The sequence below is a fragment of the Nocardia donostiensis genome (assembly GCF_002081715.1).
Taxonomy (GTDB): domain Bacteria; phylum Actinomycetota; class Actinomycetes; order Mycobacteriales; family Mycobacteriaceae; genus Nocardia; species Nocardia donostiensis.
Genome location: NZ_MUKP01000039.1, coordinates 1 through 44,380, shown reverse-complemented (window position 1 = coordinate 44,380; position 44,380 = coordinate 1). Strand labels below are relative to the sequence as shown.

The following is a 44,380-nucleotide window of genomic DNA, read 5'->3' as shown; positions in this document are numbered from 1 at the left end:
CCGTGCTCGCGCAACCATGCGGCAGTGCGGCCGGTACCGCAGCCCAGATCGGCGACGCGGCCCAAGCGGCCCCACTCGGGATACCGCAGCCGATCCAGCAACGCGAGGTCCATCTCGTCCAGCACCGTCTCGTCGTAGCTGGGCGCCCAGCCGTCGTAGCCGGTGGTGACGTCCACGATTCGATAGTGACGGCGATCGAAGTCCGCGAAAGTCGGCATGGGCGGCAAGTATGCCGTCCGCGGGTGGCCCCGTAAACCGAAAATGAAGCCTGTCGTTCGCGGCCCATGGTCGCAGCAGCGACCGGCGCGGGTCAGCGCTACGAGGGCCGCCGACCCGGCGGCTTACCTCAGGCTGTGTTCCCGCTGAGAGCGTCGAAGATCTGCTCAGTCCGGTCACGGCTCCGGTACATCTCCCATGCCGCGTCCGCGATCACGTCCGGATTCAAGGTGCGCCCGGCCGCGGAGCCGAACTGTGCGGGGTTCGCGGTGACCATGGCGTGGATATCGCCACGTTCCACCAGGCCGCCGATGGTCAGGGTGCCCGCGTAGACGCCGTGTTCGGCCAGCGCGGCATTCAACGTGATCGCGTAGTTGCGCAGTGCGGCGGCAGCCAGCGCGAGCGCACCGAGCGCGGGCATCGGCAACACGCTCGACAGTCCTCCGGCGAAGAGCAGTGCGCCGCGACCGTGTTCGCGCATCGGTGGCAGCACCGCGTTGACCATGTCGATGGCCGGCCATAAGAAGGAGAACGCTGCCCGCGCGGTAGCGCCGTCCATCTCGGTGATCGGGCCGGGCTGCAGCGGCATCGCAGGCCCGTAGTAAGCGAGCTCGATCCGGTTGTGTGCGGCGATATCGGCCAGGACCGCGCGCAGTCGCGCACTGTCGGTGACGTCGGCGGTGTAGGCGACCGAATCGATGCCGTGGTCGGCGAGTTCGCGCCGATAGGCCTCGTGCCGTTCGCCGGTGCGCGATATCAGCGCTACCCGGTGTCCTGCGCTGCCGAACCGCCGCGCCATGGACAGGCCAAGGCCCGGCCCGACGCCGACGATCAGTGCCGTTGTGGGTGTGGTCATCTCTTTCCTTTCCAAAAATGAGGGCCCCCTCAATTTCGCAAGGTAGCAGAACCTGAGGGCGCCCTCAACTTGTAGAATGTCCAACATGACGAAACCGTTGCGCCGCGACGCCGCCCGCAACCGGGCCAAGGTGCTCAGCGCTGCCGCAGAGGTGTTCTCCGAACAGGGGTTGCAGGGATCGCTGGAAGAGGTCGCGCGCCGGGCAGGGGTCGGAATCGGCACGGTCTACAACCATTTCGGCAACCGGGAAACGCTGATCGACGAACTGCTGCCCGCCCGGCTGACCGAGGTCGACGAACTCGCCGCCGAGGCCGCCGAGGAACCCGACGCATGGCGCGCGCTCACCGGTTTCATCGCGGCACTGCTCGGCCGGATGGACACCGACCGTGCCCTACTCGAGGCACTCACCCGCGACCGGCCCGCCGCCGAACAGATAGCGCAGGCGTGCCGACGCGGAGTGACCCATCTGGAGAAGCTGCTGGAGCGTGCCCGCTCGGCCGAGGCGCTACGCGCGGACGCCACGGACACCGATGTGCTGAACCTGATCCTCGCGCTGTCGCTGCTGGGATCCGCCGCAGGGCCACAGGCACGGCAGCGGTCCCTGGAACTGGCGTTGGACGGGCTGCGCCCGCAGGTATTCCGATCCGCGGCGGACGGCCGGAATTAGGGTCGTCCCGGCCGCGTACGGACTCGTCGACAGCGGGCGAACACAGGTCGGTGGCCTGGCCATGGTCTCCCACGCACTCGAGTTCCAGCAGCGACGGACGGGCGCGACGGTTTGCTCCCAGGAACGACGGGTAGCCGAATCCGGAAGCAACGGCGAGCCGATTTCGCCGTCCCCGCGGAAGGAGCACCGGTGCGACAACAACAGTTCTGTGATCGGCAGGCGGGCACAGCCCCGCCACTGGTGATCAGCCTACGGTCTTGCGGTGTGGGAGCACCCGAATGAAGGCGCCGGGCGCAGCCGAATTCGTACCCCAGGACGCGGGTTTGGACGAACTGCGCGCGGCGGCGGGGGGCTGCCGCGGCTGCGAGCTGTATCGCAACGCCACGCAAACCGTGTTCGGTGAGGGCCCCGACCAGGCCCGGGTGGTGATGATCGGCGAACAGCCCGGCGACCGCGAGGACGAGCAGGGACACCCGTTCGTCGGCCCCGCGGGGCGGCTGCTCGATCGCGCGATGGACGAAACAGGTATCGACCGCAACCAGGTGTATCTGACCAACGCGGTCAAACACTTCAAATTCATCGAACGCGGTAGCAGGCGCATCCACAAACAGCCCGGCCGCACCGAGATCGTCGCCTGCTCGGCGTGGCTGGCCGCCGAACTCGACCTGCTCGGTCCCGAGCTGGTGGTATGTCTCGGCGCGGTGGCAGCCAAGGCTGTCCTCGGCCCTGCGGTGAAGGTCACCGAACTACGCGGTCAGCTGCTGCCCGCACCGGACGATCCCGCCTACCGTCACGAGCACAGCGAGCACGAACCGCCCGGGCCGGACTACCGTGTCATCACGACCGTGCACCCGTCGGCGGTGCTGCGCGCACCCGACCGCTCCGCCGCCTATGCCGCGTTCGTGGCCGATATGACACGAGTCAAGACCGCCCTCGACGGCTCGGATTCTCACAAGATGGGCCGTCCGCCGGTCACCGCGACCCGCGCCCCGGACACGTAACTGCTGTCGTCGGAGGCCAGCAGGACGTACACCGACGCCAGTTCGGCGGGCTGCCCGGCCCGGCCGAGCGGAGTGTCGTCACCGAAAGCGGTGACCTTCTCATTCGGCATGGTCGACGGGATCAGCGGTGTCCAGATCGGGCCGGGTGCGACACTGTTGACCCGGATTCCCTTCTCCCCCAGTAACTGGGCGAGGCTGGCGGTGAAGTTCGCGATAGCGGCTTTGGTGGCGGCGTACGGTGCCAGGGTCGGTGACGGGGTATCGGAGTTCACCGAGGTACTGCCGATGATAGAACCGCCGGACGGCATATGCGGCAGCGCCGCTTTGACGAGGTGGAAGTAGGCGCCGATATTCAATCGGAAGGTGTAGTCGAACTCTTCGTCGCTGATCTCGTCGAGGGTGTTGTGCGTCATCTGGTAGGCGGCGTTGCTGACCAGGATATCGATCTTGCCGAATTCTGTTGCTGCCCGGTCGATCACGGCCCGGCAGTGCGCTGGATCGGACAGGTCGCCCGGCAGCAGCACCGCCTTGCGGCCCGCCTGTTCCACCAGATCGGCAACCTCGGCGGCGTCATCGTCTTCGTTCAGGTACGAGATCAGCACATCGGCGCCCTCCCGGGCGTAGGCGATGGCGACAGCGCGGCCGATACCGCTGTCGCCGCCGGTGATCACCGCCGCCTTCCCGGCCAGTTTGCCGGTGCCGCGATAGCTGTTCTCACCGCAGTCGGGCACCGGCGACATCCGGGACTGGACACCGGGAACCTGCTGCTGCTGTTCGGGAAAACCCATCGGGGGCGCTCTCCTTTCTCTGCCGTTCATTCCATGGCGATATCGGGTTCCTCTTCGGCGAGTCGGCGTTCCAGCTCGCCGCGGCCGCGATGCTCCCCTGGGGTGCAGCCGGTGAAGTCCGATCTGCTCCAGGCGTCGGGAACATCGAGTCCGCCGGGGTCGAGTTCATCGGGATCGAGTTCACCGGCGTCGAGTCCGTACGGGTCGGAGCCGGATTCGCCGGTGGTGGCCGCAGTGTCGTCGAACGCCGCGGTGTCATCGAACACAGCGACGTCGTCGTCGTAGTCGTCGTTGCTGTTCTTCCTGTCCACGGTTGGCAGGTTTGCCGGGCTGGCCCGATCGAAACAAGCAGTCGTGGTTTATTCGCCACGCAGCGTGGAACGGCGGGAGTAGGTAGCCGACCGATCGGGAGGGTGCGCGTGGATTCGCCGAATGATGCCGACCCCGAACGGGCAGGCCTCGCCCCGGATGCGGTAACGCAGCTGGCCTCGACGCGGCCACGGATAGTGGTCTTGGGCGATGCGGTACTGGATGTATGGATGTGGGGGCACAGCGACCGGCTGTGCCGGGAAGCCCCGGTGCCGGTGGTCGAGGTCGAACGCACCGCGGCGGTACCGGGCGCGGCAGCCAACACCGCAGCCAATCTGGCGGCCTTGGGCGCCGACGCCCGACTGGTCGCGCTCGCCGGTGACGACACCGCCGCTGCCGCGCTGCGCACGGCGCTGACCAGCGCGGGCGTGGACGCGACCCGGGTGCACATCTGTCCCGGCCGCACCACCACCCGCAAGAGCCGGGTCGCCTCCGGTGCACAGATCCTGATCCGCTACGACGAGGGCAGACCTGCCCCAGCCGACGAAACCGAGACGGCGGCGCTGCTCGCCTACCTCGACGACGCTCTCGTCGACGCGGACGCGCTGGTGGTCTGTGATTACGCGGGCGCGTTGAACGAGGACCTGCGCCGCAGGCTCGCCGAGCAGCGCGACCGGCTGCCGCTGCTGATCGTCGACACTCACCATCCGGCCCGCTGGCGGGCAGTGCACCCGGATCTGGTCACCCCGAACGCCGGTGAAGCGGCCGATGCGCTCGGTCTGGTCGACGCCGGGCTACCGGCGCCGGGCGGGAACGCCGATCGGGTGGAGTTGTTCGACCGCAACCGGGACCGTCTGTTCGAAGTCACCGGTTCGCGCGTTGCGGTGGTCACCCTCGATCGCGACGGCACCGTGCTCCTCGACGGCGATCGCCCCGCCCACCGTACGTGGGCGCAGCCGGTGCCCGACGGTCAATCCGCGGGTGCAGGCGACACTTTCGTCGCTGCGCTGACACTGGCGCTGGTGTCGGGGATGCCGCTCACTTCGGCAGTCGAGCTGGCGCAGGCCGCCGCCGACGTGGTGGTGCACCGGCCGGGAACCGCGGTGTGCACCACCGGGCAACTGACCGAGCAGCTCGATCGCAGCAGCGGCGCGGTGCTGTCCCAGCCCCGCTTGCGTGCGGCGGTGCGTGAGCATCGCGCGGCCGGACGTCGCATCGTGTTCACCAACGGCTGTTTCGATGTGCTGCACGCGGGTCATATCGCCTACCTCAACGAGGCCAAACGGCTCGGCGATGTGCTGGTGGTCGCGGTCAATTCCGACCACAGCGTGCGCAGACTCAAAGGCGAAGACCGTCCGGTGAACCCGGATCACGATCGCTGCGCGGTACTCGCCGCGTTGAGCTGCGTCGACCATGTCACCGTCTTCGCCGAGGACACTCCCGCCGAGCTGCTGCGCGCACTCGAACCGGACCTGTACGTCAAGGGCGGCGACTACCGGCCGGAGATGCTGCCGGAGACGCCGGTGGTGCGCGGCTACGGGGGTGAGGTCCGGGTACTGAGCTATCTGGCCGACCATTCGACCTCGGCGATGATCGAACGGATCCGCGCCAACACCACCGCGGGCGGTGCGGGATGAGCGCGCCCCGCACCGGGAACGGCGGGACACGGCACAACCCTGCCCGGCGTCCGCCGCGGACCCCTGAGGTGGATGTCCTGATCCCGACCCGCAACCGCCCGCTGGAGCTGGCCACCACCCTGGCCGGGCTGGCTGCACAAGACTTCCCCGATTTCGGTGTGGTGGTCAGCGACCAGTCCGACAGTGACGAAAGCTTCGCCACCGCACCCGCCCGCAGCATGGTCCGGGTATTGACCCGCCGCGGTCACCCGGTGCGGTTGGGCACGCATCGCCCGCCACGCGGGATGGCCGAGCACCGGTGTCATCTGCTCGCCCGGTCCCGCGCGCGTTATGTGCTGTTCCTCGACGACGATGTCTGGCTGGAATCGGATACGATCACCAGGCTGCATACGGCGATCAGCGAACTCGGTTGCGGCCTGGTGGGTTGCGCGGTACAGGGATTGTCGTATCTGGACGACTACCGTCCCGAGGAGCTGCGCCCGTTCGAGGTCTGGCCCGGCAGGCCGCAGCCGGAGCGCATCGTGCGCGGCGAACCTGCCTGGGAACGCTGGATGCTGCACAATGCCGCGAACCCGACGCATCTAGGTGATGCGACGGGCGCTTCTGGCGGTGACTGGGTGGCCTACAAGGTGGCCTGGATCGGTGGATGTGTCCTGTTCGATCGTGCCGCGCTGATCCAGACCGGCGGTTTCGACTTCTGGACCGAGCTGCCCGCCGCGCACTGCGGGGAGGATGTACTGGCCCAGCTGCGGGTACTGGCCCGCTACGGCGGCGCGGGCATTCTGCCCAGCGGCGCCGTGCACCTGGAATCACCTACCACCATCAGCGATCGGAGGGTGGAGGCGTTCGATGCGGTGCCGCCCGATTTCTGGCCGACACCGCAGAATCAGGACAGCGCGTCATCGCGACGCGCGTAGCCGTTGTAGGAGCTGACGGCCAGTAGATCGTCGAGTTCGGCGCGCACCTGCGCCACCGTGACCGTGTCGACGATCGTTTCGTCATGCGGGCAGCGCGGCCGGGTCTCGTCGGTGAAAGTCTCGCCGCAGACCGGGCATTCGATGCGCCACGACATCAGCACCCGGTCGCGGCCGCGGGCGACCGGCCCCGCGTTGATCACATTGCCGATCCAGAACACCCCGACCGTCGGGGTGCCGACCGCCCGCGCCAGATGCCTGGGGCCGCTGTCGTTGCCGACGAGCACACTGCTGCGTGCCAGCACCCCGCACAGCGTGGACATATCGGCGCCGGCCAGCTGCCGGATACCGCCGCTGCGCAGCACCGGCCCGCGCGCCCGTGCCTGCACCGCGACCGCGTCGAGCAGGTTCAATTCGTGCGCGGTGCCGACCAGGATCACGTCGAAGCCCTCGTCCACGCAGTGCGCGGCGATGGCGGCGAAACTCTCCACCGGCCAGCGGCGGCGCGGATCGGTGGCTCCGGGGTGCAGCGCGACCAGCGGCCGGTCCGGTGAACCGAGAACCCGGTCGGCGTTGTCCAGATCGGCCTCGGTGACCTGCACGCGCGGTTCCAGCAGCACCGGTGGGGCGCCCGCGAGACAGGCCACCTCCAGCGCCCGCATGGTCTCGTTCTGGTAGTAGCGGAACGGGATAGTGCGCTGTAGCGGTGCGGCGCCCTCGGCGCGGCAACCGGCCGTAAAACGCGCCCGCAACCCGTTCACGAACGGATTGGACCAGGCCCCACCACCGTGCAACTGCACTCCGAGGTCGACCGGGGTGCGGCGGGCTTCCCGAAGGAAGGACCGCTCGGCCTCGGGCGAGGCCGCGCCGCCTTCGCCGGGCAATACCAGCACCTCGTCGACCGGGCTCGGCCTGTCGTCCAGCAGTCGCGCATGCAGACTGGAGCCGAGCAGGACGAGTCCGGCGCCGGGGTAGGCGGCGCGCAGCGCTTCGATGGCAGGCAGCGCGAACAGCAGATCGCCGAGCCCACCGCCGCGCAACACCGCGATCCGGCGCACGTCGGGAAACGGTTCCCCCACTGTTCCGATGCACAATCCCTCGTGTCGCGTCGGCCGGTGCGACCGGGTATCCATGGCGACCTCCTCAACGCGGCAGTCGGCGGGAGCTGGCTGGTCCGGGGCGTCGTAGCCGTACCGGCACAGGCAGCGCATACCCGGGGGCGGGGGACGCAAACGGCCCGCTTCTGCCCCGGTGGCGGGCACGCTCGGTTGTTTCAGTTCCGTAGATGCGGGTAGTCGCAGACACGAAGCGGGGTTCGCGACACGAGGGCGAGTAGACCTGTTGTTTCCCGCTTCGCGTTCGTTCACGTCACTGAGGAGTTGTCATGAGCGCCCCGCCGACCGGCACCTTCACCACGATGACGACCCCTGACGTCCCACGCCCCGGCGAACCGGACCCGATCTCCCCACCGATGCCGTCCCCGGATCCACCGCCCGATCCGGGCAGCCCGGTACCGCCACGGCCCCCGGACCCCGGGCATCCCACCCCCGAGCCGGAGCCGGGTGACCCTCCCCCGCCGGAACCGTCGCCGCCACCGCCGCCCCCCGATCCCGAGCGGCCACCGGAGCCCGCGCCACCGGGACCGCGGCCCGGGGAACCACCCCCACCGGCGCCGCCGCGTCCGCCGGAGCCCGGCCCCGGCCCGGCCCCTGTCCCCCCGACGCCCGTATGAGCGGCTCCGCTGCGCTGCCTACGCTACGGTCACCTGTGGCCGAGCCGGCAGGCTCATGGTCAGTCGCGCAAAGCCTGCTCCCGCAACCAGCCCAGAGTGCGGGACAGGATGCGCGAGACATGCATCTGGGAGACCCCGAGGCGTTCGGCGATCTGGGTTTGGGTTTTGGATTCGAAGAACCGCATCACCAGCACCTGCCGTTCTCGTTCGGGCAGCTCCGCGATGAGCGGTTTGACGGCGAGATAGTCTTCGACCCAGCCGTAGGAGGGCTCGTCGGCGCCCAGGGATTCCATCAGCGGCAGCGGGGCGTTATCGCTGTCGTCGGGGGCGACGGTATCGATCGACGAGGTCTGATAGGCGTTACCTGCGATGAGGCCCTGGGTCACCTCGACCAGGTCGATTTCGAGTTCGGCGGCGAGTTCGCTGGCTTTGGGCACCCGGCCCAGGCGCTGCGACAAGGTTTCGATGGTGGGGCCGAGGCTGAGCTGGATCTCCTTCACCCGCCGCGGCACCCGCACCGACCAGGTGTTGTCCCGGAAATGCCTGCGCACCTCGCCCATGATGGTGGGCACCGCGAACGACAGGAACGACGAGCCGCGTTCCACGTCGAAGCGGTCGACGGCGTGCATCAGTCCCAGCCGGGCCACCTGCAGCAGATCGTCGAACGCTTCCCCTCGTCCGGCGAACTTGCGAGCGATGTGCTCGGCCAGCGGCAGGCAGCGGTCGATGACCTCCTCCCGCAACGCGGCCCGCCGGGGGTCGGTTTCGGGTACGGCGGCCAGCTTCTCGAACAGCGGCTCGATATCGTCGTAGCTGTCCTTACCGTGATGGCGGCGCGGGGGTCTCGGCCGTGACCTGGTTCCCTCATCCGCCATCGGATCCTCCTCGGGACCAGGTGAATTCTACATCCGTGGGGTAACCGCCCATCGCTACGTCATAGGCCTGCTGCGCGGCCCGCACCGAGCGGGTCAGGGTGCGCACGATATGCCAGCCGAAGCTTTCGGTGTCCTGGACCGAGTCCGAGACGGTCGTCGCGTTGACATGGACCGTCATCTGCTGTTTGCCGTAGGTGAAATCGCAGCCGAGCGTTGTATCCGGTACGGCGTGCAGGATCAGCGAGGTGGCGACCTCGTCGAGGGCCAGCCGGATATCGGTCACCTCGTCCAGCGCGAAGTCGGCGATCAGCGATACCGTCTCGGCGAGCGCACGTAGCATGACCAGCTGATCCAGGGTCGCCGGGACGCGGATTCCGATCGTCGTCGTGTCCGCGGATGTCGAGACGCGCTCTGTCATGCCCACCACCACCTTGTTGATGCCGCCAGCTGTGCACGGCCGTAACGCCCCGTCGTCGCGAGCGACCTCCGGTGGCGCCGATGTCGTTGTTCCTTCGGTTCTGGCCCCGATTGTCACATGCTCGCTTACCCTCGCACCCGACCCCGAAACGCCGCCGCGCGGCGTCGCGGTCACGACGATGCGACGCGTTCGTGCACGGTCAGCAACAGATGGTCGAACGCGGTGCGCAGCGTGGGCGTCGCATGCCGGACCGCGGATATTTCGGTGACCAACTGTTCGGCGAGGGCGCGCAGTTTGGTGTTGGTTTCCTGCGAGCGCCAGGTCAGCACCCGGAACGCCTGGTCGGCGTCGATACCGTAGACGAGCATCAGCGCGCCCTTGGCCTGTTCGATCACCGCGCGGGCGGCGAACAGTTCCGGCAGGGTGTCGTCCAGTGCTTCCTGCCGGTGTTCGGCGAGGGTGCCGGTGACGTCGACGTAGTAGCCGCAGGTACCGACAACCTCGCCCCGCTCGTCGGTCATGGTGTCGGCGACGACGATGACGTTGCGGGTGCGGCCCGCGGTGTCGATGATGCGATGGCTGCTGCAGAACGGTTCTCCCTCGCTCACGGATTTGGCCAGGGTGCCCGCCACCTCGTCCCGGTCGTCGGGGTGTTTGTGGTCGAGCAACAGTTCGGTGGTCGGTGTCATCGCAGCGGCGGGGTAGCCGTGCATCTGCGCCACCCCGGCGGACCATTCCCAGCGCTGGCCGGCGAACCAGAATCGGAAACCGCCGACGCTCTGCAAACTGTCGGGGCCCACCGCACGGTCCAGCACATCAGCATCTTCGGGGGAGGCCGCGCCGCATTCACTCACCGCCCGATTATCGGCGGTGCGCGGGATCGGCGCGAATACTGGACCGGTGCGGCAGGCCGCCGTGATCAGTCCTGCAGTGCGGCGCGCATGGTCGGATAGTAGCGGAACAGCGGGCGTACACCCGCCACCTCGAGCACGCGCTCGACTTCTTTACGTCCACTGACCACGCGCAGTTCGGTGCCCTCGTGCCAGGCTCGGGTTTTGGCGGCAGCCAGCGCGGCGGCCGCTCTGATGCCCATGAACGTGGTCGCCCGCAGGTCGAGGATCACCACCGGGCAACCACCCGACCGGCACCGGGCGAGCAGCGTTTTGAAGTCGCCGTCCAAGGCGGCGTCGAGCTCTCCTTCCACTCGCGCTATGACATAGTTCGCGCGCTCATTGCTGTATGCGGACCACATCCGGCTGCTGTGTGAGGTGCGTTCCTCGTGGCGGCGCAGTTCATCGGCGTGATGCAGGGCGGCAGTAGCAGACATATGGAACCCTCCCGTGCGGTAAGGGGCTTCGGTCGCGTGCGACGGGGCCGGTCTCGCGGAAAGGACGGTGATTCGATTCATACTGTCCGGGCCGCGGCCGGCTCCGAAGACCAGCGCACGCTGGACCGGGGTCGGCTGCAGGTTTCAACCACCGTCCATTCTGGCATGGCTTCTGTCGGCTGTACACCGGATCAGGGGTTTGGTGCGCCCGCCCGTGGCTATGCGAGGCAGGACCGGCGACGCGGGAACCAGCCCGGCGCGCCCGGTGTGGCAGGAGCCGGACAACAGGCGGGAGGTCACGGTATGGCGGAGTCGCTGAACGCGGTCGCACTGGTGTGCACACTGAAGAAGACACCCGCGGAATCCAGCAGCGAACTCATCGCCCGGCAGCTGCTCGACCAGTTGGCCGGGCACGGTGTACACGGCGAGCTGGTCCGGCTGGTCGACTACGACATTCATCCCGGTGTCACCACCGACGAAGGTGACGGGGACCAGTGGCCGCATATCCGCGCGAAGATCGCCGAGGCGGACATTCTGCTGGTGGCCACCCCGACGTGGCTCGGTCATATGTCGTCGGTGGCGCAGCGTGCGCTCGAACGCCTGGACGCCGAACTGTCCGAGCCCGACAGCGCGGGTCGTCCATCCATGTTCGGCAAGGTCGCCACCGCCGCCGTGGTCGGTAACGAGGACGGCGCGCACAAGATCATCGCCGATCTGTTCCAGGGGCTCGACGATATCGGTTTCACCATTCCGGCTCAGGGCGGCACCTACTGGAACGGTGAGGCGATGAGCGGCGTCGACTACCTCGAACTGGATACCGTCCCCGAGGCCGTCGCGTCCACGAACGCGACCCTGGCCCGCAACGCTGCCCATCTGGCCCGGCTGCTGCGCACACAGCAGTACCCGGCCTGAGTTCCGGCCCGATACACGCGCGCCGGGCGGCCCGTTGATTGCGCGCATCGGACCGGGGTATCCCCGAGCCAGGAGGTGGGCCTGCGTACGCCCGAGGCATGCCATGACACACCGGTCCGAAACCAGCTCGCAGCCGCGCTGGGGCGTCAGTAGACCAGTGACCTGCAGGAGCTTGTCATGACCGAAACCGTATCCGTCGGCGAACGTTCCTGGCGGTTGCCGCGGCCACGCGGCCCGCTGTCGGCCGATATCGTCGAACTGCTGCGCGCCGATCCCGGCGATGCGGTACCCGACCCGCCCGCCGATATGGACCCCTACGGCGAGGATCTACAGCTGACGCTGCACACCTGCTACGAACTGCACTATCAGGGGTTCGACGGCGTCGACCCGGAGTGGGAATGGGATCCGCGGCTGTTGGAGCTGCGAGCCCGGCTGGAACGGATCTTCCTGACCGCCCTGCGTGCCGATGTCGACGGCGGCGACGATATCGAGGCCGAACTGGAGCGGCTGCTGCTCGCTCCGGCCGAGAGCGACGGTGGCGATACCTCGGATATCGCCACCTATCTGCGGGAGAACGGCCAGTGGTGGCAGATGCGCGAATATTTCGTGCACCGGTCGATCTATCACCACAAGGAGGCCGACCCGAATGCGTGGTTGATCCCGCGGCTGCGCGGGCAGGCGAAGGCATCGCTGGTTGCGGTCGAGTTCGACGAGTTCGGCGGCGGCCGCGGCGACCGGGTGCACGCGCGGCTGTATGCGGATCTGCTGGCAGCTGCGGGCCTGGACGACTCCTATCTGCACTACCTGGACGTGGTGCCCGCACCGATGCTCACGCTGGTCGACATGATGTCGCTGTTCGGTGTGCATCGCGGGCTGCGGGGCGCTGCGGTCGGGCATTTCGCGGCGGTGGAGATCACCTCCTCGCCGGCATCGCGGCGGCTGACCGAAGCGCTGCGGCGGTTCGACGCGGACCCGGCCTGCCTGCTGTTCTATCTCGAACATGTGGAGGCCGACGCCGTGCACGAGCAGGTGCTGCGCCGGGACGTGATCGGCGATCTGCTGGCCCGCGAACCCGAACTGGCCGCATCGATGGTGTTCGGCATTCAGGCCACCGAGCTGCTCGAGAGCCGTTTCACCGACTATGTGCTCGATTGCTGGGGCGCGGGCCGCAGCTCGTTACGGGAGGACCGACAGTGACAGGGAGGCACAGATTGTTCCGGGCGCCGGGGGTCTACCAGCCACAGCCGGATACCTGGCTGCTGGCGCGCGCCATGGGCGAGGCAGCGTTGCCGGACGGCAGGCGGGTGCTCGACGCCTGCACCGGCACCGGTGCACTGGCGATCGAGGCCGCCCGCGCCGGAGCGCACGCCGTAACAGGTGTCGATATGTCGCGGGCCGCGTTGCTGTCGGCGTGGATCAACAGCAGGGTGCGCGGGATCGAGCTGGAGTTGTTGCGCGGTGACGTGCGCACCGTGATGCGCGACCGCACCTTCGATGTGGTGCTGGCCAATCCGCCATATGTGCCGTCGGCGCGGCACGCCCCCGGCAGCCGGGCCGCCCGCGCCTGGGACGCGGGCCAGCACGGCCGCGATCTGCTCAATCCGCTGTGCCGTATGCTCCCGGCGCTGCTCGCCCCCGGCGGGGTGGCGTTGATCGTGCATTCGGCCGTCTGCGGGCCACATATCAGCCTGACCCAGCTGCGCGACGGCGGCCTGAAAGCGGCGGTGGTGGCGCGGTCGGTGGTCCCGTTCGGGCCGGTGATGCGTAAACGCGCGGCGTGGCTGGAATCGGCGGGCCTCATCGAGCCGGGACAGCGTGACGAAGAACTGGTGGTGATCCGTGCCGACCGAACCCGATAACCAGGCCGAACACCCACCCCAGGATGCGGGCGCCGCGCCGGGGGCGGTGCGGCATGCCACAGACCGCAGGCGCGTGACGTTCACCGCCGACGGACCGGCGCTCATCGAAGGTCCGGTCGAGCTGGTGACCCCGGACGGTAGAACCCTGCGCTGCGACCGCTTCCAGGTCGCGATCTGCCTGTGCCGCCGCTCGAAGAACTACCCGCTCTGCGATACCAGTCACCGCCGCCGCGCACCCCGCCGGTGAACGACGGACAGCGCCGTGGTCAGGCTGTGCAACGGCTTCTTCGCGCCGGTCGCAAGATCAGTTGACCGCGACCTCGTCCAACTGCCCGGCAGCGGCCGCAAGCAGCAGTTCCGCGCCGAAGCAGACCACCTGGTCCAGCACCTCTTCCGGAGCACCGTCGAACTGGCGGTGCCAAGCACGCACCCCGTCTGCAGCGGCGACGGCGAACCAGACCGAACCGGGTGGTTCGCCGTCCTGCCCGTCCGGGCCACCGGCTCCGGTAACACCGGCGGCGATACTCGCATCGAAGAGTTCGCGCACCCCCTCGGCCATCGCGCTCGCCGCGGGCCGCGACACCACCGGCACCTCGGGCACCCCGAGGACCCGGTGTTTCACCGCACTGCTGTAGGCCACGACGCCGCCGCGGAACCACTCGGCCGAATCCGGCGCGGCGCCCAACGCTGCGGCGAGCTGCCCCGAGGTCAGCGATTCGGCGACAGCGACGGTGATACCGCGGCCCTCCGCGATCTCGGCGAGCTTTTTCGCGCACTCCTGTGCTCGCCCCAGCACAGCCGGGACGAGCACCCCATCGGATTCAGGCTGGGACGGCATGGGTGTCCCGCTGCCAGATCCGGTGCCCCGCCAGCGCGGCGACGAAGGATCCGACGAACTGCTCCGAGACCTGCTCGCCCGCATCCGTGCACACCACCACGCCGTCGACGGCGTGGTCGGTTTCCCCGGGCGGGGTCTGCGCGGCGATACCGCCGGCCCGCAACACTTCCACGCCCGCGCCGAGGGCACCCACCGGTTTGGCGTGTTTGAACGCCTCCAACGCGAAATGCAACGCAGGCCCCGTTTCTGCGATAGTGCGGGCGCAGGCTTCGCCCCCCGCGACGATCACCGCATCGTAGAGCACCGACGCCATGGTGGACAGTGTGTGATCCACGGTCACGCCGTCGCCGTCGGCACCGCTGAGTTCACCGCCGTGCGGGGCGAGCACCTCCACGCTCGCGCCGTGTGCGGTCAGTGCGTCGCTGATCCGGCGCACGCCCGCGCCGTCCACGCCATCGGCGGCCAGTACTGCGATCTTGCGGGTGGCGATGGTCGGTGGCGGGTTGTTCAGCTGCGACAGCGCCGGGGAGATCACCACATCTTCCACGGGTTCGCCTGCCGGGGCAGGCAGGCCCAGTTCCGCGGCCACCCGGTTCGACAGGTCGGGGTCGACGCGGACCAACTGGTCGAGCACCCGTTTGCGGATCTCCACTCGGTCGCATTTACCGAGCTCGAAGGCGAATGCCGACACGATGTGCTCGGCTTCCGGCGGGGACATACTGCGCCAGAACATCCGCGGCTGCCGGTAGTAGTCCTTGAAGCTTTCGCTGCGGACCCGGATGGTCTCGCCGTCCACCCGTCGGGTGTAGTGCCGGAATACCTCGGCATCGGCCAGCGCGGGGCAGCCTCCCGCGAGGGTGTTCTTGGTGTAGAAGGCGTTACCGTGCGGCACTTGATACTGGCCGTACCCGTCCTGCTGATGGTTGCGCACGTCGGCGACGGGCCGGTTCACCGGCAACTGGGCGAAGTTCGGTCCGCCGAGGCGGATCAACTGGGTGTCCAGATAGGAGAAGTTGCGCATCTGCAGCAGCGGGTCGTTGGTGAAGTCGATACCCGGCACCACGTTCGCGGTGTGGAAGGCGACCTGCTCGGTTTCGGCGAAGAAATTGTCGGGATTGCGGTTGAGCACCAGCTCACCGACCGGGCGCACCGGCACCTGCTCCTCGGGGATGATCTTGGTCGAGTCGAGCAGATCGAAATCGAAATCGAACTCCTGCTCTTCCGGGACCAGCTGCACGCCCAACTCCCAGCGTGGGAAGTTACCCATGGCGATGTTTTCCCACAGGTCGCGCCGGTTGTAATCCGGATCGCGCCCGGCCACCTGCTGGCATTCGTCCCAGAGCAGCGAATGTGTGCCCAGGCTCGGCTTCCAATGGAATTTCACGAATGTGCCCTTGCCTTCGGCATTGACGAACCGGAAGGTATGCACCCCGAAACCCTGCATCATGCGGAAGCTGCGCGGCAGTGCCCGATCCGACATCAACCACATGATGGCGTGCAGCGTTTCCGGCTGCTCGGCCACGAAATCCCACAGGGTGTTGTGCGCGGACGCGGCCTGCGGTATCTCGTTCTGCGGTTCAGGTTTGACCGCGTGCACGAAATCGGGGAACTTGATGCCGTCCTGGATGAAGAACACCGGGAAGTTGTTACCGACCAGATCGTAATTGCCCTGTTCGGTGTAGAACTTCGTGGCGAAACCGCGCACATCTCGCACCGTGTCCGCCGAACCGCGGGAACCGGCCACCGTCGAGAAACGCACGAAAACCGGTGTCTGCTGTTGCGGATCGGTGAGGAATTTCGCGACCGTGTACTCGGCCAGCCAGCTGTCGTAGGGGCGGAAATACCCGTAGGCGCCCGCGCCACGGGCATGCACCACCCGTTCGGGAATGCGTTCGTGATCGAAATGGGTGACCTTCTCCCTGGCGTGGAAATCTTCGAGCAGGGTGGGGCCTCGGTCACCGACGGTGAGCGAGTCATCGGTGTGGTCGACGCGCACCCCCTGCTGAGTGGTCAGATATCCGCTGTTGCGGTCCTGGCGGTGCGGGTCCAGCTGCCGCTGTTTCGCCGCGCCGCCGTGCTCGTCGCCGCCTGCGGGCTGCCCGATCGCCGCCGAGGCGGCAGGTGTGCCGGTTGGCTGCTGCGATGGTTGGTCCACGATCGTCTCCTCGCTACCAGAAAGCTGCTGCCGACATGCCCTGTCCCCTGGCGGCTTCCCGGAACCGGCACGGGTAAACCGACGGCGGAATCCGCCCGTACCCGCCGGATTGACCATGAGCGCAGCGGGTATGCGCGGCATATGGAACTACTTGTGATCATCGCCATCGTGGTGCTGGTCGCGGCCGTCATCGCCTATCGCAAGATGACCGGAAAACGACCCAACGCGCCGCAGACACCCGACAACGACGGGGAGTAGGCACGTCATGTCATCGATGGACCCCGATCCCGCCGAGACCCCCGACCTGGAGCCCGGAGGTGGGGTGGCCCCTGGCGCTACCCCACCGGACACCCCACAGACTTCCGGGCTCTCGGCGCCCGAACCCGACACCCGCCACCATTTCCCCGGCACCGGTATCGGTGTGATCGTGGCGACCATCGCACTGGTGGTGGTGTTCCTCGTGGTGGCGGTCGCGCTCATCGTCTCGATCGTGTGAGCAGCGCCCCCCGGGGACGCGGCAGCGGGTCCCGCCATGCCGGTCGGCAGAACGGAGCACTTCGTGAAAATCGCTATGGTTTCCGAACACGCCAGCCCGCTCGCCCCGCTGGGTGGTGTCGACGCGGGCGGGCAGAACGTCCACGTCGGCGAGCTTGCGGCCGCTTTCGCCGGTCGTGGGCACGACGTCACCGTCTACACCCGCCGCGACGATCCCGATACCGCCACCGAGGTGATGACCGGCGCCGGGTATCGGGTGGTGCACGTGCCCGCCGGGCCGCCGGAACCCATCCCGAAGGACGCCATCCTGCCCCACCTGGGCGAATTCGCCGGGTTCCTGCACCGGCATTGGACGCCGGACCCACCCGATATCGTGCACGCGCATTTCTGGATGTCGGGATTGGCCACCGCACTGGCGGTGCGGGGAAGCGGTATTCCCGTGGTGCTCACCTTTCATGCGCTGGGTACCGTCAAACGCCGGTATCAGGGCAGCGCCGACACCAGCCCGCCGTCCCGGATCAAGTTCGAACGTCTCATCGCCACCCGCGCCGACCGGGTCATCGCCACCTGCCGGGACGAGGTGGCCGAACTGGAACGGATGGGTGTCCCACGTTCCCGGGCCTCGGTGGTGCCCTGCGGGGTCGATCTGTCGTTGTTCACCCCCGACGGCAAGGTCGCCGACCGGGCAGACGGTATGCGGCGGCTGGTTTCGGTGGGCAGGCTGGTCCGGCGCAAAGGGTTCGATACCGCGATCCGCGCGTTACCGCTGCTGCCCGATACCGAACTGCTCATCGCCGGTGGTGGTGGCAGCGACCATGCCGACCAGAGCGAGCTCCGCAGGCTCGTCCGGATCGCCGCCGAATACGGGGTGAGCGACCGGGTGCGGCTGCTGGGCCAGGTGCCGCGGGCCCACGTTCCCGAACTGCTGCGTTCCGCCGATGTCGTGGTGTGCACCCCCTGGTACGAGCCGTTCGGCATGGTCCCGCTGGAGGCGATGGCCTGCGGGAAACCGGTGCTGGCCAGCGCGGTCGGCGGCATGCTCGACACGGTCGTCGACGGGGTGACCGGCGCACTGGTCGCGCCAGAACCCGAGCCGGTGGCCACGGCGCTGGCCGACCTGCTCACCGACCGCGTCCGGCGCCGCGCCATGGGCGCGGCCGGACAACGCCGGGCCCGCACCCACTACTCCTGGGACCAGGTCGCCGACACAACTCTGTCGGTCTACCGCCGCCTGGTCCCCGCCCGGCGCGCCGCGGCCGCCGCGAAAGCAGTGACAACCACACCGTTCACGACCGAAGGAGCACTGTGAGCCGAACAGCGAGCACACTCGGCACCGTCCTGATCACCGGCGGCGCGTCCGGGCTGGGCGCCGCCACCGTCGACGCGGTCCGCGATGCGGGGGGAACACCGCTGGTCATCGACCGCAAAGAACCCGCAGCCGGAGTCGACTGGGAAAAGGCCGACCTGGCCGACACCGACGCCGCGACCCGCGCCACCGAAGCGCTGATCGACCGGTCCGGTGGTCTCGACGCGGTGTTCACCGCCGCGGGCATCGACTGCTGCGGCAAGCTCGACGAGGTCGCTGCCGACGACTGGGAGCGCGTGATCCGGGTCAACCTGTTCGGCACAGCCGCGGTCGTGCGCGCCGCGCTGCCCGCGCTGAAAGCACGGCACGGCACCGTGGTGACCTGCGCGTCCACTCTCGGCGTCAAGGCTCTACCCGACGCGACCGCCTACTGCGCCTCGAAGTTCGGCGTTGTCGGTTTCACCAGAGCGCTGGCCGCTGAAACGGCAGGCGAGATCGGTGTCACGCTACTGATCCCCGGCGGTATGCACACCGCGTTCTTCGACGGACGCCCCGCCCAATACGTGCCGCCGCCCGATGTTCAACTCAACGACCCGCGCAACGTCGCCGAAACCGCTGTCTTCGCCATGACCCGCCCGCCCGGCTGCGAGATGCGGGAGATGGTGGTCTGCCACTCCACCGAATCATCCTGGCCCTGACCGGCCGATCCCCTGATTAGCGGACCGGATCCCGGGTAGCACCGGAGTATGGTCCCGACCAACGACCAGTTGCTGCACGCACTCACCCGGGCGGCGAACGCGCTGTCGCGCAGCGGCATCCGTTTCGCCGTGGCGGGCGGCTGCGCGGTGTACGCGCGCGGTGGTCCCGCCTCCGACCACGATGTCGACCTGTTCATCAAACCGGCCGACTGTGGGCGCGCACGCAGCGAACTGGCCAAGGCGGGTCTGCGCGTGGCCGATGCGGCCGAAGATTGGCTGACCAAGGCTTACGACGGTGTCACCTTGATCGACCTGATCCACCGGCCGAACAACCGGGAGGTCACCGATGAGCTCCTGGACCGCGCCGAGATGATGCGGGTGGGGCCGACCGTGGCCCCCGTCGTCGACGGCACCGATCTGCTCGTCGACAAACTTCTGGTCTTCGACGCGCACCGGCTCGACCTGAGCCCGCTCCTGCGGATCTCCCGCGACCTGCGCGAACAGGTGGACTGGCGGTCGGTACGCGAACAGACCGAACACTCCCCCTACGCCAGGGCGTTCCTCGGCCTGATCGACGACCTCGGCATCGCCGATACGCGACAGAGCAGCGCCGACACGCGAAAGGTGGAATAGATGGCCGGCATATCGAACGAACCCGGTGCCGCACGGATTCAGCCGCCGGAATATCTCGCCGCCAAACTGCACCGCGCACTCGCCGAGGACCCCCGCACCTCCGAGCAGGGTGTGCAGGTACGCATCCGCGGCGAGGTAGTGGTGCTCGACGGCGAAGTCGGCAACGCCGAACGCCGCCGCATGCTCGAAGACGTGGTACGGGAACTGCTTCCGGACGCGCGCATCCACAACGACGTACACATCACCGGGTCGAGCGGGCCGGGTGAATGTGAAGACCTGAGCTGAGGCCATCGCGGACGAAAAGGAGCTGGCAGATGCGGATCGCGGCGGTCGGAGACGTCCACCTGGGTACCGATTCGCGCGGGGTGTTACGGCCTGCGCTGCGGCAGCTGCCCGAACGGGCGGATGTGCTGTTGCTGGCCGGTGATCTGACCAAGCACGGCACCGTGGAGGAAGCCGAGGTGGTCGCCGACGAGTTCGCCGGTCTCGGCGTCCCGGTGGTCGCGGTGCTCGGCAACCACGACCATAACAGCGACGCGGGTGCCGAGATCACCGAACTGCTGCAGGCACACGGGATCACGGTGCTGGAAGGGACGTCGGCCACCGTATCGGTGGACGGGCAGACACTGGGCATCGCCGGGACGAAAGGTTTCGGCGGCGGGTTCGCCGGTAAATGCGCCAGCGTCTTCGGGGAACGTATAATGCGCGATTTCGCGGGGCACACCGTCGATCTGGCCGATTCGCTGGGACGCGCACTGGGCGAGCTGGACACCGATGTGACAATCGCGCTCACCCACTACTCCCCCACCAGCGACACCCTGCACGGCGAACCGCGCGAAATCTACCCGTTCCTCGGTTCATATCTGCTGGGCGAGCCGATCGACGCCTACGGGGCGGATCTGGCAGTGCACGGGCATGCGCATTCGGGCTGTGAACGCGGCACCACTCCCGGCGGTATCCGGGTCCGCAATGTGGCCCAACCGGTTATCCGTACCGCTTTCGCGGTGTACGAACTGCAACCGCGGCCACAGCGCGCCGCCGCGCGAGCGGAATCGGCATTGACCGGCTGAGCACCGGTTTCACCCGCTGCCCGTGGGGCACCCAGCGGATATGGAAGCTGCGACGAATCCGGCCCAGCAGGAGCCGCGGCCGCTGAACGTGCTCGTCTGGCACGTGCACGGGTCGTGGATGACCTCGTTCGTGCACGGCGGGCACAACTATCTGCTGCCAACCGATGCGGCCGAACCCGAATGGGCGCTCGGGCGCTGTGGGCGGCCGTGGCCGGATACCGCGCGCGAAGTGGCCCCCGGTGATCTGGCGGACGAGCAGGTCGACGTCGTGGTGCTACAACGACCGCACGAACTGGAATTGACCCGGCAGTGGCTGCGCCGCACACCAGGTGTCGATATCCCCGCGGTGTACGTGGAGCACAACGCCCCGCGCGAACATGCGGCGCTGTCGCAGCATCCGGTGTCCGACCGCACCGACATCACGCTGGTGCACGTCACCCACTTCAACCAGTTGATGTGGGACAACGGCCGCGCCCCGGTGACCGTGATCCCGCACGGCATCCTCGATCCCGGGCATCTGTACTCCGGGGAACTGGCCCGCGCCGCTACCATCATCAACGAACCGGTGCGGCGCTGGCGCATCACCGGCACCGATCTGCTGGTCCCGCTGTCGGAGGCCGCCCCGTTCGACGTATACGGGATCGGCACCGACAATCTGCACCGTTCGCTGCTGCTGCCACCGGAACGGGTGCACGGCGCGGGCGATCACCCACAGCAGCGCCTGCACGCCGAACTCGCCCGGAGGCGGTTGTTCGTGCACACCCCGCGCTGGACCTCGCTCGGGCTGTCGGTGCTGGAAGCGATGTATCTGGGTATGCCGATCGTCGCAGTCGCCACCACCGAAGCGCCGGTGTCGATTCCGGCCGAGGCCGGTGTCGTCTCGACCGAGATCGATGTGCTCGCCGAGGGGATTCGGCAGTTCGTCCACGAACCGTTCTTCGCCGAACTCGCGGGCAAGGCGGCGCGGCACTGGGCGCTGACCAACTACGGCATAGACGAGTTCATCCGCCGCTGGGACCGGCTGCTCACCGATAAGGTCGCCGCCCATCCCGGCAACCCATGACCGGACATGTGCTCGCTGCCCGGCTCGACAGCGCGGGCGATGTGCTGGTGACCGGTCCGGCAGTGCGGGCCGTGGCCGACGCTGCCGAACGGGTGACATTTCTGGCCGGTCCCCTGGGAGCGGCGGCGGCCGAACTGCTGCCCGGGGTCGATCGGGTGATCGAATTCCGAGCCGGGTGGGTGGATTTCGACGCTCCGGCGCCGACCGCGGCCGACGTCGAGCGGTTGCGCGCCCGCATCGCGGAGCTGGACGTGGACCAGGCGCTGATCTTCACCTCGTTTCATCAGTCGCCGCTGCCGCTGGCGCTGATCCTGCGGATGGCGCAGGTTCCGCGGATCAGCGCTATCAGCGTCGACTATCCCGGTTCGCTGCTGGACGTGCGCCATCGCGTCGACGACGATGTGCCCGAGCCGATCAGGGCGCTGTCACTGGCTGCGGCGGCCGGGTTCCCCGTCGGCGACGACCGGCTGCGGGTGCGCTCGGATTTGCCCGATACTCGCGAGCTGACCGGCGAACCCGGTTATGTCGTCGTGCATCCCGGCGCCGCCGTGCCCGCACGCCGGATGTCGGCGCGGCGTTCGCGGGCGCTGACCGCAGCCTTACATGAGGCCGGATACCGAGTGCTGGTCACCGGTGCCCCCGCCGAACAGGAACTCACCGCCTTCACCGCGGGCAGGTCTGCGGTAGATCTGGGCGGGGCAACGGATCTGGCCGGTCTGGCGTCGGTGCTGCGGGACGCGGCAGTTGTGGTCGCGCCCAATACCGCGGCGGCGCATCTGGCGGCCGCGGTCGGCACCCCGGTGGTGTCGCTGTTCGCTCCAGTGGTGCCTGCACTGCGGTGGGCGCCACACGGGGTGCCTGCGATCGTGCTCGGCGACCAGAACGCACCGTGTGCGAATTCCCGGGCGCGGCGGTGCCCGGTGCCCGGACATCCCTGCCTGGACGAGATTCCGGAACAGGCGGTGGTGGAAGCAGTGGGCAAACTGATCGACTCCGGCCGCTGATTGAGGCCACCGGCGCCGGGTATCCAGGCCGGGAGAACACCCACCGCGACGCGGTCTCCGAGGAGGAAAACAATGACCGAGCACCGGCACCGGACCACACGCACCCTTTTCGCTGCAGGCCTGCTCTGCGCAGCTGCACTCGGCGCAGCCTGCGGCGACAACGGAGACAACGGGACCGATGATGCGGCGCCCAGCCCGGTCACACCATCGGTGACGATGCCGAGCCCAGAGACCACCGGTGAAGCGCCCGCGGTCGACGAGATCACACCCGAGGCCGCCGCGCAGCTCTGCGATATGATGCGCGCCGATATCGACACCTGGAAGGACCAGGGCGCCACGGTCGCCAAGGTCACCTTCAACGGCACCGTGCACAATTGGGCGGCCCGCGAGGGCGGCCTCAACGACACCATAATCCGGGACAAAACGGTCGTCGACACAGCCACCGAACAGCAGTGCCCGGATGTGCGTCAGCAGGCGCTCGATGCGCTGGAAGTCCCCGATCTCGCTTCGGCGCTGGCCGGTTTCAGCTGAGCCACGTGCGGGTTACATCGGATATCCAGCAGGAACGACTTACCCGCGGCCGATGCTCGCGACCATGCCCCGTGCAGCTGATCCGGGCCGCCGACGAAGACTACGCCGAGCTCGCGCGCGAACTCGGCGTAGTCCACATCCGGAAACGCTTGGGAGGCCGGGAACTTCGATAGCACCTCGGCCACCCCGCGCCGAGCAGATCCGCCACCGTGGACAGCTCCGCGGCGCAGCCACTTGCGCCATGTCCGGCAAGGATCGCCACCCGTTCACCAGCGTTGAGGATCTCCGCCGTGCAACGCAACCCCCGCCGGGCCCCGGCACGGTGGTATACCGGTGCTGCCCCCAGGCTCGACGGCACGTTCTTCCTCGCGTGCTCGGGCGGTTGGTACTCGAGAGCTGATACGTCGGCAGGCGCGATCACCGCCGTCGGGCGCTCGGCCAGCGCGACCTGGATCGCGCGGTCCAGCACGTTCGGCTGCTGCTGCTGGGGGGCCACGCACAGCTGCGCATACGCCCCGCACACATCTTTGAACGCAGCAGGCAGATCGACTTCCTGCTGGTCTGCACCCCCGAGCGCCGTGCGTTCCAGGGTCGAGTTCGGCGTAGTAGAGCTCATTGAGCAGATGCACCGCCCTCGGCCCGCCGGTGGCCGCGCACACCCCGATCTCACCGGAGAATTCGGCGAACCCGACCGCAGCGAAAGCCGATTTCCTCATGGCGGGCCTGCACGAACTGCGGATGGTCGATACCGGCGGCCTAGACGGCCAGCAGACCATTGATGCCCTCACCCGGATAGCCCGGCACACCCCGCTGCCGCAGCCTACGCAGCAGCACCGTGCCCGTCTGCTCACCCATCGCACCTCTTCGAGACCGGTTCCGGCTCCTGCGTCACAGGCTTCCCTGCTGTTTCGGGAGTAAACGCGCGCCGAGTTCGGCAAAACAGTTTCAACTGCTTCTTCTCGGGCATCACGCAGACGTGAGAAGCAGTGGCCGTGCCCACCGGGTGCGGCGACGCTGCCAGGGGTTCGCGGGACGCGGGCACGTGCCGCACGAGGCGCAGACCCGGCGGTCGAAAGGAGCTCACGATGCACAATTCAGCAGTTCGTCTCGACCCGCCCGCCCGGCGCCCTGCGGCCGTGCTGTTCGACCGCGACGACACCCTGATCGCCGATACCGGCTACATTTCCGACCCCGCACTGGTGTGTCCGGTCCCGGCAGCGCGAACCCAGTTGCGCAAGCTACGCCGGGCCGGAATACGGACCGGCGTGGTCAGCAACCAGTCCGGTGTCGCCTCAGGGCTGATATCCCCCGCTGAACTGGCGGCGGTCAACGCCCGGGTGGAGGAACTGCTCGGACCGTTCGACACCTGGCAGATCTGCGTGCACGGACACGCAGATGGCTGCCGCTGCCGCAAACCCGAACCCGGGCTCGTGCTGGCCGCGGCCGCCGCACTCGGCGTCGCCCCGGGCCGCTGCGTGGTGATCGGCGACATCGGTTCCGATATCGAGGCGGCGCTGGCGGCCGGAGCAGGCGCGGTGCTGGTGCCGACCGAACGCACCCGCCGCGCCGAAATCGCTTTCGCCGAACGCAACGCCGCGGTCGCCTCCGACCTCACCTCGGCCGTCGGCATAGCCCTTGCGGGCGCGCACAGGAAGGACGAACCACTGTGAGCACCATGGACACCTCCACCGGAAACCCGGCCGTCGGCAGGCGGAACGGCAAGAAACCGGCCCCCCCGGATCCAGCTGCCGTGACCTATCCGCGCCGCCCGGCTGCCGACGCCGAACTCGAACAGCATTTCACCGCGCTGCGCACCGCGTTGCAGACCAACCTCGGCACGGCCTGTGCGCAGGTGCGTTCCTGGGGGGAACAGTTGGCGCGGGTATACGAGGACGGCGGCAGGCTCTTTGCCTGCGGTAACGGCGGCAGCGCCGCCGAAGCCCAGCATCTGACAGCGGAACTGACCGGGCGTTTCCGTGCCGAACGTCGGCCGCTGTCGGCCGTCGCCTTACACGCCGATACCTCCAGCACCACCGCGATCGTCAATGATTACGGTCTAGAGGAGATGTTCGCCCGGCCGCTGCGGGCCCACGGCAGGCCCGGCGATGTGTTGGTCGCCCTGTCCACCAGCGGCGCCAGCGCCAATGTCGTCGCCGCCGCCAAAGCCGGGCACGAGATCGGCCTGCACACCTGGGCGATGACCGGCCCGTCACCCAACCCGCTCGCCGCGCTCTGCGACGAAGCCATCGCGGTCGAAGCGCCCACGGTGGCGACCGTGCAGGAAATGCACCTGGTACTGGTGCATGCCCTGTGCACCGCCTTGGAAGCCGCGCTAGAGGTGCATTCGTGACCGCTGCCGGGAACGGGAACGGGTCGATGCCGCGGCATGGCCCGCTCGTCGTGGTCGGCGATGTGCTGCTCGATATCGACATCGAGGGCCGGGCCGATCGTTGCAGTCCCGACGCCGCAGTCCCCGTTGTCGATGTGGCCGCGAAAACCTACCGCCCCGGCGGTGCCGGGCTGGCGGGGCTCCTGGCCGCACAGGACGGCGACACCGTCCTCATCGGCGGTTTCGCCGACGACGACGCGGGTGTTCTGCTGCGCCGTCTGCTGGACGAACGGGTGCACACGCTGGCGTTGCCCGTGACGGGTAGCACTGTCTGCAAGGAGCGGGTACGGGCCCACGGCCCGTGGGCGGGGCCCGCTGCCGCCGACGCGCCCGCCCCGATCACCCGCCTCGATTTCGGTGACGGGCGCCTGCGCCCCGACCTGCTGCCCGAGACGGTACGAGCCGCGCTGTCCGGTGCCCGCGCCATCCTGGTGGCCGACTACGGCCGCGGTGTTGCCGACCATCCGCAGTTGCGCGCGATATTGGCGGCACTGGGCGGGCAGATACCGGTGGTGTGGGACCCGCACCCGCGCGGCCCCACGCCCGTGCCGGGCGCCACCCTGGCCACCCCGAACAGATCCGAAGCCGAGCAACTCGCCCCCGACGGTGGGCGAGGCCACGACCTCGGCGACCGAGCCCGCGACCTCGCCCGCCGCTGGTCCGCCCGCGCGATCGCGATCACCCTCGGCGCCGAGGGCGCGGTCGTCTATCAGCAGAGCTCGCCCGATCCTCGCCAAGTCCCCATCCCCACCGAACTGCGCGCCGCCCGGATCACCGACACCTGCGGTGCAGGCGATCGCTTCGCCACTGCCGCCACCGCCGCCCTCGCCGCCGGAGCCGCCATCGAAGCCGCAGTAGAGCACGCGGTGGCGGCCGCCGCAGAATTCGTCTCCTCGGGTGCGGCTGCCGCCCTCGCCGTCCCCGACCCAAGCAACACGCAGCCGGGCCCCGGCATCTCTGCGACCATCGTCACACCGATCGGTCGAAGCCCACGCACCCGGTCCGAGGCCACCGAAACGCAATGCGCCCGGCACGAGACCCACAACCCGACGCCCGCCCGGACGAGGCCGGCGTCGCTTCCAGCAGCGCCCGAACAGCACTCCGCCGCGCCCCCGACGCACACCCCCCACCTGCCCTGCGCAGACCACGCGGACGGCGGCGACGCGGAACCGGAGCACCGGTGAGCACGGTTCTGGTCCTGCGCGCACTCGGACTCGGTGACCTGCTGACCGCGCTACCGGCCCTGCGCGGACTCCGAGCCGCCTACCCACACCAGCACCTGGTGCTCGCCGCGCCCGGCTGGCTGCGGCCGATCCTGGACCGAGCCGCGCTCGACGCTCACCTGCATCCCACCCCGTCGCTCGGCGCACTGCGCTGGCCCGGCCCGCCGCCCGAGGTGGCGGTGAACCTGCACGGACGCGGCCCGCAGAGCATCGCCGATCTGCTCGGCACCGCACCGGAACGCCTGATCACCTTCGGTCACCCGGGATACCCGGATATCCCGGGCCCGGGCTGGCCCGACGATATCCACGAAACCCAGCGCTGGTGCCTGCTGCTCGCCTCCGCCGGAATCCCCGCCGACCCCGCACAGCTGGCGCTGGAACCCCCGGAGCCGCCGTCCGGACGACTCCGGCCCTACGACACCACCGTGGTCATCCACCCCGGCGGAAGTTCGGCGGCTCGGCGTTGGCCTGCGGAGCGTTTTGCCGTACTCGCCGCACATCTGAACCAGAAAGGATACCGGGTGCTCGTCACCGGCGATGCCAGGGAACGCCGCCTGGCCCGTGCGGTCGCCGCACACGCCGGCCTCGACCCGGCCGCGACGCTCGCCTGCGACCTGACCCTGGACGAACTCGCGGCCACCATCGCGCACGCGAGCCTGCTGATCAGCAATGACACCGGAGTCGGGCACCTGGCGACCGCCTTCGGCACCCCGTCGGTGCTGGTGTTCGGGCCGAACCCCCCGTCGTGGTGGGGCCCGCCGCCGTACCGCGAACAGCACCGCGCCCTCTGGGCCGGCCATATCGGCGACCCGCATGCCCCCACTCCCGATCCCGGTCTACTCGCCGTCACCACCGACGAGGTGCTCGCCGCCGTGGAAGAACAGCTGGACACCACATCCCAGCCTGCCCACTGACCAGCGCACCGCACACGACGAAGACGGCAAACCCCCGATCTGTGAACCGGGTGATTGCCGTCTTCGCAGGTACCAGCTCCGCGGGGCCGCTACCGTCCCTGCTCGGTGCGCTGGCGCTGCTCGTCGGCGTCGGCCTCGGCGCGCGCTTTCTCCGCTTCGGCTTCCTTCTTCGCCGCATCACGCTGGGATTCGGCCTTGTCCTGCTGGGCGATGCCTTCGTCGCGCAGATCCTGGTTACCCAGCACCGTCCCCGCGACTTCCTTGGCTTTGCCTTTCACGCCCTCGACGGCGCCTTCCAGACCTTCGTTCGGTCCGCTCCTGTGTTCGGCCACGTCTGCATACCTCCCGTGACTGGCGGTTACCGTCCCTGCTCGGTGCGCTGACGCTGCTCGTCGGCGTCGGCCTCGGCGCGCGCTTTCTCCGCTTCGGCTTCCTTCTTCGCCGCATCACGCTGGGATTCGGCCTTGTCCTGCTGGCTGACGCCTTCGTCGCGCAGATCCCGGTTGCCCAGCACCGTCCCGGCGGCCTCTTTGGCTTTGCCTTTCACGCCCTCGACGGCGCCTTCCATGCCTTCCTTGGGACCAGACTTCTGTTCGGCCACGATATCTACCTCCGACGCATCTGTTGTTCGGGTGGATGGTGGATATCCAGCGCGTACCCGGCGCCGAGGTCTTCAATCGCCCCAGCGCCGGTAACTTGCGGTCTCCGCCGCTACTTGCGGGGCCGCTTCTCCCGCACCCGGACCGAAATCCGCACCGGGGAACCGGCGAAACCGAACTCCTCACGCAGCCGCCGCTCCAGGAACCGCCGGTAGCCTGCCTCCAGGAAGCCGGTGGTGAACAGCACGAAGGTCGGCGGGCGGGTGGTGGCCTGGGTGGCGAACAGCACCCGGGGCAGCCGTCCGCCGCGCATCGGCGGCGGGGTGGCGGCGACGACCTCTTTGAGCCAGGTGTTCAACCGGCCGGTGGAGATGCGTTTATCCCACGATTCCAGCGCGGTTTCCATAGCGGGTACCAGTTTCTGCACCGCGCGTCCGGTCTGTGCGGAGATGTTGACCCGCTGCGCCCAGGGCACCCGCACCAGGTCGCGCTCCACTTCCCGTTCCAGCTGGTGGCGGCGATCCTCGTCGACCAGGTCCCACTTGTTGAATGCCAGCACCAGCGCGCGGCCCGAGTCGGCGACCATCCCGATCACCCGCAAATCCTGCTCGGTGATCGGTTGCGAGGCGTCGATCAGCATGATCGCCACCTCGGAGGCCTCCAGCGCGGATCTGGTGCGCAGCGAGGCGTAGAACTCGGTGCCGCTGGCCTGGGCGACCTTGCGCCGCAACCCCGCGGTGTCGACGAACTTCCACACCTTGCCGCCCAGTTCGACCAGCGTATCGACGGGGTCGACGGTGGTGCCCGCGATGTCGTGGACGACCGACCGTTCGTCACCGGCGAGCTTGTTGAGCAGGCTCGATTTGCCGACGTTCGGTTTACCGACCAGGGCGACCCGGCGCGGCCCTGTCGCGACGCCGCCCTCGCGTGGAGTCTCCGGCAGCACCTCGAGCACATCGTCGAGCAGATCGCCGGTCCCGCGGCCATGCGCCGCCGACACCATTCGTGGTTCGCCCAAGCCCAGCGACCACAGAGCGGCGGCGTCAGCTTCGATGCGCTGGTCGTCGACCTTGTTGGCGACCAGGATCACCGGTGTTTTCGCCCGGCGCAGCACCTTGACCGCGGCCTCGTCGGTGGCGGTGGCACCGACCACGGCATCAACCACGAGCAGGATGGCGTCGGCGGTGTTCATCGCCAGCTCGGCCTGCCGCGCCACCGACTGCTGCAACCCCTTGGCGTCGGGTTCCCACCCGCCGGTGTCCTGCACGAGGAACCGGCGGCCTGCCCAGTTCGCCTCATAGGACACCCGGTCGCGGGTCACCCCTGGAATGTCCTCCACCACGGCCTCGCGCCGCCCGAGGATCCGGTTGACCAGGGTCGATTTGCCGACGTTCGGTCGCCCGACCACAGCCAGGGTCGGCATCGGCACGTGTTCGCCCGCGCCGAGACCGGCGTCGAGTTCGGCGATCTCCCAGTCGGATTCGTCGCTCCAGACACCGTCACCGGCCAGTACGTCGCCGCTCACTGTCTATCTCCTGTTCCGGGTGACACCTGCAGCGCCACCACGCGGTACAGCTCGTCGATGACCTCGTCCATTCCCAGGTCACTGGTGTCGACCAAGGTGGCATCCGAGGCGGGACGCAGCGGTGACACGGCGCGGGTGGAATCGAGCCGGTCCCGCCTGCGCACATCGGCGAGCACACCGTCGTAGTCGTCGCCGCGGCCTTCGCTGATGTTCTGCTGGTTGCGGCGCTGGGCACGCGCCTCGGCCGAAGCCGTCAAGTAGATCTTGGCGTCGGCGCCGGGTAACACGACGGTGCCGATATCGCGGCCCTCGACCACGATCCGCCCCGCGGTCGCGACGATTTCCCGCTGCCGGGCGACCAGCAGCTCGCGCACCTCGGGCACCGCCGACACCGCCGACACGGCGCGGGTGACCTCGCCGCCGCGGATCTCGGCGGACACGTCCGCACCGTCGAGCAGAATCACTTCCCGGCCGGGGTCGGTGCCGATGGTCAACGGCAGTTCCTTGACCGCGGCGGCGACGGCTACCGGGTCGGTCGGCTCGACCGCGCTGCGCAGTACGCGCAGCGTCGCCACCCGGTACATCGCCCCCGTGTCGAGGTAGGCGGCGCCGAGCCGGGCCGCCAACCGCCGCGACACACTGGACTTGCCGGTGCCCGACGGCCCGTCCATGGCGACGACCAGCGGTTCGGTCCCCGCAAGCCGTCCGGGGAGCTGGACCGGAATCTCTACACCATTCACAACGACACCGCCTCGTACAGTTTGCCGATTTCATCGCGACCGAGCACCCGCAGTGTGCCGGGCCGTTGGTCACCGAGCGCCACCGGGCCGATATTGGTGCGCACCAGCCGGGTCACCGGATGACCCACCGCATCCAGCAGCCGGCGCACAATATGTTTACGGCCCTCGTGCAGCACGATCTTCACCAGCGAGCGTCCCTCGCCCAGTTCGAGCACCTGGAACCGGTCGACCTTCGCCGGCCCGTCCTCGAGTTCGACACCGGCGCGCAGCTGTTTGCCGATTCCGCGGTGTACTTCGCCGCTGACGGTCGCCAGATACGTTTTCGACACCTCGAACGACGGGTGCATCAGCCGATGCGCGAGGTCGCCGTCGTTGGTGAGCAGCAGCAGCCCCTCGGTGTCGGCGTCGAGTCTGCCCACGTGGAACAGGCGCTGACCGGCGGCAACGCGTTCGGCGACGATATCGCCGACGCAGGGGCGACCCAGATCATCGGACATGGTCGACTGCCAGCCCTTGGGTTTGTTCAACACCAGATGCACCAGTTCTTCGCGTACCACCACCCGGGTGCCGTCGACCCGGACCACCGCGTGCTCGGGGTCGATACGCAGACCCTGTTCGCGCACGATGATGCCGTCGACTTCGACGCGTCCCTGCGCGATCATCTCCTCGGCGGCGCGACGGGAGGCCACTCCCGCCTTGGCCAGCACCTTCTGCAGGCGTTCGCCCTCACCCCACGGGAGTTTGGGATGAGTGTCGCCGGAGCCTGCCACATGCTGATTCCGGGCGGGTTTGGCGTTGCTCAACGGGGCCGCCGCGGCGGCCTGGCGCTGCGATGTGGGCGGCTTGGCTTTGCGGGCCGCGGGCGTCGCGGGTCTGGGCGGGCGTCCACCGCCGTATCCTGCGCCGCGCTGGGGAATGCCGCTTCCGGCACGTTGTGCCGCACCGGGGCGGCCCGCGCCGCGCTGAGGTGCACCGGATCCGCGCTGAGCCGTACCCGACTGCCCGGTACTGCGCTGCCCGGGGCCGGCCTGTTTGCTGCCGCGCTGCCCCGAGGAGCCGACGGCTCCGCGCTGGGCGCCGCGTTGCGCGGCCTTGGCAGCGCGTCCGTTGCGGTCGGCGTGGTCGCCACGTTTTCTACGATCCGGTGTGCCATCTCGGCGAGCGGGTGTATTCACGTTGTCCTGTCAATCCTCGGTGCCGAGGTCGAGATCGTCCTCGGCGCGTTTGTGCAGCCTGGTGTAACGGGGGTCCGTCTCCAAGCTCTCGTTGATCTCGTCGATCAGGTCGACGCCGGGCAGCAGGGGCGCCAGCGGCGGCAAATCGCTCAACGACGCGAGCCCGATCCGTTCCAGGAACAGCTCGGTGGTGCGGTAGAGCGTCCCGTTGGTTTCCGGGTCGGTTCCCGCTTCGGTGATCAAACCCCTGGCCAGCAGGGTGCGCATCACGCCGTCGACGTTCACTCCGCGCACCGCGCTGACCCTGGCCCGGGTCACCGGTTGACGGTATGCCACCACCGCCAGGGTTTCCAAAGCCGCCCTGGTCAGTTTCGACCGTGCGCCGTCGAGCAGCATCCGTTCCACATACAGTGCGTACTCGCTGCGAGTATAGAAGCGCCAGCCGTCGCCGGCGAAACGCAGATCGATACCGCTACGCTGCTCGCTCAACCGCGCCGACATCTCCCGCAGTGTCCGCTCCACCCTAGCCGGTGTCTCGTCGAGGGCTGCGGCGAGCTGTTCGGCGGGGGCGGGGGTGTCCACCACCAGCAGCATCGCTTCCAGCGCGGCGGCGAATTCCGTGTCGTCGAGGGGCGCGGGCTCGAACTCCTCGGTTGCTTCGCTCATCCGTAGTCCTCTTCGATGGTCACGGTCTCGGCTGTATCTGTTACGTCGTCGCCGAGCCAGCTCACCGCCAGCGGCCCCAGCGGATCGGGCTGGTCGAATGCGATGGTTTTGCCGCGATACAACTCGAGCAACGCCAGGAACCGCGCCACGATTTCAATCGGCGCCGCACAGTCGGCGACCAGCTCGGCAAAGGCGGTCCAGCCGCCCGCCCCGCGCTGTTTGAGCCGCTCCAACACGATCGCGGCCTGCTCGGCCACCGACACCGCATGCGCGTGCAGATGGTCGAGCCCGACCGTCGGCGCCGGGCGGGGCCGGAACGCGGCGGCAGCGATATCGGCGAACCCGCTCGCGTCCACGCCGAGCTGGACCGGCGGCAGCAACCCGAGGAACCGGTCCTCCAGCGATACGGCCCGCGGATACCGGCGCAACGCCGCGGCTTCCAGTTCGCCGAACAGTTCGGCGACCTGTTTGAACGCCCGGTACTGCAGCAGCCGCGCGAACAGCAGGTCACGCGCTTCCAGCAGTTCCAGGTCCTCGGCGTCGGTCATCTCCCCCGACGGCAGCAGCCGGGCGGCCTTCAGATCGAGTAGGGTCGCAGCGACCACCAGGAACTCGGTGGTCTGGTCGAGAACGGTGTCCGCACGCAAGGTCCCCTGTTCGGTCAGCCCCGCGGTCAATGCCTTGGTGTAGGCGATGAATTCGTCGGTGACCTGGTGCAGCGCCACCTCGGTCACATCCAGCCTGCGCTGCGAGATCAGCGTCAGCAGCAGATCGAACGGGCCCTCGAAATTGCTCAACCGCAGATGGAAACCGGACACCTGCTCCGGTTGCGCGTTCCCGTCCTGACCGGCCGGGCCTGCTGTCGTGCTGGTCGGCGGTGCGCTGGGATTGTCCCGGCTCACCGGCCGGACCGGTGGATGACTTCCCGTGCCATCGCCCGATACGCTTCGGCCCCACCGGATTTCGGCGCCCACGTGGTGATCGGTTCCCCGGCGACGCTGGCATCGGGGAAGCGGACAGTCCGTGCGATCGCGGTGTCGTACACCAGATCGCCGAACACTTCGACCACCCGCGCCATCACCTGCCGGGAATGCAGCAGTCGCGCATCGAACATGGTGACCACGATGCCGTACAGGCTCAGTCGTGGATTGAGGCGGTCACGCACCTTCTCCACGGTGTCGTTGAGCAGTGCCAGACCGCGCAGCGAGAAGTACTCGCATTCCATCGGGATGATCACCCCATCGGAGCAGGCGAGCGCGTTGACGGTGAGCAAACCCAGCGAGGGCTGACAGTCGATGAGGATGTAGTCGTAGCGGTCGCGGATCGGTTCCAGCGCCCGGCCCAGCGACTGCTCCCGGCCGACCTCGTTGACGAGCTGTATTTCGGCCGCGGACAGGTCGATATTGCTGGGCAGCAGATCCATGTTCTCGACCTTGGTCTGCATCAGCACATCCTCGACGGTGACCCGGGAACCGATCAGCAGGTTGTGTACGGTCAGCTCGAGATCGTGGTGGGCCACCCCCAGGCCGGCCGACAGCGCACCCTGCGGGTCGAGATCGACCAGCAACACCCGGCGCCCGTATTCGGCCAGTGCGGCGCCGAGGTTGATCGTCGAGGTGGTCTTGCCGACACCGCCCTTCTGGTTACACATCGCCACCACGAGCGCGTCGCCATGCGCCACGGGCGCCGACGGTTCCGGTACCAATCGCAGCGGGCGCCCAGTGGGCCCGAGTTCGGTGTCGTCGGGCACGGGGACGGGCTCGGTGCCCCAGACCGCCGACGATGCCGCATCGTCTGCTTCGGCACCCGGCCAGCCTGCCCCGAGCGGCCCGGTCCCAGCACCCCTCGGCGGTTCCGCCGCTCCGGCTGTCGTCACGATCCGCTGCTCCTTATACGTTCCTGCCCATTGCTTCGCCGAGCGTAACGAGTCCGATAAGGTACGGCCTCGTTTCCGCCACGATCCGGCTCTGGCTAGACGCTACCGCTCGAGCGCACCCGAATAACGCGCGCGCCGCGGCGTGTTCGCCACATCTCGCGTGGGCCCGAACACCCAAACGCTACCTCGCCGCTGGTCAGCGCCACTGCACAGCGCCGTCAGAGCCCCTACTTCACCTCGCGCGCGGGTGGGCGGTGGCCCATACCTCCCGCAGACTGGAGACAGTGACCAGCGTATAGATCTGTGTGGTGGTCACGGACGCATGGCCGAGCAGTTCCTGCACCACCCGCACATCGGCGCCCCCGTCGAGCAGATGGGTGGCGAACGAATGACGCAGGGTGTGCGGGGAGACCGCAGCGCCTATCCCGGCGCGTTCGGCGGCGCGTTGCAGCACCTGCCAGGCACTCTGCCGCGACAGCCGCCCGCCGCGGACGTTCAGGAACAGCGCACCCGCATTACCGCGACCGCGGGCGGCCAAGACCGGGCGGCCACGCACCAGATACGCGTCGACGGCGGCCAGCGCCGGGCGCCCGATCGGCACCAGACGCTGTTTACCGCCCTTACCGCGCAGCAGCACCACCCGTTCGGCGGTGTCCAGATCGTCGACGTCGAGACCGATCGTCTCCGAGATACGGGCACCGGTCGAATACAGCAGTTCCAGCAGTGCCCGGTCGCGCAGGCCGCGCGCGGGGCCGTCACCGCCGGAGCCGAGGTCGCCGCCCACGACGTCCAGCAGCCGCAGCACCTGCTCGTACGGCAGCGCCTTCGGCAGCCTGCGACCGGCGGCAGGCGGTTTCACCGCATGCGCGACATCGGTGCCCGTGAGCCCTTCCGCGGCGGCGAATTTGTGCAGCCCACGCACCGCGATCAAGGCCCGCGCCACCGATACCGGTGCCAGTGGCGAATGCCCGTCGCCCCCGGTGCGCAGCGCAACGGTGAATTCGGCGACATCGGATTCACCGACGGCGTCGAGGTCGGCGATGCCGCGTGCGGCGAGAAAGTCCCGGTAGCGGCCGAGGTCGCGCCGATAGGCGGTCAGCGTGTTGCGGGCCGCACCGCGTTCGACGGCCAGATGGTCGAGGAAGGCGTCGACCTCCCGCACGGCCGGCGCCCCGTCAGCCTTCGGACCGGCGCGCTGCCTGGCGGCGCAGCAGACGGGTCGGCTGTCCCGGCCACGGCGCGTCGGCGGGCCGCACCGGCAGATTTCCCGCCGTCACGGCCGACAACGCGAGCAGCCCCGCGACCGCGGTGGCGTTGACGATCTCCCCGGCCAGCGCGGCCCGGACCGCCTCGGCGACCGGCATTCGCACCAACTCCAGGTCGGCTTCCTCGTTCTCCGGATCCGGCCGGTCGATCTCCGACAGGCCGCGAGCCAGATACACCCGCAGCGATTCGTCGGTGAACCCGGGCGACAGTGCCACATCCACCAGCACCGCCCAGTCGCGTGCGGCCAGCCCGGTTTCCTCGGCCAGCTCCCGGCGGGCCGCCTCTAGCGGGTCCTCCTCGGGGACGTCGAGCAGGCCTGCGGGCAACTCGAGCAGCCGCTGCCCGATCGGGTGCCGGTATTGGTGGATCAGGACCACATTGCCTGCGTCGTCCACGGCGGTCACCGCGACCGCGCCGTGGTGTTCGACCACTTCGCGTTCCACAACCCGTCCGCCGGGCATCTCGACCTGGTCGAGCCGCAACGCCACGATCGCCCCCGAGTAGACGGTGCGGCTGGCGACGGTCCGGAAATCATGACGGGTCCCGCCGGCTGTGTTGTCCGTGTTGGCTGTGTTGGCTGTGTTGGCTGTGTTGGCTGTGTTGGCTGTGTTGGCTGGTTCGTCCGGCATCTACGACGCCTTTTCCGCGGTGGAGGCCAAGCCCTCACCCGGAATATCGACCGGAAGCCGTTCGGCGGCTTTGTATTTCAGGGCCGCGACAATGAGTTCGGCGAACAGCGGATGCGGCCGGGTCGGGCGGCTCTTGAGTTCCGGGTGGGCCTGGGTGCCGACGAAGAACGGATGTTTGTCGGCGGGCAGTTCCACGAACTCGACCAGCAGCCCGTCCGGGGAGGTGCCGCTGAATTTCAGGCCGCTCGCGGCGATCCGGTCACGGTAGGCGTTGTTCACCTCGTAACGGTGGCGGTGCCGTTCGGACACCTGGTCGGCGCCGTAGGCGCGGGCCACCACCGAACCCTTTTCCAGAACCGCCGGATAAGCGCCGAGCCGCATGGTGCCGCCGAGGTCGGCTTCCCCGGCGACCGCCTGCTTCTGGTCGGCCATCGTGGAAATCACCGGGTGCTCGGTGTCGGCTTCGAACTCGGCCGAGTTGGCGCCGGTGAGTCCGACCGAACGGGCCGCCTCGATCACCATGCACTGCAAGCCGAGGCACAAGCCGAGCAGCGGCAGCCCGCGGGTGCGGGCGTAGCGGATGGCGCCGACCTTGCCCTCGATACCGCGGATGCCGAAACCACCGGGGATCAGCACCGCGTCCACATCGCGCAGCGCCGCTTGCGCGCCCGCAGGTGTTTCGCAGTCGTCGGACTGCACCCAGCGGATCTGCACCTTCGCCCGGGAGGCGAACCCACCCGCGCGCAATGCCTCGGTCACCGACAGGTACGCGTCCGGCAGGTCGACATATTTGCCGACAAGCGCGACCTCGACCGTTTCCCGCGGCGAATGCACCCGATCCAGCAGATCACCCCACACCGTCCAGTCCACATCCCGGAACGGCAACCCGAGCTTGCGCACCACGTATGCGTCCAGCCCTTCCCGGTGCAGCACCTTGGGGATGTCGTAGATGGACGGCGCGTCCGGGGTGGAGATGCAGGCGTCGGCCTCCACATCGCACATCAGCGCGATCTTGCCTTTGAGACCTTGGGAGACCTCACGGTCGCAGCGCAGAATGAGCGCATCGGGCTGGATGCCGATACTGCGCAGCGCGGCCACCGAATGCTGAGTCGGTTTGGTTTTGAGCTCCCCGGACGGCGCAAGGTAGGGCACCAGCGAGACATGCAGGAAGAACACGTTGTCGCGGCCCACATCGTGGCGGATCTGCCGGGCGGCCTCCAGGAACGGCTGGGATTCGATATCGCCGACCGTGCCGCCGATCTCGGTGATCACCACATCGGGTTCCTGACCCTGCAGGTCCGGGCCGCGCATGGCGAGGATGCGGGACTTGATCTCGTCGGTGATATGCGGGATGACCTGCACGGTGTCGCCCAGATATTCCCCGCGGCGTTCCTTCGCGATAACCGACGAGTAGATCTGCCCGGTGGTGACGTTGGCGTCCCGCGACAGGTCCCGGTCCAGGAAACGCTCGTAATGCCCGACGTCGAGATCGGTTTCCGCACCGTCCTCGGTGACGAACACCTCTCCGTGCTGGAACGGATTCATGGTGCCGGGATCGACGTTCAAGTACGGGTCCAGCTTCTGCATGGTGACCCGAAGACCGCGCGCGGTCAACAATTGACCGAGGCTGGAGGCGGTAAGACCCTTACCGAGTGAGGAGGCGACACCACCGCTGACGAAAATATGCTTGGTTGCCGTCCGCGCCTGAATCCGTGTTTGACCCACGGGTCTTCACGGTAACACGAAACCCCACCACCGATACCACTGCCACGCACGGTCCGCCAACCGATCGCCACACCACGGGCACCGGCGACGCACCCTGGCAACCCCGCAGGTCGGTGCGGCGCTTCACGACACGACCCGGGTTTGCTGTCCACCCCGCCTGAGCCCATCGGTACTCAGCCAGGAGGCGTGGTGAGGGTGAGGGATGCGGCGCCCGCGCCCGTGCCGTAACGACCTGAGCGCCCCGCGAGCTGCTCGGTCAGGGCGAGGGCTGTGGTGACCCTGCCGATGCCACGTTCGATGTTGTCCACCGTGGTGACGGCCGCAGCCAACGCCGCGTCCGAGCGAATCGCGGCCACCGCACCCGTGTCCTCGGCCGCACCTGCGCGGCCCGCAAGCACAACACCGGCCCCACGCGCCCGCAGCGCGCCCGCGAAACGGGCCAGGTTCGCGCCCCTGCTGCCGGTCCCTGATTCCCGCCCTTCACCGGTGAGGATCACTGCCGCCTGCGCGGGCCGCACAGGCGTATCGCCGTAGGCGAGGAACCCGCCGCCGCGCAGTGTTTCCACGGCGAGGGCGAGTTCCTGCGGCGTGCTGCGGGCTCCCCCGTTTCCCGGGTCGAGAAGCAGCACCTGGCCGAGCAGATCGCCTGCCAGGCTCCCCTGGTCGATCGCCCCGGTGCGCAGTTGGGCGCCCGCCGGGATGACATTGGTGAGTACGGTGCGCATCCGGTCGCCCTCGGTGGCGTCGAGGAAGGCGTCGGTCAAAGCGATCCGGCCGGTGATCACGGCACCGGAGCTCTGTAACGCGGAGGCGAGGCCCTCCAGGTCGGCCGGGACGGCGTCCGGGGCGGTGAACACGACGACACTGCGGTCGGCGAGGGAACCGGCCAGGATACGGCCCGCCGAACGAGCGATGAAAGCGTCCGTGCTGTCGAGGTGGTCGGTCAGCTCGCTGTTGCGTTCCTGGGCAGCGGCGAGCTGGTGCCGCAGCTGGTCGCTGTCGGAACGCAGCCCCGACAGCAGAGCAGCGGCCGGCGTCTGGGCGCCGAGCACCACCCCGACCGCGAGCGCCAGGAACACCGCGACCAGGGAAACGGCGTGCTGGCGGAGGGAGATCACCAGAAGCCGCCGGGTAGATCCGGTAACCAGAGCACGAAACGGTGCCAGTAGGGGCTCGCCCAGCTCAGCACCTCACTGCCGTTGTCGGACGCCAGAACGGCCACGATCACCGTGATCAGCGCCGCGAGCACGACCAGCGCGACAGCGGTGCCGTGGATCCGGCCGGGATAGAGCGTGGCCACCGCCTTGGCGTCCATCAAGGTCGTGCCGACCTTCAACCGGGTCAGGAAGGTCGCCGGGTTGCTGTCGCGGCGGCCACGGTCGAAGAACTCGTCCAGGGATGCGGCCGCGCCCGCGGTGACGATCAGGGCAGCGCCGTGATGGTGCGCCAACAGCAGCGCCAGATCAGCGGCTGCCCCGGACGACGGGAAGGTGGTCGCACCGATCCCGAGGTCTTGAATCCGCTCCAAACCTGTGGCGCGGCCGTCGGTATCGGCGGGCAGGATCACCTCGGCACCGCATTTCAGGGTTTTGGTGGTGATGTCGTCGGGGTCGCCCACGATCAGGTCCGGCCGGTATCCGGCGCGCATGAGCGTATCGGCGCCGCATCCCACCCCGACCATGATCGGCGCGTACTCCTGCACGAACGGTTTGAGCCGTGCCAAATCCTCGGCGTGTCCTGGCCCGTCGCCGACCACCACCACCTGGCGCCCCTGCATGTCCAGATCCAGTTCCGGGACGCCGATACCGTCGATGAGCAGCGCTGATTCGGTGTGGACGAACTCGATGGTATTACCGGCGAACGCCTCGAGATGGGCGGTCAGGCCGTTGCGTGCTTCGATCATACGGTCGGCGATGGCGCTGTCGCTGAGCTCGATCCCCTCGACGAGGACCTCGGGTTCCTTCTTGATCAGCCGGTCGGCGTAGACGACACCGCCGTTGATGCGGACCTTGGTCCCATCCTTGATTTTGCCGAATGCGTCGGAACTGACCGTATCCAGCAACAGGATCCGGTGGGCGACCAGTATTTGCGGCCCCAGATTCGGGTAGCGTCCCGAAATGGACGGCGAAGTGTTGATCACCGCCACCACCCCGGCCGCCACCAGACGTTCGGCCGTCAGGCGGTCCATATCCATCTCGTCGAGCACGGCCACATCCCCCGGGCCGACCCGCTCCAGCAGACGCCGTGTGTTGCGGTCGACCCGGGCTATTCCGGTCCGGCCGGGCAGCGTCTCGGTGTTCTTCGACAACAACCCCAGCATCTTCATGACGCCGATGATCGCGGTAAACCCTCGACCACCGGTGGAGGCGCGCCGCAACCCCGCAGCACATACGTCACCGTGATAATTCAGCTGGCTTACGGCAGAAAACGAGCAACTACCGCACCGAGCCATGAACCGGTTGCGCCGCCGGAGAGAGCGGAGACAGCTTCCCCGCCGAACCATGTATCAGAAAATAATGCGCAATTATATTCTTAGAACCATAGAGTTCACCCTTTGATCGACAAAGCAATTCCCTAGTTACCGATGTTTTCAGTAACGCGTAAGGAGCCACCATGGTGATTCTCGAAGTGATCGGTATCATTGCAGAATTCATCGGTCATCTCTGGAGACTTCTCGTCGCTCCCTGACACAGAAGCTCTCTTTCCGGTCGGTAGCGCAGCTCCCGCGGTGCGTACCCCTGCTACCAGAGATATCGCCTGTCTTCCCCCTGCCGGTATTCCCTCGACGTGGCCGCCGTTCCGCCATTCCGGTCGGTTTTCGAAAAGCGACGTTTCTGCACCCCAGCTCCGGGTAGGGCCGAAATATGGCCAGGAGTGTTTTCCGTGACCGCAACGACGCCGGGCGAGTCCTGGCCCGATTACTGACGCGATACCGTGATGACCCCGATGTCGTGGTGCTGGCGCTGCCCCGCGGCGGGGTGCCGGTCGCCTACGAGGTCGCCGAAGCGTTGGCGGCGCCGCTGGATGTGCTGGTGGTCCGCAAACTGGGCTCACCGGCGAACCCGGAACTCGCCCTCGGCGCGATCGCCAGCGGCGGCGTCCTCGTCACCAACGACGACGTCCTGCGCTCCGAGGATGTGGACGCCGAAGTGCTGGAACGAGTGACCCGCATCGAGGAACGCGAACTGCACCGCCGCGAGCGCGAATATCGGGGTGAGCGCCCCATAGTCGATATCGCGGGCCGCACCGTCATCGTGGTCGACGACGGGCTCGCCACCGGCGCGACCATGCACGCCGCGGTCCGGGCTTTACGCCGATTGGGTCCGGCCAGACTCGTCGTCGCGGTGCCGGCCGCACCGCAGTCCAGTTGCGAGGAACTCGCGGAACAAGTGGACGAAGTGGTGTGTGCGACGACACCGTCCCCGTTCTACGCGGTCGGCAATTCGTATTGGGATTTCGAACAGACCACCGATGAGCAGGTACGCGAACTCCTCGCTCGTTCGGCCGCGCACCCCGAGGACACGATGGCAAGCCCCGACCCCCACGCCGCGATTCGCCAGGTGCTCATCCCGGTATCGGACGGCACACCGCCCGACGACGTGCTATTGGATCTGGTCGGCGACGCCAGGCTGGTGCTGATCGGCGAAGCATCCCACGGCACCACCGAGTTCTATGCTGCCCGCGCGAATATGACCAGAAAGCTCATCGAGCAGAAGGGCTTCAGCGCGGTCGCGGTGGAGGCGGACTGGCCCGATGCCTATCGTGTCAACCGTTTCGTGCGCGGGCAGGGCACCGATACCGATGCCGAACAGGCATTGCGCGATTTCGAACGTTTCCCGACGTGGATGTGGCGCAATACCGTGGTCCGGGATTTCGTCACCTGGCTGCGACAGCACAATGCCAGGTCAAGGGCGGAGCAGATCGGCTTCTACGGCCTGGACTTGTACAGTATGCGGCGTTCGGCCGGCGAGGTGATCAGCTATCTGGAAAGCGTGGACCCGGACGCGGCGCGGCGGGCACGCGACCGCTACGCCTGTTTCGACCGGCACGCCGACGAACAGCGTTACGGATACGCGGCGGCGTTCGGTGCGGGCGAATCCTGCGAGGATCAGGTCGTCGCGCAGCTGGTCGAGATGCAGCGGCTCACCACCGAACATCTCGCCACCGACGACAGCGCCGACCCCGACGAGCGGTTCTACGCCGAACAGAACGCCCATCTGGTCTCCGATGCCGAGGAGTACTACCGGATGATGTTCGGCACCCGGGTATCGACGTGGAATCTGCGCGATCAGCACATGTTCCGCACCCTCATCGCCTTGAGCCGGCATCTGGAACAGCGGCTCGGCCGAATGGCGAAGATCGTGGTCTGGGCGCACAACTCACATCTCGGCGACGCCCGCGCCACCGAAATGGGCGCCGCTGGCGAACTCAACCTCGGCCAACTGGTCCGCCAAAGCCACCCCACCGCGTCGCGTCTCATCGGTTTTTCCACCCACACCGGGACGGTCACCGCGGCCGAAGCCTGGGACGGCCCGGCCAGGACGATGCGCGTGCAGCCGTCGCTGGACGGCAGCGTGGAAAACCTGCTGCACGGCATCGACCGCGACCAGTTCCTGCTGCGCTTCGATACCGACACCACGCCGGAAGCGCTGCGCTCTGCACTACTCGAACGCGCCATCGGCGTGGTCTACCGCCCACAATCGGAACGGCGCAGCCACTATTTCCACACCCGCCCGGCAGACCAGTTCGACGCCCTCATCCACATCGACGAAACCACCGCCCTGCCCCCGCTGGACCGCATATCCCACCGGGGACCAGCGGAACCGGGAGAAACCTACCCCTACGCGGTATGAGCCCTCGGCCGACACAGCTGGCGCGATGACGCCTGTTTTCCGCTGGCCGCCTATCTCAACTGCCCCGGTTCTCGCCCAGCTCGTCCACGATGGGGTTCGCGGGGATGTCCTTCTCCTGCTCGGCCAATCCGGGGTAGGTATGCGTCCGGCGCTGCGCGGCCTGGTCGGCCGGAGATCGCTCCGATTCCAGATTCACCGACTGCAAGACTTCGCCTACGTTCGCATACGACACCGGGGGTATCGCATTCAGCGCGCGCACCGTATCGTCGTCGGCGTCCGCGCGGGTGGCGCAGCGCACCAAATCCGCCTTGCCAGCAGGAAAGTCGGCATCTGACAACGCCTTACGGATTCGCCCGGCGTCGGTTGCCACCATCATGGTCCTCCTCAGCCCGTCGCGGCCGTCTTGCCCGGCCGTTGTGTCCGCCTCGCAGTACCCGCCGGACCCGGGCGTAAACCGGCAGCGGACCCGGTCGGTTTGCCCGCATGCCGATCGGGCACCCGCTCAGCATGCTGAAGACCATCGTGCGGGGAGCGGCGGCCGGCGCGGCGGGTACGGCGGCGCTGAACGCGGTGACCTACCTGGACATGCTGGTGCGGGGCCGCCCGGCCAGCCGGACACCGGAGCAGAGCGTCCAGCGGATGGCCGAGCTCGCCGGTGTAGCTGTGCCGGGCGACGCCGAGCAGCAGCAGAACCGGCTGACGGGTGCAGGGGCCTTACTCGGCGCAGCGACCGGTGTCGGTGTCGGTGCCGCCTATGGTTGGTCCCGCGCTACAGGCTGGGGGCCCTCGGCGCCCGTGGCCGGTGCCTGCCTCACCGTCCTCACGATCGCCGCGACGAGCATGCCGATGGCGGCGATGCGGGTCTCCGACCCCCGGCAGTGGGATACGGCCGACTGGCTCAGCGATATCGTCCCGCATCTGGCGTACGGATTCGTTACGGCCGCAACGTTCGCCGCCATGTACGACTGACCCGGCCGTCGCAGACGTGGATCACGACCATTCGAGTGCGGCCCCGTATGCTGCCGGGCAGCAGTATCCGAAAGAGGAGATCCCATGGCCAGCGCCACCGTCGAGACCGTGATCGCCGCACCACGTACGGTTGTGTACAAGCTGTTCGCCGAGCGCGAGAGCATCGACCCGTTCATGCCGGTCCAGGTCACGCTCACCAAACCCGGCACGACCGAACGCGAGGGTGTCGGCGCGCAGCATCGGATCGGTATCGGCCCGGTCGGGGTGACCGAGGAGATCACCGCGCTGGTGCCGGGCGAGCGGATGGAATACAAGATCGTCAAAGGCGCTCCGGTGAAGCGTCACGTCGGCATCATCACTTTCGCCGACGCCGGTGACGACAGCACCCGAGTCTCGTACACGATGGAGTCGGAACCGTCGCTGCCCGTGCCCGCCAAGGTGCTCGAAATCGGTCTCCGCGGCCTCATCAACCAGATGATCGGCGGAGTGAAAAAAGCCGTCCGCTGACCCACGTGCCGGAGCCGCGA

The 44,380-nt window shown here is 68.3% G+C and carries 51 protein-coding genes and 1 pseudogene; 26 read left to right on the top strand and 26 right to left on the bottom strand.

Annotated elements, in window-relative coordinates; all coding sequences use genetic code 11:
* Positions 1-218, bottom strand: a pseudogene (locus B0T44_RS20995) (SAM-dependent methyltransferase); the annotation flags it as partial.
* A 128-nt stretch (positions 219-346) separates the two neighbouring features.
* A complete protein-coding gene (locus tag B0T44_RS20990; RefSeq protein WP_077116277.1) occupies positions 347-1,072 on the bottom strand; it encodes an SDR family NAD(P)-dependent oxidoreductase in 726 nt (241 codons plus the stop codon).
* A gap of 85 nt (positions 1,073-1,157) precedes the next feature.
* Here B0T44_RS20990 and B0T44_RS20985 point away from each other — a divergent pair, with 85 nt between their 5' ends.
* Positions 1,158-1,739 carry a TetR/AcrR family transcriptional regulator gene (locus B0T44_RS20985; RefSeq protein ID WP_077116431.1) on the top strand — a complete coding sequence of 194 codons (582 nt, stop codon included), beginning with the start codon at positions 1,158-1,160 and terminating at the stop codon, positions 1,737-1,739.
* 278 nt (positions 1,740-2,017) lie between these two features.
* Positions 2,018-2,740 carry a UdgX family uracil-DNA binding protein gene (locus tag B0T44_RS20980; protein ID WP_077116276.1) on the top strand — a complete coding sequence of 241 codons (723 nt, stop codon included), beginning with the start codon at positions 2,018-2,020 and terminating at the stop codon, positions 2,738-2,740.
* On the opposite strand, the gene B0T44_RS20975 is transcribed toward B0T44_RS20980, so the two are convergent.
* Both B0T44_RS20975 and B0T44_RS28205 read right to left on the bottom strand, forming a co-directional pair.
* Positions 2,689-3,528 carry an SDR family oxidoreductase gene (locus tag B0T44_RS20975; RefSeq protein ID WP_077116275.1) on the bottom strand — a complete coding sequence of 280 codons (840 nt, stop codon included), beginning with the start codon at positions 3,526-3,528 and terminating at the stop codon, positions 2,689-2,691. The two genes, B0T44_RS20980 and B0T44_RS20975, sit on opposite strands and share 52 nt — an antisense overlap.
* 26 nt (positions 3,529-3,554) lie before the next feature.
* The gene (locus tag B0T44_RS28205) at positions 3,555-3,839 is read right to left on the bottom strand and encodes a hypothetical protein (protein ID WP_077116274.1); all 285 of its coding nucleotides are present in this window, start codon (positions 3,837-3,839) and stop codon (positions 3,555-3,557) included.
* A 108-nt stretch (positions 3,840-3,947) separates the two neighbouring features.
* Here B0T44_RS28205 and rfaE2 point away from each other — a divergent pair, with 108 nt between their 5' ends.
* Positions 3,948-5,474, top strand: coding sequence for a D-glycero-beta-D-manno-heptose 1-phosphate adenylyltransferase (gene rfaE2 / locus B0T44_RS20970; RefSeq protein ID WP_077116273.1), 1,527 nt, complete (start codon positions 3,948-3,950; stop codon positions 5,472-5,474).
* Positions 5,471-6,391 (top strand): glycosyltransferase family A protein, encoded by a 921-nt coding sequence (locus B0T44_RS20965; RefSeq protein WP_077116272.1) that lies wholly within the window; start codon positions 5,471-5,473, stop codon positions 6,389-6,391. The genes rfaE2 and B0T44_RS20965 overlap by 4 nt, the downstream gene beginning before the upstream one ends.
* On the opposite strand, the gene B0T44_RS20960 is transcribed toward B0T44_RS20965, so the two are convergent.
* Positions 6,361-7,521: a glycosyltransferase family 9 protein gene (locus B0T44_RS20960; RefSeq protein ID WP_081512457.1), complete on the bottom strand. Its 1,161-nt coding sequence runs from the start codon at positions 7,519-7,521 to the stop codon at positions 6,361-6,363. The genes B0T44_RS20965 and B0T44_RS20960 overlap by 31 nt on opposite strands.
* Positions 7,522-7,772: 251 nt before the next feature.
* Between B0T44_RS20960 and B0T44_RS26725 the strand changes: the two genes are divergently transcribed.
* Positions 7,773-8,120, top strand: coding sequence for a hypothetical protein (locus tag B0T44_RS26725; RefSeq protein WP_139347764.1), 348 nt, complete (start codon positions 7,773-7,775; stop codon positions 8,118-8,120).
* 59 nt (positions 8,121-8,179) lie between these two features.
* Here the strand turns inward: B0T44_RS26725 and B0T44_RS20955 are convergent, their stop codons facing one another.
* The 4 genes from B0T44_RS20955 to B0T44_RS20940 all read right to left on the bottom strand — a co-directional run bounded on the left by B0T44_RS20955 (position 8,180) and on the right by B0T44_RS20940 (position 10,740).
* Entirely contained in the window at positions 8,180-8,995 is an 816-nt protein-coding gene (locus tag B0T44_RS20955; protein WP_077116271.1) for a SigB/SigF/SigG family RNA polymerase sigma factor, read from the bottom strand.
* Complete coding sequence (locus B0T44_RS20950) at positions 8,985-9,413, bottom strand: ATP-binding protein (RefSeq protein ID WP_077116429.1); 429 nt, start codon at positions 9,411-9,413, stop codon at positions 8,985-8,987. The genes B0T44_RS20955 and B0T44_RS20950 overlap by 11 nt, the downstream gene beginning before the upstream one ends.
* Positions 9,414-9,583: 170 nt before the next feature.
* A complete protein-coding gene (locus tag B0T44_RS20945) occupies positions 9,584-10,267 on the bottom strand; it encodes a PAS and ANTAR domain-containing protein (RefSeq protein WP_081512455.1) in 684 nt (227 codons plus the stop codon).
* Positions 10,268-10,332: 65 nt separating this feature from the next.
* Complete coding sequence (locus tag B0T44_RS20940; protein ID WP_077116270.1) at positions 10,333-10,740, bottom strand: STAS domain-containing protein; 408 nt, start codon at positions 10,738-10,740, stop codon at positions 10,333-10,335.
* Between the two features lie 303 nt (positions 10,741-11,043).
* On the opposite strand from B0T44_RS20940, the gene B0T44_RS20935 reads away from it, so the two are divergent.
* The 4 genes from B0T44_RS20935 to B0T44_RS20925 all read left to right on the top strand — a co-directional run bounded on the left by B0T44_RS20935 (position 11,044) and on the right by B0T44_RS20925 (position 13,758).
* The gene (locus B0T44_RS20935; RefSeq protein WP_077116269.1) at positions 11,044-11,652 is read left to right on the top strand and encodes a flavodoxin family protein; all 609 of its coding nucleotides are present in this window, start codon (positions 11,044-11,046) and stop codon (positions 11,650-11,652) included.
* A 177-nt stretch (positions 11,653-11,829) separates the two neighbouring features.
* Entirely contained in the window at positions 11,830-12,849 is a 1,020-nt protein-coding gene (locus tag B0T44_RS26720; RefSeq protein WP_077116268.1) for an iron-containing redox enzyme family protein, read from the top strand.
* Positions 12,846-13,511 carry a HemK2/MTQ2 family protein methyltransferase gene (locus tag B0T44_RS26715; protein ID WP_077116267.1) on the top strand — a complete coding sequence of 222 codons (666 nt, stop codon included), beginning with the start codon at positions 12,846-12,848 and terminating at the stop codon, positions 13,509-13,511. Before B0T44_RS26720 ends, B0T44_RS26715 begins: the two co-directional genes overlap by 4 nt.
* Positions 13,492-13,758: a CDGSH iron-sulfur domain-containing protein gene (locus B0T44_RS20925; RefSeq protein WP_077116266.1), complete on the top strand. Its 267-nt coding sequence runs from the start codon at positions 13,492-13,494 to the stop codon at positions 13,756-13,758. Before B0T44_RS26715 ends, B0T44_RS20925 begins: the two co-directional genes overlap by 20 nt.
* 57 nt (positions 13,759-13,815) lie before the next feature.
* Here B0T44_RS20925 and B0T44_RS20920 read toward each other — a convergent pair whose 3' ends face one another.
* A complete protein-coding gene (locus B0T44_RS20920) occupies positions 13,816-14,349 on the bottom strand; it encodes a CinA family protein (protein WP_077116265.1) in 534 nt (177 codons plus the stop codon).
* Positions 14,333-16,453, bottom strand: a complete 2,121-nt coding sequence (locus tag B0T44_RS20915; RefSeq protein WP_077116427.1) for a catalase — start codon at positions 16,451-16,453, stop codon at positions 14,333-14,335. Before B0T44_RS20915 ends, B0T44_RS20920 begins: the two co-directional genes overlap by 17 nt.
* Before the next feature lie 316 nt (positions 16,454-16,769).
* On the opposite strand from B0T44_RS20915, the gene B0T44_RS20910 reads away from it, so the two are divergent.
* The 9 genes from B0T44_RS20910 (at position 16,770) to B0T44_RS20875 (ending at position 23,304) form a co-directional block, all read left to right on the top strand.
* Positions 16,770-17,000, top strand: a complete 231-nt coding sequence (locus B0T44_RS20910) for a DUF6480 family protein (RefSeq protein WP_077116264.1) — start codon at positions 16,770-16,772, stop codon at positions 16,998-17,000.
* Between the two features lie 63 nt (positions 17,001-17,063).
* On the top strand, positions 17,064-18,308 hold the full coding sequence (locus B0T44_RS20905) for a glycosyltransferase (RefSeq protein WP_077116426.1): 1,245 nt from the start codon (positions 17,064-17,066) through the stop codon (positions 18,306-18,308).
* The gene (locus tag B0T44_RS20900) at positions 18,305-19,003 is read left to right on the top strand and encodes an SDR family oxidoreductase (protein ID WP_077116263.1); all 699 of its coding nucleotides are present in this window, start codon (positions 18,305-18,307) and stop codon (positions 19,001-19,003) included. The genes B0T44_RS20905 and B0T44_RS20900 overlap by 4 nt, the downstream gene beginning before the upstream one ends.
* Positions 19,004-19,051: 48 nt before the next feature.
* A complete protein-coding gene (locus B0T44_RS20895; protein ID WP_081514865.1) occupies positions 19,052-19,636 on the top strand; it encodes a nucleotidyltransferase family protein in 585 nt (194 codons plus the stop codon).
* The gene (locus B0T44_RS28200) at positions 19,637-19,921 is read left to right on the top strand and encodes a BON domain-containing protein (RefSeq protein ID WP_081514866.1); all 285 of its coding nucleotides are present in this window, start codon (positions 19,637-19,639) and stop codon (positions 19,919-19,921) included.
* 29 nt (positions 19,922-19,950) lie between these two features.
* On the top strand, positions 19,951-20,706 hold the full coding sequence (locus B0T44_RS20890) for a metallophosphoesterase family protein (protein WP_077116262.1): 756 nt from the start codon (positions 19,951-19,953) through the stop codon (positions 20,704-20,706).
* A gap of 40 nt (positions 20,707-20,746) precedes the next feature.
* Complete coding sequence (locus tag B0T44_RS20885) at positions 20,747-21,769, top strand: glycosyltransferase (protein WP_077116261.1); 1,023 nt, start codon at positions 20,747-20,749, stop codon at positions 21,767-21,769.
* Entirely contained in the window at positions 21,766-22,773 is a 1,008-nt protein-coding gene (locus B0T44_RS20880) for a glycosyltransferase family 9 protein (protein ID WP_077116260.1), read from the top strand. Before B0T44_RS20885 ends, B0T44_RS20880 begins: the two co-directional genes overlap by 4 nt.
* 72 nt (positions 22,774-22,845) lie before the next feature.
* Positions 22,846-23,304 carry a hypothetical protein gene (locus B0T44_RS20875; RefSeq protein WP_077116259.1) on the top strand — a complete coding sequence of 153 codons (459 nt, stop codon included), beginning with the start codon at positions 22,846-22,848 and terminating at the stop codon, positions 23,302-23,304.
* 100 nt (positions 23,305-23,404) lie between these two features.
* On the opposite strand, the gene B0T44_RS20870 is transcribed toward B0T44_RS20875, so the two are convergent.
* Entirely contained in the window at positions 23,405-23,920 is a 516-nt protein-coding gene (locus B0T44_RS20870; RefSeq protein WP_081512451.1) for a hypothetical protein, read from the bottom strand.
* Here B0T44_RS20870 and B0T44_RS28735 point away from each other — a divergent pair.
* The 5 genes from B0T44_RS28735 to B0T44_RS20845 all read left to right on the top strand — a co-directional run bounded on the left by B0T44_RS28735 (position 23,920) and on the right by B0T44_RS20845 (position 27,830).
* Positions 23,920-24,222, top strand: a complete 303-nt coding sequence (locus B0T44_RS28735; RefSeq protein WP_081512449.1) for a hypothetical protein — start codon at positions 23,920-23,922, stop codon at positions 24,220-24,222. The two genes, B0T44_RS20870 and B0T44_RS28735, sit on opposite strands and share 1 nt — an antisense overlap.
* Before the next feature lie 167 nt (positions 24,223-24,389).
* Positions 24,390-24,974 carry an HAD-IIIA family hydrolase gene (locus B0T44_RS20860; protein ID WP_077116257.1) on the top strand — a complete coding sequence of 195 codons (585 nt, stop codon included), beginning with the start codon at positions 24,390-24,392 and terminating at the stop codon, positions 24,972-24,974.
* Positions 24,971-25,654: a D-sedoheptulose-7-phosphate isomerase gene (locus B0T44_RS20855; RefSeq protein WP_245839604.1), complete on the top strand. Its 684-nt coding sequence runs from the start codon at positions 24,971-24,973 to the stop codon at positions 25,652-25,654. The genes B0T44_RS20860 and B0T44_RS20855 overlap by 4 nt, the downstream gene beginning before the upstream one ends.
* Complete coding sequence (locus tag B0T44_RS27630; RefSeq protein WP_081512447.1) at positions 25,651-26,877, top strand: PfkB family carbohydrate kinase; 1,227 nt, start codon at positions 25,651-25,653, stop codon at positions 26,875-26,877. Before B0T44_RS20855 ends, B0T44_RS27630 begins: the two co-directional genes overlap by 4 nt.
* Positions 26,874-27,830, top strand: a complete 957-nt coding sequence (locus B0T44_RS20845) for a glycosyltransferase family 9 protein (RefSeq protein ID WP_077116255.1) — start codon at positions 26,874-26,876, stop codon at positions 27,828-27,830. Before B0T44_RS27630 ends, B0T44_RS20845 begins: the two co-directional genes overlap by 4 nt.
* Before the next feature lie 89 nt (positions 27,831-27,919).
* Here B0T44_RS20845 and mbp1 (B0T44_RS20840) read toward each other — a convergent pair whose 3' ends face one another.
* From mbp1 (B0T44_RS20840) to steA, 13 genes are all read right to left on the bottom strand, one after another.
* Positions 27,920-28,162: a microaggregate-binding protein 1 gene (gene mbp1 / locus B0T44_RS20840; RefSeq protein WP_077116254.1), complete on the bottom strand. Its 243-nt coding sequence runs from the start codon at positions 28,160-28,162 to the stop codon at positions 27,920-27,922.
* A gap of 26 nt (positions 28,163-28,188) precedes the next feature.
* Positions 28,189-28,431, bottom strand: coding sequence for a microaggregate-binding protein 1 (gene mbp1 / locus B0T44_RS20835; protein ID WP_077116253.1), 243 nt, complete (start codon positions 28,429-28,431; stop codon positions 28,189-28,191).
* Positions 28,432-28,541: 110 nt separating this feature from the next.
* Complete coding sequence (gene der / locus B0T44_RS20830) at positions 28,542-29,954, bottom strand: ribosome biogenesis GTPase Der (protein ID WP_077116252.1); 1,413 nt, start codon at positions 29,952-29,954, stop codon at positions 28,542-28,544.
* The gene (gene cmk, locus B0T44_RS20825) at positions 29,951-30,625 is read right to left on the bottom strand and encodes a (d)CMP kinase (RefSeq protein ID WP_139347769.1); all 675 of its coding nucleotides are present in this window, start codon (positions 30,623-30,625) and stop codon (positions 29,951-29,953) included. The genes der and cmk overlap by 4 nt, the downstream gene beginning before the upstream one ends.
* A 65-nt stretch (positions 30,626-30,690) precedes the next feature.
* On the bottom strand, positions 30,691-31,869 hold the full coding sequence (locus tag B0T44_RS20820; protein ID WP_077116250.1) for a pseudouridine synthase: 1,179 nt from the start codon (positions 31,867-31,869) through the stop codon (positions 30,691-30,693).
* A gap of 9 nt (positions 31,870-31,878) precedes the next feature.
* Complete coding sequence (gene scpB, locus B0T44_RS20815; RefSeq protein WP_077116249.1) at positions 31,879-32,535, bottom strand: SMC-Scp complex subunit ScpB; 657 nt, start codon at positions 32,533-32,535, stop codon at positions 31,879-31,881.
* Complete coding sequence (locus B0T44_RS20810) at positions 32,532-33,437, bottom strand: segregation and condensation protein A (RefSeq protein ID WP_077116248.1); 906 nt, start codon at positions 33,435-33,437, stop codon at positions 32,532-32,534. The genes scpB and B0T44_RS20810 overlap by 4 nt, the downstream gene beginning before the upstream one ends.
* A complete protein-coding gene (locus tag B0T44_RS20805) occupies positions 33,434-34,411 on the bottom strand; it encodes a ParA family protein (RefSeq protein ID WP_175647985.1) in 978 nt (325 codons plus the stop codon). The genes B0T44_RS20810 and B0T44_RS20805 overlap by 4 nt, the downstream gene beginning before the upstream one ends.
* Before the next feature lie 232 nt (positions 34,412-34,643).
* Positions 34,644-35,573: a site-specific tyrosine recombinase XerD gene (gene xerD, locus B0T44_RS20800; RefSeq protein WP_077116246.1), complete on the bottom strand. Its 930-nt coding sequence runs from the start codon at positions 35,571-35,573 to the stop codon at positions 34,644-34,646.
* A 13-nt stretch (positions 35,574-35,586) separates the two neighbouring features.
* Complete coding sequence (locus B0T44_RS20795) at positions 35,587-36,306, bottom strand: NUDIX domain-containing protein (RefSeq protein WP_081512443.1); 720 nt, start codon at positions 36,304-36,306, stop codon at positions 35,587-35,589.
* Positions 36,307-38,031, bottom strand: a complete 1,725-nt coding sequence (gene pyrG / locus B0T44_RS20790; RefSeq protein WP_077116245.1) for a CTP synthase — start codon at positions 38,029-38,031, stop codon at positions 36,307-36,309.
* A 173-nt stretch (positions 38,032-38,204) separates the two neighbouring features.
* On the bottom strand, positions 38,205-39,149 hold the full coding sequence (locus B0T44_RS20785) for a copper transporter (RefSeq protein WP_081512441.1): 945 nt from the start codon (positions 39,147-39,149) through the stop codon (positions 38,205-38,207).
* A complete protein-coding gene (gene steA / locus B0T44_RS20780) occupies positions 39,146-40,357 on the bottom strand; it encodes a putative cytokinetic ring protein SteA (protein WP_077116243.1) in 1,212 nt (403 codons plus the stop codon). Before steA ends, B0T44_RS20785 begins: the two co-directional genes overlap by 4 nt.
* 538 nt (positions 40,358-40,895) lie before the next feature.
* Between steA and B0T44_RS20775 the strand changes: the two genes are divergently transcribed.
* Positions 40,896-42,884, top strand: a complete 1,989-nt coding sequence (locus tag B0T44_RS20775; protein WP_077116242.1) for an erythromycin esterase family protein — start codon at positions 40,896-40,898, stop codon at positions 42,882-42,884.
* Between the two features lie 55 nt (positions 42,885-42,939).
* Here the strand turns inward: B0T44_RS20775 and B0T44_RS20770 are convergent, their stop codons facing one another.
* Positions 42,940-43,260, bottom strand: coding sequence for a DUF2795 domain-containing protein (locus B0T44_RS20770; protein WP_217697469.1), 321 nt, complete (start codon positions 43,258-43,260; stop codon positions 42,940-42,942).
* Positions 43,261-43,391: 131 nt separating this feature from the next.
* Between B0T44_RS20770 and B0T44_RS20765 the strand changes: the two genes are divergently transcribed.
* Positions 43,392-43,853: a hypothetical protein gene (locus B0T44_RS20765; protein WP_077116422.1), complete on the top strand. Its 462-nt coding sequence runs from the start codon at positions 43,392-43,394 to the stop codon at positions 43,851-43,853.
* Between the two features lie 84 nt (positions 43,854-43,937).
* On the top strand, positions 43,938-44,360 hold the full coding sequence (locus B0T44_RS20760) for an SRPBCC family protein (RefSeq protein ID WP_077116241.1): 423 nt from the start codon (positions 43,938-43,940) through the stop codon (positions 44,358-44,360).
* Positions 44,361-44,380: the final 20 nt, after the last annotated feature.

Coding starts and splice junctions, on each gene's coding strand:
- B0T44_RS20990 (WP_077116277.1), bottom strand. CDS start 1,072: ATGACCACACCCACAACGGCACTGATCGTCGGCGTCGGGCCGGGCCTT.
- B0T44_RS20985 (WP_077116431.1), top strand. CDS start 1,158: ATGACGAAACCGTTGCGCCGCGACGCCGCCCGCAACCGGGCCAAGGTG.
- B0T44_RS20980 (WP_077116276.1), top strand. CDS start 2,018: ATGAAGGCGCCGGGCGCAGCCGAATTCGTACCCCAGGACGCGGGTTTG.
- B0T44_RS20975 (WP_077116275.1), bottom strand. CDS start 3,528: ATGGGTTTTCCCGAACAGCAGCAGCAGGTTCCCGGTGTCCAGTCCCGG.
- B0T44_RS20965 (WP_077116272.1), top strand. CDS start 5,471: ATGAGCGCGCCCCGCACCGGGAACGGCGGGACACGGCACAACCCTGCC.
- B0T44_RS20960 (WP_081512457.1), bottom strand. CDS start 7,521: ATGGATACCCGGTCGCACCGGCCGACGCGACACGAGGGATTGTGCATC.
- B0T44_RS26725 (WP_139347764.1), top strand. CDS start 7,773: ATGAGCGCCCCGCCGACCGGCACCTTCACCACGATGACGACCCCTGAC.
- B0T44_RS20955 (WP_077116271.1), bottom strand. CDS start 8,995: ATGGCGGATGAGGGAACCAGGTCACGGCCGAGACCCCCGCGCCGCCAT.
- B0T44_RS20950 (WP_077116429.1), bottom strand. CDS start 9,413: ATGACAGAGCGCGTCTCGACATCCGCGGACACGACGACGATCGGAATC.
- B0T44_RS20940 (WP_077116270.1), bottom strand. CDS start 10,740: ATGTCTGCTACTGCCGCCCTGCATCACGCCGATGAACTGCGCCGCCAC.
- B0T44_RS20935 (WP_077116269.1), top strand. CDS start 11,044: ATGGCGGAGTCGCTGAACGCGGTCGCACTGGTGTGCACACTGAAGAAG.
- B0T44_RS26720 (WP_077116268.1), top strand. CDS start 11,830: ATGACCGAAACCGTATCCGTCGGCGAACGTTCCTGGCGGTTGCCGCGG.
- B0T44_RS20920 (WP_077116265.1), bottom strand. CDS start 14,349: ATGCCGTCCCAGCCTGAATCCGATGGGGTGCTCGTCCCGGCTGTGCTG.
- B0T44_RS20910 (WP_077116264.1), top strand. CDS start 16,770: ATGTCATCGATGGACCCCGATCCCGCCGAGACCCCCGACCTGGAGCCC.
- B0T44_RS20895 (WP_081514865.1), top strand. CDS start 19,052: ATGGTCCCGACCAACGACCAGTTGCTGCACGCACTCACCCGGGCGGCG.
- B0T44_RS28200 (WP_081514866.1), top strand. CDS start 19,637: ATGGCCGGCATATCGAACGAACCCGGTGCCGCACGGATTCAGCCGCCG.
- B0T44_RS20890 (WP_077116262.1), top strand. CDS start 19,951: ATGCGGATCGCGGCGGTCGGAGACGTCCACCTGGGTACCGATTCGCGC.
- B0T44_RS20885 (WP_077116261.1), top strand. CDS start 20,747: ATGGAAGCTGCGACGAATCCGGCCCAGCAGGAGCCGCGGCCGCTGAAC.
- B0T44_RS20880 (WP_077116260.1), top strand. CDS start 21,766: ATGACCGGACATGTGCTCGCTGCCCGGCTCGACAGCGCGGGCGATGTG.
- B0T44_RS20875 (WP_077116259.1), top strand. CDS start 22,846: ATGACCGAGCACCGGCACCGGACCACACGCACCCTTTTCGCTGCAGGC.
- B0T44_RS20870 (WP_081512451.1), bottom strand. CDS start 23,920: ATGAGCTCTACTACGCCGAACTCGACCCTGGAACGCACGGCGCTCGGG.
- B0T44_RS20860 (WP_077116257.1), top strand. CDS start 24,390: ATGCACAATTCAGCAGTTCGTCTCGACCCGCCCGCCCGGCGCCCTGCG.
- cmk (WP_139347769.1), bottom strand. CDS start 30,625: ATGGACGGGCCGTCGGGCACCGGCAAGTCCAGTGTGTCGCGGCGGTTG.
- scpB (WP_077116249.1), bottom strand. CDS start 32,535: ATGAGCGAAGCAACCGAGGAGTTCGAGCCCGCGCCCCTCGACGACACG.
- B0T44_RS20795 (WP_081512443.1), bottom strand. CDS start 36,306: ATGCCGGACGAACCAGCCAACACAGCCAACACAGCCAACACAGCCAAC.
- steA (WP_077116243.1), bottom strand. CDS start 40,357: ATGAAGATGCTGGGGTTGTTGTCGAAGAACACCGAGACGCTGCCCGGC.
- B0T44_RS20775 (WP_077116242.1), top strand. CDS start 40,896: ATGGCCAGGAGTGTTTTCCGTGACCGCAACGACGCCGGGCGAGTCCTG.
- B0T44_RS20770 (WP_217697469.1), bottom strand. CDS start 43,260: ATGATGGTGGCAACCGACGCCGGGCGAATCCGTAAGGCGTTGTCAGAT.
- B0T44_RS20765 (WP_077116422.1), top strand. CDS start 43,392: ATGCTGAAGACCATCGTGCGGGGAGCGGCGGCCGGCGCGGCGGGTACG.
- B0T44_RS20760 (WP_077116241.1), top strand. CDS start 43,938: ATGGCCAGCGCCACCGTCGAGACCGTGATCGCCGCACCACGTACGGTT.